The sequence below is a fragment of the Paenibacillus sp. FSL R5-0810 genome (assembly GCF_038002285.1).
GTDB lineage: Bacteria > Bacillota > Bacilli > Paenibacillales > Paenibacillaceae > Paenibacillus_AQ > Paenibacillus_AQ lactis.
The window spans coordinates 4,154,699-4,212,369 of the sequence record NZ_JBBOCF010000001.1 but is presented as its reverse complement, the minus strand read 5'-3'; the positions used below and the strand labels follow the sequence as shown (position 1 = coordinate 4,212,369).

At 54.1% G+C, this 57,671-nt stretch carries 46 protein-coding genes and 1 riboswitch (2 of these 47 running past the window's edge); of the genes, 43 read left to right on the top strand and 3 right to left on the bottom strand.

All coding sequences use genetic code 11. From position 1 onward, the window contains the following. From MKX76_RS18745 to MKX76_RS18705, 9 genes are all read left to right on the top strand, one after another. On the top strand, positions 1 to 883 hold the 3' portion of the coding sequence (locus MKX76_RS18745; protein WP_251537867.1) for a ketoacyl-ACP synthase III. It extends 98 nt beyond the left edge of the window; only the last 883 of its 981 coding nucleotides appear in the window; the start codon falls outside the window, past its left edge; the stop codon is at positions 881 to 883. Positions 884 to 1,202: 319 nt separating this feature from the next. Next, a complete protein-coding gene (locus MKX76_RS18740) occupies positions 1,203 to 2,267 on the top strand; it encodes a PhnD/SsuA/transferrin family substrate-binding protein (protein WP_341034421.1) in 1,065 nt (354 codons plus the stop codon). A gap of 238 nt (positions 2,268 to 2,505) precedes the next feature. Beyond that, positions 2,506 to 3,870, top strand: coding sequence for an ABC transporter substrate-binding protein (locus MKX76_RS18735; RefSeq protein WP_341034420.1), 1,365 nt, complete (start codon positions 2,506 to 2,508; stop codon positions 3,868 to 3,870). Positions 3,871 to 4,001: 131 nt separating this feature from the next. After that, positions 4,002 to 4,961, top strand: coding sequence for a carbohydrate ABC transporter permease (locus MKX76_RS18730; protein WP_007132754.1), 960 nt, complete (start codon positions 4,002 to 4,004; stop codon positions 4,959 to 4,961). Beyond that, the gene (locus MKX76_RS18725; RefSeq protein WP_007132753.1) at positions 4,958 to 5,821 is read left to right on the top strand and encodes a carbohydrate ABC transporter permease; all 864 of its coding nucleotides are present in this window, start codon (positions 4,958 to 4,960) and stop codon (positions 5,819 to 5,821) included. Before MKX76_RS18730 ends, MKX76_RS18725 begins: the two co-directional genes overlap by 4 nt. Before the next feature lie 78 nt (positions 5,822 to 5,899). Then, positions 5,900 to 7,621: a cache domain-containing sensor histidine kinase gene (locus tag MKX76_RS18720; protein WP_341034419.1), complete on the top strand. Its 1,722-nt coding sequence runs from the start codon at positions 5,900 to 5,902 to the stop codon at positions 7,619 to 7,621. A gap of 14 nt (positions 7,622 to 7,635) precedes the next feature. Further along, on the top strand, positions 7,636 to 8,979 hold the full coding sequence (locus tag MKX76_RS18715) for an extracellular solute-binding protein (RefSeq protein WP_341034418.1): 1,344 nt from the start codon (positions 7,636 to 7,638) through the stop codon (positions 8,977 to 8,979). A 22-nt stretch (positions 8,980 to 9,001) separates the two neighbouring features. Further along, positions 9,002 to 10,600 (top strand): response regulator transcription factor, encoded by a 1,599-nt coding sequence (locus MKX76_RS18710; RefSeq protein ID WP_007132750.1) that lies wholly within the window; start codon positions 9,002 to 9,004, stop codon positions 10,598 to 10,600. A gap of 424 nt (positions 10,601 to 11,024) precedes the next feature. After that, on the top strand, positions 11,025 to 11,996 hold the full coding sequence (locus MKX76_RS18705; protein ID WP_007132749.1) for a ring-cleaving dioxygenase: 972 nt from the start codon (positions 11,025 to 11,027) through the stop codon (positions 11,994 to 11,996). A gap of 99 nt (positions 11,997 to 12,095) precedes the next feature. On the opposite strand, the gene MKX76_RS18700 is transcribed toward MKX76_RS18705, so the two are convergent. Beyond that, positions 12,096 to 13,046, bottom strand: a complete 951-nt coding sequence (locus MKX76_RS18700) for a helix-turn-helix transcriptional regulator (RefSeq protein WP_028406390.1) — start codon at positions 13,044 to 13,046, stop codon at positions 12,096 to 12,098. 134 nt (positions 13,047 to 13,180) lie between these two features. On the opposite strand from MKX76_RS18700, the gene MKX76_RS18695 reads away from it, so the two are divergent. After that, positions 13,181 to 14,074, top strand: coding sequence for an SDR family oxidoreductase (locus MKX76_RS18695; protein ID WP_341034416.1), 894 nt, complete (start codon positions 13,181 to 13,183; stop codon positions 14,072 to 14,074). 186 nt (positions 14,075 to 14,260) lie between these two features. Here the strand turns inward: MKX76_RS18695 and MKX76_RS18690 are convergent, their stop codons facing one another. Next, positions 14,261 to 14,518 carry a GlsB/YeaQ/YmgE family stress response membrane protein gene (locus tag MKX76_RS18690; protein WP_007132746.1) on the bottom strand — a complete coding sequence of 86 codons (258 nt, stop codon included), beginning with the start codon at positions 14,516 to 14,518 and terminating at the stop codon, positions 14,261 to 14,263. A gap of 210 nt (positions 14,519 to 14,728) precedes the next feature. On the opposite strand from MKX76_RS18690, the gene MKX76_RS18685 reads away from it, so the two are divergent. The 31 genes from MKX76_RS18685 to MKX76_RS18535 all read left to right on the top strand — a co-directional run bounded on the left by MKX76_RS18685 (position 14,729) and on the right by MKX76_RS18535 (position 51,782). Continuing rightward, the gene (locus tag MKX76_RS18685) at positions 14,729 to 15,466 is read left to right on the top strand and encodes an acyl-[acyl-carrier-protein] thioesterase (RefSeq protein ID WP_341034415.1); all 738 of its coding nucleotides are present in this window, start codon (positions 14,729 to 14,731) and stop codon (positions 15,464 to 15,466) included. 59 nt (positions 15,467 to 15,525) lie between these two features. Further along, entirely contained in the window at positions 15,526 to 16,224 is a 699-nt protein-coding gene (locus MKX76_RS18680; protein WP_028406388.1) for a response regulator transcription factor, read from the top strand. Beyond that, a complete protein-coding gene (locus tag MKX76_RS18675) occupies positions 16,221 to 17,207 on the top strand; it encodes a sensor histidine kinase (protein ID WP_341034414.1) in 987 nt (328 codons plus the stop codon). The genes MKX76_RS18680 and MKX76_RS18675 overlap by 4 nt, the downstream gene beginning before the upstream one ends. A 270-nt stretch (positions 17,208 to 17,477) precedes the next feature. Continuing rightward, on the top strand, positions 17,478 to 18,248 hold the full coding sequence (locus MKX76_RS18670; protein ID WP_007132742.1) for an ABC transporter ATP-binding protein: 771 nt from the start codon (positions 17,478 to 17,480) through the stop codon (positions 18,246 to 18,248). Further along, entirely contained in the window at positions 18,223 to 20,154 is a 1,932-nt protein-coding gene (locus MKX76_RS18665; RefSeq protein WP_341034413.1) for an ABC transporter permease, read from the top strand. The genes MKX76_RS18670 and MKX76_RS18665 overlap by 26 nt, the downstream gene beginning before the upstream one ends. Before the next feature lie 85 nt (positions 20,155 to 20,239). Next, a complete protein-coding gene (locus MKX76_RS18660; RefSeq protein ID WP_341034412.1) occupies positions 20,240 to 21,064 on the top strand; it encodes an MBL fold metallo-hydrolase in 825 nt (274 codons plus the stop codon). 262 nt (positions 21,065 to 21,326) lie between these two features. Next, entirely contained in the window at positions 21,327 to 23,465 is a 2,139-nt protein-coding gene (locus MKX76_RS18655; RefSeq protein WP_341034410.1) for a DNA topoisomerase III, read from the top strand. A 102-nt stretch (positions 23,466 to 23,567) separates the two neighbouring features. After that, complete coding sequence (locus MKX76_RS18650) at positions 23,568 to 23,705, top strand: hypothetical protein (protein ID WP_007132738.1); 138 nt, start codon at positions 23,568 to 23,570, stop codon at positions 23,703 to 23,705. A 343-nt stretch (positions 23,706 to 24,048) separates the two neighbouring features. Continuing rightward, positions 24,049 to 24,312 carry a DUF1294 domain-containing protein gene (locus MKX76_RS18645; protein ID WP_007132736.1) on the top strand — a complete coding sequence of 88 codons (264 nt, stop codon included), beginning with the start codon at positions 24,049 to 24,051 and terminating at the stop codon, positions 24,310 to 24,312. 134 nt (positions 24,313 to 24,446) lie between these two features. Beyond that, positions 24,447 to 24,881 (top strand): universal stress protein, encoded by a 435-nt coding sequence (locus MKX76_RS18640; RefSeq protein WP_007132735.1) that lies wholly within the window; start codon positions 24,447 to 24,449, stop codon positions 24,879 to 24,881. A gap of 362 nt (positions 24,882 to 25,243) precedes the next feature. Then, positions 25,244 to 25,345: riboswitch (purine riboswitch) on the top strand. 297 nt (positions 25,346 to 25,642) lie between these two features. Further along, on the top strand, positions 25,643 to 26,128 hold the full coding sequence (purE, locus tag MKX76_RS18635; RefSeq protein ID WP_007132734.1) for a 5-(carboxyamino)imidazole ribonucleotide mutase: 486 nt from the start codon (positions 25,643 to 25,645) through the stop codon (positions 26,126 to 26,128). Beyond that, positions 26,125 to 27,312 carry a 5-(carboxyamino)imidazole ribonucleotide synthase gene (gene purK, locus MKX76_RS18630; protein WP_341034408.1) on the top strand — a complete coding sequence of 396 codons (1,188 nt, stop codon included), beginning with the start codon at positions 26,125 to 26,127 and terminating at the stop codon, positions 27,310 to 27,312. Before purE ends, purK begins: the two co-directional genes overlap by 4 nt. A gap of 3 nt (positions 27,313 to 27,315) precedes the next feature. Beyond that, complete coding sequence (gene purB, locus MKX76_RS18625) at positions 27,316 to 28,611, top strand: adenylosuccinate lyase (RefSeq protein WP_213617212.1); 1,296 nt, start codon at positions 27,316 to 27,318, stop codon at positions 28,609 to 28,611. Positions 28,612 to 28,869: 258 nt separating this feature from the next. Continuing rightward, a complete protein-coding gene (locus MKX76_RS18620) occupies positions 28,870 to 29,760 on the top strand; it encodes a phosphoribosylaminoimidazolesuccinocarboxamide synthase (RefSeq protein WP_144869532.1) in 891 nt (296 codons plus the stop codon). Between the two features lie 50 nt (positions 29,761 to 29,810). Beyond that, positions 29,811 to 30,056, top strand: coding sequence for a phosphoribosylformylglycinamidine synthase subunit PurS (purS, locus tag MKX76_RS18615; protein WP_007132730.1), 246 nt, complete (start codon positions 29,811 to 29,813; stop codon positions 30,054 to 30,056). Between the two features lie 4 nt (positions 30,057 to 30,060). Beyond that, entirely contained in the window at positions 30,061 to 30,750 is a 690-nt protein-coding gene (gene purQ, locus MKX76_RS18610) for a phosphoribosylformylglycinamidine synthase subunit PurQ (protein WP_341034407.1), read from the top strand. After that, positions 30,728 to 32,971, top strand: a complete 2,244-nt coding sequence (gene purL, locus MKX76_RS18605; protein ID WP_007132728.1) for a phosphoribosylformylglycinamidine synthase subunit PurL — start codon at positions 30,728 to 30,730, stop codon at positions 32,969 to 32,971. Before purQ ends, purL begins: the two co-directional genes overlap by 23 nt. Next, complete coding sequence (gene purF, locus MKX76_RS18600) at positions 32,956 to 34,434, top strand: amidophosphoribosyltransferase (protein WP_007132727.1); 1,479 nt, start codon at positions 32,956 to 32,958, stop codon at positions 34,432 to 34,434. The genes purL and purF overlap by 16 nt, the downstream gene beginning before the upstream one ends. Positions 34,435 to 34,902: 468 nt before the next feature. After that, positions 34,903 to 35,943: a phosphoribosylformylglycinamidine cyclo-ligase gene (purM, locus tag MKX76_RS18595; protein ID WP_341034405.1), complete on the top strand. Its 1,041-nt coding sequence runs from the start codon at positions 34,903 to 34,905 to the stop codon at positions 35,941 to 35,943. Then, positions 35,943 to 36,575: a phosphoribosylglycinamide formyltransferase gene (purN, locus tag MKX76_RS18590; RefSeq protein ID WP_007132725.1), complete on the top strand. Its 633-nt coding sequence runs from the start codon at positions 35,943 to 35,945 to the stop codon at positions 36,573 to 36,575. Before purM ends, purN begins: the two co-directional genes overlap by 1 nt. Positions 36,576 to 37,199: 624 nt before the next feature. Beyond that, positions 37,200 to 38,747 carry a bifunctional phosphoribosylaminoimidazolecarboxamide formyltransferase/IMP cyclohydrolase gene (gene purH / locus MKX76_RS18585; RefSeq protein WP_007132724.1) on the top strand — a complete coding sequence of 516 codons (1,548 nt, stop codon included), beginning with the start codon at positions 37,200 to 37,202 and terminating at the stop codon, positions 38,745 to 38,747. Positions 38,748 to 38,947: 200 nt separating this feature from the next. Next, positions 38,948 to 40,216 carry a phosphoribosylamine--glycine ligase gene (gene purD / locus MKX76_RS18580; protein WP_341034404.1) on the top strand — a complete coding sequence of 423 codons (1,269 nt, stop codon included), beginning with the start codon at positions 38,948 to 38,950 and terminating at the stop codon, positions 40,214 to 40,216. 666 nt (positions 40,217 to 40,882) lie between these two features. Further along, the gene (locus tag MKX76_RS18575; protein ID WP_341034403.1) at positions 40,883 to 41,599 is read left to right on the top strand and encodes a response regulator transcription factor; all 717 of its coding nucleotides are present in this window, start codon (positions 40,883 to 40,885) and stop codon (positions 41,597 to 41,599) included. Next, positions 41,596 to 42,825 (top strand): sensor histidine kinase, encoded by a 1,230-nt coding sequence (locus MKX76_RS18570; protein WP_341034402.1) that lies wholly within the window; start codon positions 41,596 to 41,598, stop codon positions 42,823 to 42,825. The genes MKX76_RS18575 and MKX76_RS18570 overlap by 4 nt, the downstream gene beginning before the upstream one ends. Before the next feature lie 91 nt (positions 42,826 to 42,916). Then, complete coding sequence (locus MKX76_RS18565) at positions 42,917 to 43,837, top strand: ABC transporter ATP-binding protein (protein ID WP_341034401.1); 921 nt, start codon at positions 42,917 to 42,919, stop codon at positions 43,835 to 43,837. Next, a complete protein-coding gene (locus MKX76_RS18560) occupies positions 43,834 to 44,541 on the top strand; it encodes an ABC transporter permease (RefSeq protein WP_341034400.1) in 708 nt (235 codons plus the stop codon). The genes MKX76_RS18565 and MKX76_RS18560 overlap by 4 nt, the downstream gene beginning before the upstream one ends. Before the next feature lie 14 nt (positions 44,542 to 44,555). Continuing rightward, the gene (locus MKX76_RS18555; protein ID WP_341034399.1) at positions 44,556 to 45,290 is read left to right on the top strand and encodes an ABC transporter permease; all 735 of its coding nucleotides are present in this window, start codon (positions 44,556 to 44,558) and stop codon (positions 45,288 to 45,290) included. Positions 45,291 to 45,893: 603 nt separating this feature from the next. Further along, positions 45,894 to 47,204, top strand: a complete 1,311-nt coding sequence (locus MKX76_RS18550) for a sugar ABC transporter substrate-binding protein (protein WP_341034398.1) — start codon at positions 45,894 to 45,896, stop codon at positions 47,202 to 47,204. Between the two features lie 100 nt (positions 47,205 to 47,304). Continuing rightward, a complete protein-coding gene (locus MKX76_RS18545) occupies positions 47,305 to 48,618 on the top strand; it encodes a sugar ABC transporter permease (RefSeq protein ID WP_007132716.1) in 1,314 nt (437 codons plus the stop codon). Further along, complete coding sequence (locus tag MKX76_RS18540; RefSeq protein WP_007132715.1) at positions 48,618 to 49,460, top strand: sugar ABC transporter permease; 843 nt, start codon at positions 48,618 to 48,620, stop codon at positions 49,458 to 49,460. The genes MKX76_RS18545 and MKX76_RS18540 overlap by 1 nt, the downstream gene beginning before the upstream one ends. Positions 49,461 to 49,745: 285 nt before the next feature. Further along, positions 49,746 to 51,782, top strand: coding sequence for a methyl-accepting chemotaxis protein (locus MKX76_RS18535; protein ID WP_213617273.1), 2,037 nt, complete (start codon positions 49,746 to 49,748; stop codon positions 51,780 to 51,782). Positions 51,783 to 53,102: 1,320 nt separating this feature from the next. Here MKX76_RS18535 and MKX76_RS18530 read toward each other — a convergent pair. Continuing rightward, positions 53,103 to 55,244: an alpha-amylase family glycosyl hydrolase gene (locus MKX76_RS18530; protein WP_007132713.1), complete on the bottom strand. Its 2,142-nt coding sequence runs from the start codon at positions 55,242 to 55,244 to the stop codon at positions 53,103 to 53,105. A gap of 440 nt (positions 55,245 to 55,684) precedes the next feature. On the opposite strand from MKX76_RS18530, the gene MKX76_RS18525 reads away from it, so the two are divergent. After that, on the top strand, positions 55,685 to 57,109 hold the full coding sequence (locus MKX76_RS18525; RefSeq protein WP_341034397.1) for a serine hydrolase domain-containing protein: 1,425 nt from the start codon (positions 55,685 to 55,687) through the stop codon (positions 57,107 to 57,109). A gap of 159 nt (positions 57,110 to 57,268) precedes the next feature. Next, positions 57,269 to 57,671, top strand: the 5' end (the start) of a protein-coding gene (locus MKX76_RS18520) for a GNAT family N-acetyltransferase (protein ID WP_210095585.1). The gene runs 557 nt beyond the window's last position; 403 of the gene's 960 nt are visible here — the first part of the coding sequence; the start codon lies at positions 57,269 to 57,271; its stop codon lies off the right edge, out of view.

Genomic DNA, 57,671 nt, shown 5'->3' with positions numbered 1-57,671 from the left:
CGAATGGATCGTTCAGCGGACGGGGATGAGAGAGCGCCGCATCGCTGCGGAGGATCAATTTGTATCCGATCTGGCAATCAAGGCCGTGGAAGATATGGTCAATCGATACGGTGTTACCGTGAAGGATGCGGATATGATTCTTGTGGCAACCAGCACGCCGGAGTATTCCTTCCCGAGCACGGCTTCGAGAGTCCAGTCCAAGCTTGGCATCGTCAGTACGGGCGCCCTTGATGTGAATGCGGCATGCGCCGGCTTCGTCTATGCACTGCAGATGGCGGACGGGCTTATATCCGGCGGTGCCTACTCGAAAATTTTGGTCATTGGCGTCGAGACGCTCTCCAAAATTACGGATTACACCGACCGAACGACATGTGTCCTGTTCGGAGACGGGGCCGGCGCGGTGCTGCTGGAAGCGGATGAGAGCCGGCCGGGCATTCTGGCGTCCACGTCCGGCACATTCGGCGAAGGCGGCATTCATCTATATAAAACCGCGCTGTCCGAAAAGATGGACGGCGAGGAGCTAAAGAGCGGCTGTCTCGTGCAGAACGGCCGCGAAATTTATAAATGGGCCGTCCGCAACATTCCGGACGGCGTCCGCGAGCTTCTGGATAAAGGAGGCATGTCGCCGGAAGACATCGACTGGTTCGTCCCGCATAGCGCCAACCTCCGAATGATCGAAGCGATATGCGAACGTGGGCCGATGCCGCTCGACCGGACGCTGACAAGCGTCGAATACCGCGGGAACACATCGGCCGCATCCATCCCGTTGGCGCTGCAGCTGGCTATTGACGAAGGCCGGCTGAAGAGCGGGGACAACGTGCTGCTCTACGGCTTTGGCGGCGGCATGACTTATGCGGGATCCATCATTCGATGGATGATCTAAGGCGATGGCCGACAGTGAACCTTTTTTATTCGAGAAACGCAGAGTTAAAAAGCTAGAGCTTTCCATAAATCTGTCAAGAAAATTCAAGTCAGGATGATTCGGTCCTGGCTTGTTTTTTTATTTGTCCAACTTCATGTTTACCTTGGTTTTACATAATTATTACACTGCATTGACCCTTGCGACCCAGCAACAGGCTAGACTGATTTCATATAGGGAAGTTGGGGAAACAGTGTCTTCGGAGCTGTGGAATATAGCACGTTTTTCCGGTCTTGATGCATGGCAGACAAACGACCGGTGGTCCCCGAGAGGAGATTGTTTGATGAAGAAGATTTGGCTGCTCATGATTTCGCTGGTTGTGCTGGTGGCAGCGACAGGCTGCGGAACGAATGGCGGTGCGATACACGTAGCAGGGGCAGGGGCAGGCCCAAAATCCGAGGGCACGATAACCATCGCCTGGCTTCAAGGCGAATCCGGGGCCGTGGTGAAGGAAGCCCGTGATGAGCTGGGCAAAGTGATCGAGAAAGCGACGGGTAAACAAGTCGAGCATGCCATCTTGACGGAGGATACGGATGCCATCGATGCGATTGCGAACGGACAAGCCGATCTGGCATTCATCGGGACAGAGGGCTATGTCAGAGCGAACGCCGCAAATCCGAAGGTCCAGCCGCTGGTCGTCGCAAGCGGGGAAACCGGAACGCTCGAAGACGCTTTCTATTTTAGCTGGGTGAGCGTGCGACAAGGCGAGGAGGGGGCGTATAAACGCGGAAACGGTTATGCTTTGGAGCCTATCGCCGGTAAAAAAATATCATTTGTGTCCGAAACCTCCATGTCCGGGTTTAAGATACCTGCCCATGAAATGATCGGAGCTTTGGGCAGGTTGGACAAGTATCCGGATTTGACGATAGATGACTTGCTTCAAGGAGGGAAGGACCGGATTTTTCGCGAAGTGCTGTACGGGGGAACGCATCCGGGCTCGCTTGCAAATTTGTTGACAGGTAAAGCTGATGCAGCGGCCTTCTGCGATCTATGTCTATCCGATGCTATCGAGCTGTCATCCGGAACGGCGAAAATGCCGGGCGCCGTCTACAAGGTCAAGGCAGATGCGGGAGAGCCGCTTCATGCACTGGCCGGCAAAGCCTTTACGATTATATCGGTCACACCGGTGCTGAACCCTCCCTTTGCGATCAATACGGATACCGTTAGCGGTGAGGATCAGCAAAAATTGCTGGATGCCTTTACTTCCGATGAAGTCAGCAGGAATCCGCACATTTTCCAGCCGGAGGACGCGGAGGGATCGGGCCTGTTCAAGCAAACATCCGGAATGGAGCGGTTTCTTCCCGTCGATGATGCATGGTTCCACCCGATTCGGGAGCTAACCGATTAAGGGAGGGTATAGCCGTCCCGATCAGAGCGGGCGGTATTAGTAGTTGAAACAAGAAACCCAATCAAGACGTTATGCCTCTAGAGTGCATAAGGTCTTTTTTGTCGTGGATGAATTTCTTCCGGTTATCGAACTGAATCGTAATAAATTCAACCTGAATTCGGAAGTTTGCCTCCTCAAAATGTCGCCCGTCTCCCATTAGACTAAAAAAGAAAATAAGTTACATGAGAGGGGTAAAAGCATGAGTAGATTCAAAACATGGAGCGCATTGCTCCTTAGCATCATCATGGTCTTCTCACTGGCTGCCTGCGGTGGCGGCAATTCTGCGGAATCGCCAGGAGGCGGTACCAACCAAGAGGGAGGAGGCAGCACGAACGAAGGCGGCTCAAACGAAGGGAACTCGAATGAGGGCAGCTCTACAGAGAAAATCGAGCTTTCCTTCTGGTCACTGGGTACGACCAACTATGAGGATTTGGCCAAGGAGTATACGAAGGAGCATCCGAACATCACCGTGAAGTTCCAGAACACGTCCGATCAGACGGCCCATCATAACAATCTGACGACAGCATTGTCCGCCGGCTCGGGCGCGCCTGACATTTTCATGCTTGAAATCGCCTTCATGGAGCGCTTCATTAACAACCAGGACAAGTTCCACAACCTCTATGATCTCGGCGCGAAAGACATTGAAGGCAACTATCTCGAATGGAAATGGAAGCAGGCAACATCCGTGGACGGCTCCTTCCAGCTCGGCCTTCCAACGGATATCGGCCCTACGGTCGTGTATTACCGTACGGACCTGGCTGAGCAAGCGGGGCTGCCGACGGATCCGGAAGCCTTCAGTGCCGCAATCGATACGTGGGATAAGTTTGCAACCGTGGCGAAGCAGTTCAAGGATAAAACGGGCAAGCCGTTTGCCGACCTGACGGATCTGGTTTATAACGGCGTTCGCGACCAGTCGCCGGATCAAATCTATTTCAATAAAGAAGACGGCAGCTTTATCGGCGAGACCAACCCGCAAGTGAAGAAGGCCTATGATTTCACCGTCAAGGGCATCCAGGAAGGCTGGATCGGCAACTGGATTCTGTGGTCTCCGGAATGGCAGAAAGCGATTAATGACGGCGATTTCGGGGTCATGCTCGGCCCGGCTTGGATCGCAGGCACCATTCGCAATGCTGAGGACAGCGCAGGCAAGTGGAAAATCGCCCAATTGCCTGAAGGCGCAGGCAACTGGGGCGGCTCGTTCCTGACGCTGCCGAAGGAAGGGAAGCATCCGAAGGAAGCCTACGAATTCATCTCTTGGCTCGTCAGCAAAGAGAACCAGCTGAAATCGTTTAAAGACAGCGGGTTGTTCCCATCGATTCCGGCCGTTTACGACGAACCGACGTTCAAGGAAGACCAGGACGAATTTTTCGGCGGCCAGGTGATTGCGGAAGCCTATGCCCAATCCGCGGAGCGCGTCAAGCCGGTATACTACGGACCGCTGCATGACCAGACCGACACGATTATTAAAAATGCGCTCAAAAACGTGCTCGAGAAAAAGGCTGACCCGCAAAAGGAATGGGAGAGCGCCATGCAGCAAATCAAAACATTGGTTGAGCGCAGCTAGGGCTGCGGGAGGGCTAGCCACTCCGGACCATGACAACCATATGAAACTTAAAGTGTCCGAATTCGAGAGGGGATCTTCTGAAGATCCTCTCCCGGATTCGGATTTATCACTTACTTCCTGGAGGTGCATCCATGGCGGATACCGCTACAGCCGAACGGCCGCAGCCGCTGCCGCAAAAAAGGCGGTTTTTGACCGAGACCCGGCGCAGCCGTTTTACGGCGTATACATTCATTTCACCATTCTTTATTTTGTTCTCCATCTTTGGATTGTATCCCATCGTGTTTACCATCTATTTGTCATTCTATAAGTGGGACGCGCTGGGTCCGATGAAATATGTCGGCCTCAAAAACTATGAGTTCGTCACCGGGGATCCAACGTTCTGGATCGCATTCGGCAACACGCTGCTTATGGCGCTTATGGGTACCGTACCGCAGCTCATCGTGGCCTTGTTCGTTGCGGTCATGCTGAATTCTGCGCTGAACAAGTTCAAGAATACGTTCCGCGTCCTATATTTCATGCCGAATATTACGTCCATTGTGGCCGTTACGCTTGTCTTCAGCACGATGTTCGGCAACAACGGGATGGTCAACTGGATGCTGAACACGTTCGGCATGGAAAGCGTTCCGTTCAATTCCGGCTGGTGGGGCGTCAAAATCGCCATTTCGACCATGGTCATGTGGCGCTGGATGGGGTATAACGCCATTATTTTCTTGTCCGGGCTGCAGAGCATCCCCACCGACATTTACGAAGCCGCGAAGATCGACGGCGCCAGCCGCCGCCAGCAGTTTATATACATTACCATGCCGCTGCTTCGTCCTTTTATTCTATTCGTCACCCTGGTGTCCACGATCGGCGCGCTGCAGCTGTTCACGGAGCCGTATGTGTTCCTGGGGCAATCGGGTACAGGCTCCACGAGGCAGGAAGGGGTCACGATGGTCACCTATTTATACAATGAGGCGTTCAAGAACGGCTTCTTCGGAACCGCAGCTGCTACGGCCGTCCTTTTGTTTATCGCAACGATTGTGTTCTCCGTCCTGAATATGATGCTGTCGAGCCGGATGGGCGGAGATACGGGGAGGAAAAAAGCATGAGCACACTTTCAGTCACCCGCAAAAAGCCGGATGAACCCGGTATCGTCGCCAAGACGTTATTTTACGTATTCCTGATCCTCGGCGCCCTGGTTTCGATATTTCCGTTCTACTGGATGTTCGTCGTCGCAACCAACGGCAAGGATGCGGCCTTTCAAATTCCGCCGCTGCTTACGCCGGGAACGGCCTTTTTCGATAACTTCGCACGCGTGCTGGAGCGGACCGAGTTCTTCCGGGCGCTGCTCAATTCGGTCGTCGTCTCGACGGCGGTTACCCTTTCGGTCGTATTTCTGTGCACGCTGGCCGGCTATGCCTTTGCCAAATATGAATTTCCGCTGAAAAAAACGCTGTTCGTGTTCGTCATCGCGACCATGCTTGTGCCTGCCCAGCTCGGCGTCCTGCCGCAATATGTCATCATGGCCAAGCTGCAGTGGATCGACAGCTATAAAGCGCTGATCGTGCCCGCCATGGTCAACGCCTTCGGAATCTTCTGGATGCGGCAGTATATCGCCTCGGCCGTCCATACCGAGCTGATCGAGGCGGGCCGGATCGATGGCGGCGGCCATTTCCGCATCTTCTGGAACATAGCCATTCCGGTCGTTACGCCGGCGATGGCAACGCTTGGCATTCTGAACTTCATGAACGTGTGGAACGACTTCTTCTGGCCGCTCGTCGTGCTCAAGAACCGGGAAAACTATACGATCCAGATCGCGCTTCAGCAATTGTTCACGAACAAGGACGGCCTTGATTTTGGGATGATCATGTCCGCGACCTTCACGGCAACGCTGCCGCTGCTGATCGTGTTCCTGCTGTTCAGCCGCTGGGTTATCGCCGGCCTGACATCAGGCGCCATAAAAAGTTAATCGACAAGAGGGCATTCGACAAGGAATGCCGCCCGGCGCGAAGAATAATAGAGATAGAGATTGGGGGGAGAACCGGCCATGAAGCTCCGCCGAAAAATATTGCTGGCTATTATTCTGCTTGTCTTCATCCCCGTCATTGCGCTGGGCGGCGTATCCTATTACAGCTTCTCCGCAGCCATGGAGAAGAAGTCGAACGATTTCTATTCGATATCGCTCTTGGAAACGGACAGCAAGCTGAAATTCGCATTAAGCGAGATTACGACGATTTCCAATTCGGCGATAACCCAGCAGACCGTTCAGCAGATGCTGAAGCAGCCGGATTATCCGATCACATACGAGCGGCGGCAGGAGATCAATAACCTCGTCAATCATCCGATGATTGCGTCGTTTGCGCTGTATTCGAACGAACAGCTTGTCTATCATACAAGCGGAGGCATGCCGCTTGCCGAGCTGAGAGGGCAGGATTGGTATAAGGCGGTCGGGGAGGCGGAAGGGCGCCCGCTGTGGGTCGGGCCCGGCGAGAACGGCTCGGCCGAATCGGGTGCCCCGGTCTTGATCCAGGCCAGGATGATCAAAGACTATTACTCGCTGGAGGATATCGGAACCTTCGTGATTTACGTGAAACCGGATCTGCTGGATCAGGTGTTCTGGGAAGCGGCAACGCTGAAGCAGGGGGACATCCTGCTGGTTAACAAGCAGGGCCGGATCGTCTTCAACAAGTCCGGGGAGCATATCGGGGAACGGGCGGAGTTTCCTTTTCTGGCCGAAGAGGGCGTGAACGGCAAAGGGCATTACGTCGACCGCTACTTAGGCGAGAAGTCGCTGATCACGTATATGCCTTCCCATAATAAGGACTGGTTTCTGGTCGCGATTACGCCGAGCAAGCTGATCGCCGCCGAATCGGTGTCCATCCGCAACCTTGCGCTGATCCTGGGGCTGATTTCATTGGTATCGGCTTTTTTATTCGACCGTTTTTTTGTCCGGCGCATGGTCCGAAGCATCATCAGCGCGGTGAACGGCATGAAGCGGGTGAAGCAGGGGATTTTCGTCCCGATTCCGCCGCATCACGGGGCGCAAGACGAGACGGGGCTCTTGATCGACGGCTTCAACCGGATGAGCACGCAGATTCAGGAGCTGCTGGCTCAAGTGGAGACCGAGCAGGCACGTAAGAAGGAAGCGGAACTGCAGGCGCTGGTGGCGCAGATCAATCCGCATTTTATATACAATTCGCTGGAGTCGATTAACTCGATGGCCGTTCTGCAAGGAAACAAGGATATCAGCAAAATGGTGATCTCGCTCGGCAAGCTGCTGCGCATCAGCATCAGCGAGCACCATGAGCTCATTCCGCTCAGCATGGAGCTGGAGCATGTCCGGCATTATATGCGGATCCAGAAGTTCCGGTTTGAGGAAAAATTCGATTACGAGATCGTGCTTCCGGATTCGCTCAGGCACTTTGTCACCCAGAAGCTGATCGTGCAGCCGATTGTCGAGAACGCGCTGTATCACGGCATTGAGCCGATGGAGGAAAGCGGCTATATCAGCATCAAGGTATCCGAGCAGCGGGACGATATCGTCATTGATGTCACGGATAACGGACCGGGCTTCGACCCGGAAACGCTGATCGAGCTGTGGAACAAAGACCAGGGGCAGCTGAAAAAATACCGCGAGAACGGCGTCGGGCTCAAGAATGTCCACGAACGGCTCCGCATTCGGTTCGGAAGCCGATACGGCCTCATGATCTGCTCTTCGGCCGGCTACGGATCGATGATTCGTATTCGGATTCCGAAAATACTCACATGAAGGGGGAGCTCCACTTGAGATGGTTTTGGAATTGGGGCTGGATTGTTGTGTACGCCTCTCTTTTGGCGCTCTCCGTCGTGTGGATTACGCTGCGGCAGCATGAGCCGGCACAGGAAGCCGCACCCGAGAAAATAACGCTGACGTTCCGCCACTTCTGGAACAAGGAGCATGACAAGCCGGTGCTGGATATTTTCGAATCCATCGTGCGCACGTATGAGAAAGCGCATCCAAACGTGAAAATAAACTTCGAGAGCATCGATCAGACGATTCACCGCGAGCAGAAGCTGAAGAGCGAGATGGTGACGGGAACGCCGCCGGATATGTTCGTGCTGTTCGGAGGTGCGGAGATCATCCCTTACGCGAGATCGAACCGGCTGATGGATTTGACGGATTTTTTGAAGGAGAACGGCCTCGCGGATCAATTTAAGGATCTTCATCACTGGACGCTGGACGGCAGGGTGTACGGTCTGCCGTTTGAAGGCCATGCGGAGCCGATTTATTACAACAGGACGTTGTTTCGGAAGCTGGGGCTTGAGCCTCCGGAGACGATAAGCGACTTGAGCGAGGCGATCCGGGTGCTGAGGGAGAACGGGCTGATTCCGTTTGCGCTAGGGAACGAGGACCGCTGGCCGGCCGGGATATTCGCGCAATATTTCATGGATCGCCATGCGGGTCCCGGGCTGATCAGCAGGCTGGTCGAGGGACAGGATGGGGTGAGCTTTCATAACGAGCCCTATCTTCAGGCGTTCCATGACCTTGAATCGTGGATCGGGCAAGGCGCTTTCAGCGAGGGAGCCAATGATCTTTCCACGGAAGAGGCGATCGCTTTGTTTACCGAAGGAAAGGCGGCGATGTATTTGAACGGCAGCTGGGACATCACGCTGTTTCAGAATGAGGACCGCCCTGAATTTCAGCAGGAGGTCGGCGTCATTCCGTTTCCGTCGCTCTGCCCGGGCGAAGCCCGCTCCTTGGCCGGCGGTTATACGATCGGAATCGGTCTGTCCTCTAATATGGATGAGCTGAAGAAGCAGGCAGCGCTGGAGCTGCTGCAAATGTTCTATACGCCGGAGGTCCAGACCCGCCTAGTGTATGAGGGACTGCGCGTCCCTTCGATGAAAATTACGTTTGACGCCAACGAGACGGGGCCGGTCTTCGCCCAGGTGATCGAGCTGATGGAGCAGTCGCCCAGCACCTTCATACCTTATGACAACCAGCTGTCGCCGGAGGTTACGCGGACCTTTCTTAAAGTGGTCGAGGAGATGATCGGCGGACGGATGGATGCTGCGGCGGCGCTGGAGGAAATTCAGGCGTCCTCGGTGCGGTATTGGCGGCTGCGAAGAAATGCGGTAATCGAATAATAGGGGGCAAGGGGGGATGGCTATGGGAGGGTCGGACGGAAAATTCAGAGTGATGCTGGTCGACGATGAACCGATGATACTGCGCAGCCTGAAGGCGGCGATTCCTTGGGATGAGCTCGACCTCGAGGTCGTTGGGGAAGCGAAGAGCGGTGACAGTGCGCTGAAGCTCGCGCGCGAGCTTTCGCCGCATTTGGTCATTAGCGATATCCGCATGCCGGGCATGGACGGGATTACGCTGATGAAAGAGCTGAAGGCCGACCAATCCAGGCGCCTCATTATCTTCATCAGCGGTTACGGCGAGTTCGAATACGCAAGGGAAGCACTCCGTGAGGGCGCCTTCGATTACTTGCTGAAGCCGATCGATCATGAGGAGCTGACCGAGACGATTGCCAGGGCCGCCAAGACGCTGGAGCGGCAAATGGCCGACGACCGGATGCTGCATTCGGTTAAGGTTCTGTCCTTGCTTGCCCGCGAGCGGATGCTGACGGAATTCATCGAGGGCAGCCGAAGCCCGCTCCAGCATATGCAGTGGCTCGAAGACAGCGAGCTCGAGGACGGCTATACAATGGCCGTGATTCAGCTGGATCACTATCCGCGGCTGAACCAGCAGTGGTCGATGGACGAGAAGCGGCTGTGGCTGTTTGCGGTGCGCAATGTGCTGGAGGAATGGTCGGTGATGAATGGAGGCCTAACGGTATTTCCGTTCCGCAGCGGGGAGTGGGTGCTGCTGCTCCCAAGCTTGACCCGCGACCGGCAGGAGACAATCGGGCGGGATCTGGTCGGGCTGATCAAGCGATATACGAAGCTGTCCTGCTCCGTCGGCTTCAGCGGCGGCATGGCCGGTATCGACCGGCTCGGCGTGGCGTACGAAACGGCGGTGAGGGCTTTGTACCGGCGGTTTTATACGGGAGCGGAGGGCGTGTTCCCGGGAGGAGGGGAATCCGAAGCGGAGCAGTCAGGCGGATTGAAATATCCCAAACAGCTGGAGTCGCTCATGGTGGAAAGCATCCGTACGCTCAACAAGGAGCGTCTGCTTGAGCTCTTGGACGAAACCAAGGCGTATATCGGCGAGCATGCCATCAGCCGCGAAATGGCGGAACGTTTGCTGTTTGAGCTGAGCGTCGTCCTGTATCGGCAATTCGAGCATATGAAGGTGACGTTCGAATGGTCTCTGGAGGAACTGCTGCAGCAGTTCCAATCATCCCAGACGCTGCAGGAGCTGATGGATGTCATGAAATCGCGTTTCGGCCAATGGATGACCGATAGCCGAACCGGCCACTCCCGGGACAACGTCCAGGCTGTCATCGGCAAAGCCAAGGCGTACATTGCCGAGCATTACCAGAAGGATCTCAGCATCGAGGAAGTATCCGAGCTGTCCGATTTGAGCATTGGCCATTTTTGCACGCTGTTCAAGCAGACGACGGGGTATACCTTCCTGGAGTATTTGACGGAGTGCCGGATCGAGAAGGCCAAGAGCATCCTGCGTAATACCAATGTTAAGGTGTATCAGGTTGCGCCGCTTGTCGGCTATCAGGATCCGAGGTATTTTACGCAGGTGTTCAAGAAAATAACGGGCAAGACGCCTTCCGAATACCGTGAGGAGGCCACAACGGCTATGTAAGTCGGGGCTTCAGGCGGCTGTAACGAAGTATGGAATGAAGAAGTGCGGCATGAAATAGAATGCGAGGGTGCATTAACAGGTGTGTTTTTCCTAACGATAAGGGAGGGGCACCTGTTTTGATGTTTATGTTGTTAATATGGATGCCTTTTACACCGAATATATCTTTATTTTATAAATCTTAAAATTAAGACTTGACGTTCATTCCTTTTGGGTCTAAACTGATTCCACAAGCACCTCAAAACTCAAATAAGAGCAAGGCGTTGTTACGAAGGAGCCGGGCGTCAATTATACAACGGCATCGTTACGAGTCAAGGAGTCGTTCCGTCCCGCGAACGGCAAGGCTGAACGAACAGGAGAACCGCTGAACCTGTCCCGAAGTCACGGCAATCAAGATCAAGCCAGATCACCCAAGGAGGTAATCATCATGGAGTTTAAAGGCATTCACCACGTTTCCGCACTGACCGCGTCGGCTTCCAATAATTTTGACTTTTATACTGAAATTATGGGGATGAGACTCGTCAAGAAGACGGTCAATCAGGACGACGTGTCGGTATATCATTTATTTTACGGCGATGAGAAGGGGAATCCCGGAACAGAGCTTACCTTCTTCGAAATTCCGATGGCGGGACGGACGCGTGAGGGAAACAACAGCATTTCCGCCACTTCGCTGCGGGTGCCGAGCGATCAAGCGCTGACCTATTGGGCGGAGCGTCTGGATCAGCACGGCGTTGAGCGCGAGGACGTGAAGGAACGCGCCGGAAGGCTTACCTTGGCGTTCAGGGACTTTGAGGGACAGCGGATCATACTTGTGTCCGATGAGAACAATGAGGGCGTAGCCGGGGGCCGTCCGTGGGCAAAAGGGCCGGTGCCGCCGGAATACGCGATTATCGGCCTGGGTCCCGTTCAGCTGACCGTACCGAACGCGCAGCCAACGGTGCAGGTGCTCACGGAGCTGATGGGCTTCCGGCGCAAAGGCCAGTACGCCTCCCCGGCCCAGGGTCAGCCGGACATTGTCGTATTCGAGACCGGAGAAGGGGGGACCGGTGCCGAGGTTCATGTGGAAGAGCGGACTGACCTCCCTCGGGAGCGCCTCGGACGCGGGGGCGTTCACCACGTAGCCTTCCGGGTAGAGGACGAGGAGGAGCTGAAGGCATGGATTCAGCAGATCGGCGCCGTCGGCTTCCCGAATTCGGGATATGTCGACCGATACTACTTCCGTTCCCTGTATTTCAGGGAACCGAACGGCATCTTGTTCGAAGTGGCTACCGACGGCCCGGGATTCGATACCGATGAGCATGTCGACCACCTGGGAGAAACCCTCGCCTTGCCGCCGTTCCTCGAAGGGAAGCGTGAAGCGATCGAAGCGAATTTAAAGCCGTTAAACACCAAACGATAAATTCATGCCCTATCATATTCACCCATAAAATGATCCTCTTAAAACGCCGGCCGCTCTCTGTTCATCGAGAGTCGGCCGGCTTTCGTCTTGCCCATGCCTTTACTCGTACAGCCGGCATATCGCTTTCGCGGCCGAGCTTACATGATCGCGGAGCTCCTGAGGGGCGAGCACTTTAATCTCCGCGCCGCAGCTTAACAGGAAGGCCGAAGCGGATTCCAGCGTTTCAAGCTCCAGATCGGCTTCGATCCAGCCTTCCTGTGCGAGGGGCTCTTGATGGAGGATTTTGACATACCGCTCTCTTTCAAAGCGCTTGATCAGGGACTTCGTCATCTCGACCCGGGCGGTGTAGCTGGGCAAGTTCCGCTTAAAGCTCGCGACCGACTCTTCCCAATAACGACCGAGATCGAAGCCCTCCGGCCGGATGAACGTATCCTCAAGCACCAAGGCATCGGCTATTCTTGAGACGCGGTATGTCCGGAGTCCCTCCTGCGTATCGGCAGCAAGATACCAGGTATTTCGTTTGGCGACAAGGCCGAGCGGATGTACGATGCGCTCTACCCGTTCGTCTCCCTTCATATAATGGATCCGCAGCTTGCGGTTCTCCCACAGCGCCTCCTGAATGACCGTTAAGTATGGATGCGATTGATTGAAGGAGTGCCAGCCAGCGCCATCGATATGGATTTTCTCCCGGATCATCTCGGCGTCCTGCCGAATGGACCGTGGAGAAGACGCCAGCAGCTTCTGATAGGCGGCATCAAATTGCTTGCCGATCTCCAGGTCGCCGATCAGCGGGCTGTGGCTTGATATGAGAAGCGAAATCAGCTCCTCCCGCGTCATCCCCGTCAGATTCGTCCGATAGCTTTCCTCGAGCATCCATCCCCCTGCCTGACCCCGCTCGGCATATACCGGAATGCCGGCTGCGCTGAGGCTCTCCATATCGCGGATGATGGTCCGCTCCGAAACCTCCAGCTGCTCGGCCAGATAACGCGTATTCTTTTTCCCCCCGTTCTGTAGCATCAGCATGATCGACAGCAGACGGTCAGCTCGCATGAAGGCGTCACCTCGATTTCGATAATTTCATTCATTGTAGCATGGATATAAGACAATGGATGTCATATATGAAGGATAAAATAATGGCCGTAAGCATGCGAATTTCGAAATCAAACATGCGGGAGGTATTATCCATGGAAACCTTGGAAACGAAGCCATTGAAGGGGAAGGTTGCGGTCGTAGCAGGCTCAACCCGGGGAGCGGGCCGGGCGATTGCGGTTATGCTCGGAGCAGCGGGAGCGACCGTTTATTGCACCGGCCGCAGCGTCCGAGGACAGAAATCGGACATAAATCGTCCCGAGACCATTGAGGATACGGCGGACATGGTGACGGAGCGCGGCGGCGTCGGCATTCCGGTAAAATGCGACCATACAGTCGAGGCGCAGGTAAAGGCTTTGTTTGAGCGCGTGAGCGAAGAACAAAACGGTCAATTGGACATTCTCGTGAACGATGTATGGGGCGGCGAGCATCTGACGCATTGGAACGTTCCCTTCTGGGAGCAGTTCCTGTCGGACGGCCTGCTTATGCAGGAGCGGGCCGTTACCTCCCATCTCATGACCAGTTATTACGGCGTGCCGCTTATGGTCCAGCAAGGGAGCGGACTTGTCATTGAAATCACGGACGGCTCCACTTATCGTTACCGGGGCAATCTATATTACAGCCTTGCGAAAATATCGGGCATCCACCTGGCGGAAGCAATGGCGGCCGAGCTTAGTCCCTATAACGTGACGGCGTTGTCGGTTACCCCGGGGTTCCTCCGATCCGAGCAAATGCTTGCGCATTTCGGGGTCAGCGAGGATAATTGGCAGGATGCCGTGGCGAAGGATCCGCATTTCATCGAGTCGGAGACGCCCTACTTGATCGGACAGGCGGTGGCGGCGCTTGCCGCAGATCCGAAGGTGTCGGAGAAGAGCGGGAGAGCGCTGACCAGTTGGGATTTATCGGATGAATACGGCTTCTCCGATATCGACGGCCGCAAGCCTCATTGGGGGAACTACGCTAAGAAGCACGGATTGCCGCTCCCTTAAAGGAGTGGACTTCAATCGCAGCAAAACAGGGTGCCAAGCAAGCTGAAGGCTTGCGGCACCCTGTTTCTGCATCTTTTTACGTATACCCAATATTGAAGGACTGGAGCTACTCATTGGTCCCTTATGTTTGCAAGTAAAGGAACGTTCTCCATGCCCGCGCCAATGGGGTTTAACCCGAGGCAAAGATTAGGAACGGTTACGTCTCATCGAGCCCATGATCAGGCTGACGATAAAGACGAGCACCACGGCACCAATCAATGCAGGCACGAGGTAGAAGCCGCCCATCTCAGGGCCCCACTCGCCCAGCAGCAGGCCGCCGAGCCATGCGCCGACAAAGCCGGCGATGATGTTACCGATAATACCGCCAGGGATGTCTCTTCCCATAATCAAGCCCGCGATCCATCCGATAATACCGCCTACGATTAATGACCACAGAAAACTCATGTTTATCACCTCGTATAAGTTATAGTTGTTTGTGCCTTACTATTAACCAAAGAAGTGACTTTTAAACCGGGTAACCCCAAAACTCGAATGTATTACTTTATTCCAGCAGCCTCAACCTTTGGGAGTACTGCTTTGAAAAACGGACGGGAATTGATATCCTTGAAATGTTGCAGCGGGCTTAGGCTAATAAAAGGAGATGGAGTTAAGGCTATGGTAGAGAAATGGACCGAGACGTATACGATTCAATCCGTGGATGCGGATTTCAGGGGAGACTGCCGCTGGTCGTCGCTGCTGAGCATTATGCAAAGAGCGGCGGACAAGCATATCGAGGCGCTGGGAATCGATCGCGAGGAGATGATTGAGCGGGGACTCGGCTGGATGCTCATTACGCTTGAAGCGGATATGACAAGCATTCCACGCGATATGGAAACCATACATGTGGAGACCTGGAGCCGCGGCTCCAAAGGGGTGCTCTGGCACCGGGATTACCGGATTATGAACGATCATGGGGAGCAGGTGGGCGGCGCCCGTTCGGTATGGACGCTGGTGGATATTCAGAAACGGAAAATTTTGCGTCCATCCATGTTTCCGTATGACGTTCCCATCGGGCAGGATTCCGTAGGGGAGCTGCCGAGCAAGGCGGTATTGCCGGAAGGCATCGAGCTCGGGGAAGCCTATACGACCGTGGTCCGATACAGCGGAATCGACGTGAATGGTCATTTGAATAACGCACGCTATGCCGACTTGTGCATGGACGTGCTGGATGAGCCGGAGCTGCAGGGCGATAAGGTCACCGGATTCAAAATCACCTACAACCACGAGGCAAGGCTGAAGGACACGATCATCGTCCGGCGCTCCGGCGAAACCGGAGGGCGGATTTTTGTGCAGGGCGTTTCCCCGGAGGGAACAAACTTTTTCGAAGCCGCGCTCGTTAAAGGGAAACAGTAAAAGACGAGGTGAAGCGATAATTACGCTTCTGGCCTTGCATGCCATGAGGGGGAAGGATGATGTACAAAATCATGATCGTGGAGGATGATCCGAAGCTGGCGGGTTTGCTTGAATCGCAGATCGCAAGGTACGGAAATGAAGGCATCATCATCCGGGAGTTCGATCATGTGCTTGAGCGGTTCCGGGAAATCAAGCCGCATCTCGTATTGCTGGATGTCAATCTGCCCAGCTATGACGGGTATTTCTGGTGCCGCCAGATCCGGTCGATGTCCACGTGCCCGATTATATTTATATCCGCAAGAAACGGAACCCCCGACCAGCTGCGGGCGCTGGAGAACGGAGCCGACGATTACATTACGAAGCCGTTCGCGTATGACATCGTCATTGCCAAGATCCACAGCCAGCTGCGGCGGGTATACGGCGACTATGCCCCCGGCTCCGGCGAACGAACGGTGGAGAAGGAAGGGCTGGTCCTTTACCCTGAACGGATGGAGCTCCAGCTGAACGGACAAACGGCGCCGCTTACGAAGAAGGAAACGATCCTGCTGGAGACGCTGCTGGCCCGGAGCCCGCGCCTTGTCACCCGCGAGACGATCCTGGAGAAGCTGTGGGACGATACATTCGTGGATGACAATACGCTCAGCGTAAACATTAACCGGGTACGAAAACGGTTGATGGAGCTGGGCATCGAAGGCGCGTTAGAAACGGTACGGGGCTCCGGGTACAGGTTGCATCCCGTCTGGCAGAGGCCGCAATGAAGAGGCTGTTCTGGCGCGAGCATCTGCCGCTGATCCTGTTTACGGCCGCGGAGCTGTTGGTGGTGCTCCTCGTATTCTGGTACGACGGCTATGATCATCCCGTGACGGCCTCGTACGCGGTGCTGCTGGGGCTTTCCGTGATGGGGGGATATTTGGCATTCCGGTTTTACACCCACCGGGACTTCTATGAGCGTTTATCGCAGCCCCTAATCTCGCTGGAGGAATCCATCAAGCACAACGAATCGGCCCCGCTGCCGACCGCTCTCAGCGAGCTCATGGAGGAGCAATACCGCCAATACCGGAACCAGATGGAGGAATGGGAGCGCCGGCGGCGGGAGCATCTCATATTTATGAACCAATGGGTGCATCAGATGAAAACGCCGCTCTCCGTCATCGAGATGATTACCCAGGAGGACGACAACGACGGCTACAGGAGCATCTCCGAGGAGTCCGACCGCATTCGGCGCGGCCTGGAAATGGTGCTGTACATGTCGCGGCTGGAAACCTTCGAACAGGATTTCAGCGTGGAGCCGGTCAAGCTTCACCAGGCTGCGGTGGACGCAGTGCATGAGAACAAGCGCTATTTCATTCACAGCCATGTCTACCCGGAGGTGATCATCGATCCCGCTCTCACTGTTCAGACGGATGCAAAATGGCTCCGCTTCATTCTCATGCAGCTGCTGTCCAATGCCATCAAGTATTCGTCCGGTTCCGGGCTAAAGGTTACGGTCCAGGCGTTCTACTCCGAGGATCGGCGCCAAGTGGTGTTGGAGGTGACGGACCGGGGGATGGGCATTCCGAAATCCGATATCAAGCGGGTATTCGATCCGTTCTATACGGGGGAGAACGGCAGGAAGCTGAAGGAGTCGACCGGGATGGGCCTTTACCTGGTCAGCGAGGTCGTTCGGAAAATGAACCATCGAATCGAGCTGGAATCCGAGCCCGGGCAGGGGACGACCATAAGGCTCCTGTTTCTGCAGTGATTCGGATTATAAGGCGGAAGAAGGATCCAGCCGCGAACCTTATCCCGATGATCATGATGATCCCCCTGCGGACATCTTGAACCCGGCGATAAGGTTTTTTTGTGTCCGCAAGGCGTTCTTGAACGTTGTGCCGGGATGATGCACGGGCACTAAAAACGAATCTTACATCGATGTAAGATTCGTGAAAGACGGATCGATAGGAGCTTAGAGGGGCATGCGCTACACTAGCCTTACGAGCGAAAGCCAATTTTTGAAAGCGAGGTTTATTTCATGGAAATTCTATCCGTGCGCAATCTGGGCAAAGTCTATAAGGCGGCCGTGTCCCACGAAGCGCTGTCGAATATTAATTTAAGCATCGAGGAAGGGGAGTTCGTCGGCATTATGGGGCCGTCTGGCAGCGGGAAAACAACCCTGCTCAACATGATCTCGACGATCGACCGGCCTACCTCCGGAGAGATCCGGATCGGCGGAGAAGATCCGTTCCGGTTGTCGCAGGATCAGCTGGCGATGTTCCGCCGCCGCGAGCTCGGTTTCGTCTTTCAGTCCTTCAATCTGCTCAATACGCTCACGGTGAAGGAGAACATTGTACTCCCGCTTGCACTTGACGGTATCGAACTTGAGGAAATGAACCGCCGTGTCGAAGTGCTGGCCGATAAGCTCGGCATTACCTCCATCCTGAACAAACGGACCTACGAGATTTCGGGCGGGCAGGCGCAGCGGACGGCCGTCGCCCGCGCGATGATCCACGTGCCGAAGCTGGTGCTCGCGGATGAGCCGACCGGCAACCTGGATTCCAAGTCGGCGCGGGACGTGATGGAGATCATGGACCGCCGAAACAAAGAGGACAAGGTCACGATGCTCCTGGTCACGCATGACCCGGTAGCGGCGAGCTATTGCAATCGGGTCATTTTTATCAAGGACGGCCAGCTGTATAACGAGATAACGAGCGGGGACAATCAGTCCGCCTTTTATCAGAAAATTATTAATGTGCTGTCACTGCTGGGAGGTTCGGGACATGAATTTTCGCCAGTTCGCCATTAATAACGTTCTGCGGAGCAAGCGGACCTATATTGCGCATTTTCTGAGCAGCGCCTTCTCCGTGATGATTTTCTTCACCTATGGCCTGCTAGCGTTTCACCCCGAGCTCAAGGACGGGATCGTTTCCTCCAGCGGCACGATGAGCGAGCTCGGAACGATAGGCATGACGGTGTCGCAATATATCGTATTCATCTTTTCATTCTTCTTCCTGCTGTACTCCGTCGGGGCCTTCATCAAGGTCCGCAAGCGGGAGTTCGGGATTCTGCTGATTCTGGGCATGTCCCGGAAGCAGCTGAACCGGATGCTGTTCATCGAGAACCTCCTGATCGGGGCGGCGGCAATCGTGGCAGGTATTGGAACCGGCGTGCTGTTCTCCAAGCTCATTCTGTTGATCAGCGCCAAGGTGCTGGCGGTGGATAACGGGCTGCCGTTTTATTTTCCGCTAAAGGCGCTCCTGCTGACGGCGGTGGCTTATGCGGTGCTGTTCCTCCTGATCGCCTTGTTCTCCTCGGTCATGCTTCGAAAGGGAACGCTGCTTGCGCTGGTTAAGGCGGAGGAGAGTCCCAAGCCGCAGCCGAAGGCTTCGCCTTGGCTGGCTGTCCTGGCGGTGCTGCTGATCGCTGCAGGATACGGCGTGGTTATGGCGTTTGCCGTACTGCAAATCTTCAACTTCCTGCTCCTGTTCGGTGGGGTAGCGCTGGTCATTCTGGGAACGTATTTCCTCTTCACCCAGTTCAGCGTTTATTTTATGCGGTATCTGCAGAAGAAGGAGAGATTTTTCTTCCGCAAAACCAATCTGCTGACCATTTCCGAGCTGATGTACCGGATCAAGGATAACGCCGTCATGTTCTTCCTCGTGTCGATCATCTCGGCTTCAGCCTTTACGGGAATCGGAACAACGCTGGCGATCGGGGATCCGGGGCTGTCGGCCATGGAAAATCCATATGCTTATACGTATCCCTATTTCGAGGAGGAAGCGAAGCTCGGGAATCAGCATTTGTCGATCATCAGGGAGGAGCTGGAGAAGGGCGGATTCGACTATAAGGAGACGTCGGTGCAGCCGATTTTCTCGGCGAACGGCATGAAGCTGGTCAAGCTTAGCGAGTATAATGAGCTGATCCGATCCCTCGGGTACCCGGCGGAGACTTTAGGCGAGCATGAGGCGATTCTGACGCCCAGCACCGTTACGGAAAAAAACAGCTACAGAATCCATGGGCCAGCGTATGAGGAGATCGAGCTTGAGACCGGCAAAGAAGCGGTCACGCTTCAGATAGCCAAAGCGGAAACGTTTATCGCCGTGCCTCAGGGCTATGGCGAGCAGTTTGTCGTATCGGACAGCCTGTACGAGAAGGTGAAAAAAACACAGGAGGAGCAGGGGGAGTACGGCTTCGTCATCTTCCATGCGTTTTACGTTAAAAACTGGAAGGATACCGGGGATGCGACAAGAGCGATGGTGGAGCGGTTCAACGAAAGCGGCGATTACAGCTATTACCTGAACTCCTTGTACATTGATTGGAAAAGCGCCCAGCAGAAAAACGGCATTTTGCTGATGGTCAGCGGCCTGGTCGGCATCGTCTTCTTCACCTTTGCGGCAAGCTTTGTTTATTTCCGTCTGTATGCCGATCTGGCACGGGATGAGCAGCAGTACCAAATGATCGCGAAGGTGGGATTGAGCCGGAAGGAGCTTGGAACCATCGTGACCAGGCAGTTACTGATCATGTTTTTCCTGCCGATGCTTATCGCGCTTATACACAGCGGGGTTGCGTTCGTCGCGCTTCAGCAGCTCGTCGATTTCTCGATTGTGGGCCACAGCCTCAAGATTTTCTTGTTCTTCCTGACCGTCCAGATCGTGTATTTCTTTATAACGCGCTGGCGTTATCTGGAACGATTGAACAAAATCATTCAATAACCGCTCCCTTCTCACGTTGAAATGCGCGAAAACGGGTATGTTATAACCAAGAGCGCATTAACGGAAAAAAGGAGGCGTTAGAAGCATGAACGAACACAGCATGCTGAATACAGGAGCGGTGGATACCGAAGAGGTGCTGCCCGATCTTATCAATCTTCGCACGATGATCGTCAATCTTCAGATGGTCGGTTCGCCCGGCTCGGGCGACTGGGTGCTGGTGGATACCGGCATCGGTAATTTTGAAGGCTCGATTGCCGAGGCGGCGGAGAAGCGGTTTGGGCGGCCGCCTGTAAGTATCGTGCTAACGCATGGCCATTTCGATCATGTCGGCAATGTGAAGGAGCTGGCGGACCGCTGGAGTGTGCCCGTTTATGCCCATGAAATAGAGCTGCCGTATTTGACGGGGCGCGAAGACTATCCTCCCGGCGATCCAAGCGTGGGCGGCGGCTTGATGGCACGGTTAGCGCCGATGTATCCGAACCGGGCGATCGATCTCGGCTCGCGGATCCACCCGCTGCCGATGGACGGCACGGTGCCAGGCTTGCCGGAATGGCGCTGGATTCCGACGCCGGGGCACAGCCCGGGGCATATCTCGCTGTTCCGCGAACGGGACCGCACGCTGATCGCGGGGGACGCGATCATTACGGTCCGGCAGGAATCGGCGCTGGCGGTGATCAGCCAGGAGAAGGAGCTTCACGGACCGCCGATGTATTTTACCCCGGATTGGGATGCGGCAAGGGAATCGGTGCGCCGGCTGGAAGCGCTGAATCCTGCGCTTGCGGTGACGGGGCATGGGGTGCCGATGTCGGGAGATGAACTGTCGGTATCGCTGAAGCGCCTGGCCCGGGATTTTGACGAGCTGGCTGTGCCGGAGCAAGGGCGTTACGTGGAAGAGGATAAGAAGCAATAGAGGAACCGATAGGACGAAAAATTCTCCTAACCTAACTCTTCATGAGGTTAATCGTTAACGGGCTGGTGTAATACGGCTAGCCTTGGATGTTATCAGAGCTTGTCCTTGCGATGCAGGATATGAGGAGTATGGGGTGCGAAGTATCGGATATGTGTAAGAGGCCGTTTTGCTGCCGCCTTAAGGTGGAGCCAAAGCGCGCCTCTTTTTTTGTGGAAAATACGGGGAGGAGGTTATAATAGGGATACAGAGGAAGGGGAGAGCTATGAAAGTATTGGTATTGGCGGAGAAGCCGTCCGTGGCCAAGGAAATTGCCCGGGTGATGGGCAGCCGCGAGAAGCATAAGAGCTATTTTGAAGGACCGAAATACGTCGTTACCTGGGCGCTCGGGCATTTGATCGGCCTGGCGGAGCCGGAGGACTATGATAAGAAATATCAGACCTGGGCGCTGGAGGATTTGCCGATTCTGCCGGATTCCATGCGGCTTAAAGTGCTCAGAGAGACCAGCCATCAATACAAGAACGTGCAGCATCTGATGAAACGCCAGGATATCGGCGAGCTGATCATTGCGACGGATGCCGCCCGCGAGGGCGAGCTGCTGGCGCGCTGGATTCTGAAAATGGCGAAGTGGAACAAGCCCTTCAAGCGGCTGTGGATATCATCCCAGACGGATAAGGCGATCAAGGAAGGCTTTGCTTCCCTGAAGCCGGGCCAGCAGTTCGACCGCCTGTACGAGTCGGCGCGGTGCCGGGCGGAGGCGGATTGGATGGTCGGGCTGAACGTGACGCGGGCGCTGACCACGAAATTTAATGCCCAGCTCTCGGCGGGCCGGGTTCAGACGCCGACGCTTGGCATGATTATGGACCGGGAGAAGGAAATCATAAACTTCCGCTCCCAGGAATATGAGACGCTGCAGGTCGATCTCGGCAGCTTCGAGGCTTCCTGGCGGGCAGCCGGGGGAGACGGCCGTCTGTTCGAGAAGGATCGCGCAGCGAAGCTCAAGCAGAAGCTGGAGGGCGCCTCGGGGAAGATTGTCAGCGTAAAAAAGAGCGAGAAGAACGAGCCGCATCCGCTAGCGTACGATTTGACCGAGCTGCAGCGGGATGCGAACCGCCGGTTCGGCTTCTCGGCCAAGCAGACGTCGAACGTCCTGCAGCGGCTGTACGAGCAGCATAAGCTCGTGACCTATCCGCGTACGGACAGCCGTTATTTGACCTCCGACATGGTCGGAACGCTGAAGGAGCGGCTGTCGAGCATCGCGGTGGGGCCCTATGCGGCGCTGGCCCGTCCGCTGCTCCGCAAGAGCCTGTCGCCGGGCAAGCGGGTCGTAGACGACAGCAAGGTAACGGATCACCATGCGATTATCCCGACGGAGCAGACGGTGCTTCTGAACCAGCTCACGGCGGATGAGCGTAAGCTGTACGACCTTATCGTCCGCCGCTTCATCAGCCTGTTCTATCCGCCGGCACGGTACGATCAAGTCGCCGTCACCGTTCAGATCGAAGGCGAGACGTTTCATGCGAAAGGGACGACGGTCAAAGACAGCGGGTGGCGCGAGGTGTACGGCGGCGATTATGACGATGACGCTGATGGCGAGGATGACGACGCACAAGGTTCGGCTCCGGGAGGCAAGCTGCTGCCCGAGCTGAAGGAAGGCCAGCCGGTGAAGGTTGCCCGCTGCATCCTGAAGCCGGGACGCACCCAGCCGCCGAAGCGCTATACGGAGGCGGCGCTCCTGTCGCAGATGGAGAAGCACGGCCTCGGCACGCCGGCGACGCGGGCGGACATCATCGAGAAGCTGGTCAGCTCGGATACGATCGAGCGCCAGGGCTCGTCCCTGCATCCGACCGGGAAGGGCAAGCAGCTCATCGAGCTGGTGGCGCCGGAGCTGCGGACGCCGGAGCTGACCGCCCGCTGGGAAGCCGAGCTGGAGCGGATCGCGAAGGGGCAGGGCAAGCCCGAGCCGTTCCTGCGGGGCATCCGGGATATGACGAAGAAGCTGGTAACCGAGGTCAAGGGAAGCGATGTGGAATACAAGCCGCATAACGTCTCGAACAGCCACTGCCCGGACTGCGGCACGCGTCTGCTCGAGAAGAAGACGAAGCGCGGCAAGCTGCTTGTCTGCCCGAGCGAGGACTGCGGCTACAAGCGCTCCGGCGAGAAGCGGCTGTCGAACCGGCGCTGCCCGCAGTGCCATAAGAAGATGGAGCTGAAGGAAGGCAAGGCCGGCATGTACGTCCAGTGCCTTGGCTGCGGCATTACCGAAACGCTCAAAAAGGACGCGAAGCATGTGAACAAGCGCGAGGAACGGAAGCTGCTCCAGCAATACAGCAAGCCGGAGTCGATCGGTTCGAACCTCGGCGAGCTGCTGAAGGCTGCGCTTGAGCAGAAGGGCAAGGAATAGGTACGGAGCGCAAGGCACGGCAAAACGCATTTCGTTAATCTTTCCTCCTGTCCGCATAACCTCCAGGACAATAGCCCATTCTACGGACAGGAGGTGAAGGGCATGCCGAACCATAAAGCAAGAAAAACGGAGAACCAGCAAAACAAGGCAAGCATTCTCGAAGAGAGCAAAACCTTGAAGCCGAAGAAGGCTGCGGACTATGTTCCGAGCTTGAATGAAATTCCGAAGGGCGAATCGTAAGCTTGGGGACGGAACAGACCCTTTAATCATTCTTTTTTGCCGTCTTATAAGAAGGGCATCGGCGAGTCATCGGCCGGCGTTCGATCTTATGGGCGGCTTCTTACGCTTTTCGTCTGCATATCCCGCCAAGGAATTATGCGATCGCTGCGACGGCATGGATCTTCAACATATGCGACCATGTCAAAACGTCACACACGCTATCCCTCACTCACCAAGGAGGGGAGTTTTTCGGTGTACTTCTATATCATGCAGATTTATAATATGGTGAGAACGTTAGTATATAGGCCGGGGTCGTGCGTAAAAGACCGATTGAACCGGCTGGTCATGGGGGGCGGGAGCATTCGTGAGAACCGCGCTGATTGTATGGTTTATATTCATTAATGCGGTTGCCTATCTGGTGATGTCCGAGGACAAGCGGCGTGCCAGGCTGGGACGGGACCGCGTTCCGGAACGGACGCTGTTTCTGCTGGCTGCGGTCGGCGGCGCTTTAGGCGCATGGATAGCGATGTATCGGAAGCGTCATAAAACAAGGCATTTATCGTTCAAGATCGGCATACCGCTGCTGTTGTTTTTGAACGCGGTGCTGTACGGGTATTTCTGGAGGTAATCTTAGTCGGTTCCTACATACGAGATTACACTTAAAGCAAGTTAGACGGCTCGGTTCAAACAGAGGCATTATGGGTAAATAAATAATATTACAGTAGGTCTTCAGTCTTATCACATAGGAAAGAGGTGGCCTGTATGCTGTTTACGAACATTCTACTGGCTTACGACGGCTCCAAAGCGGCAAATAAAGCACTCGGACGCGCGGTCGAGCTGACCCAGGCGAATCCGGACGCTACGCTGCATGTGGTTCATGCTTATGATTTTCCGCGTTTTTTTGTCGGGGAAGGACTTGCTCCGATTCCGGCTTCACTGAATAAAGACGTTTACGATATTGCGGTGCAGACGACAGAAGAAATCAAGGAGCGCATCGAGCATTCGGGTGTGAACGGCCAGGTCAACATGATACAGGGAGCCCCTGCCGAAGTGATTCTGGAATATGCCAAACAGAACGACATCGATCTTATCGTGATCGGCAGCCGCGGCTTAGGCGGCATTCGCGAGTTCGTGCTCGGGAGCGTAAGCCACAATGTTGTCCAGCATGCAACCATCCCGGTGCTTGTTGTGAAATAGAGGCTGGTTCAATCAAATGTGAGACATACAACAATAGAGGCACTCTGGCAGATCATGGATCTTGCGAGAGTGCCTTTTTCATTTGAGATGCGAAGTGTTGTTATGTGGGCGTTCCTCCCGATGGCTTGTCGTCGGTATGCATGGTTCAATCCCCGCGCAGGGATTCTGTTTACATGTTAACGCAGCCATGATGATATGTTTGGTTAAATACGAACATTATATTTTCAATATTTGAGAATGTTCGGGTTTAGGTTGACATGAGGTGTCAGAGATTGATAAACTGAGGATGTTGAGGTTCAAAAGAACTTATTTAGTGTGATTAATGATTGAGCAAGATTAATGAAATTGTGGGTTTTACAAAAATTCTAGAATTAAATATTTCTCGTATAAAGCCGGGGATATGGCCCGGAAGTCTCTACCCGGAAACCGTAAATTTTCGGACTACGAGGGAGTACACACGGTGCGGCAGGATGAGCGGGCCAGGGCTTCAAAGCTTGATGACCGCTTCTTGGGCGGGTCAGCTTGATCGTTAAGCTCGTTTTCCCACCATGTCTTTTTTGACATCGGGCGGCAGCGTCGTATTCCTTGATTGTCCGAGACCTGCACAGCTTTGTGTTTACGGGATCGGACTTTTTTCATCTGTATCGAATGCGCGTGACTGGCTTCCCGCAAAGATTTCCGAGGAAACAGCGGTTAGCGCCGGAGGCTTTGCAGGGAATTTCAATGTTACCGAGATTAATCATGAGAAAGCGGGGGTACTCATGGCAGCACAAGTTGGAGTCATTATGGGCAGCAAGTCGGATTGGGCGACGATGTCCGAGGCATGCAAGGTGTTAGATGAATTGGAAATTCCGTATGAGAAAAAGGTCGTATCCGCGCATCGCACGCCGGACCTGATGTTCCGGTACGCCGAAGAGGCGGAGGGCCGGGGAATTCGCGTCATTATCGCCGGCGCCGGCGGCGCGGCGCATCTTCCGGGAATGGTGGCCTCGAAGACGGTGCTGCCGGTCATCGGCGTGCCGGTGCAATCCAAATCGCTGAACGGACTGGATTCGCTCCTGTCGATCGTGCAGATGCCTGGTGGCATTCCCGTCGCTACCGTCGCGATCGGTACGGCGGGTGCCGTCAACGCAGGGCTGCTCGCCGCGCAAATATTGGGCGCTTCGGATGCGGATATCCGTGCCAGAGTGCAGGCACGCCGGGATCGGATTCGCGACGAAGTACTGGAAAGCGGCGATAGCCTATGACGGATCGTCAGACATTGCAGCAGACGGCTGCCGGGAGACGGCTTCTGCCGGGCTCGGTGATCGGCGTCCTCGGCGGCGGCCAGCTGGGCCGCATGATGGCGCTGGACGGAGTCAAAATGGGGTATTCGTTCGTCACCCTCGACCCGACTCCAAATTCGCCGCTCGGACAGATTTCCGAGCAGATTACGGCAGGCTATGACGATGTGGAAGCCGCACGCAAACTAGCGGAGCAGGCGGATGTCATTACGTACGAATTCGAGAATGTGGATGCGGGCGTGGCCAAGCTGCTGGAGGAGCAGTCTTACGTGCCCCAGGGCAGCAAGCTTCTGTATACGACGCAGCATCGGCTGCGCGAGAAGGCGGCGATTGAAGCGGCAGGCGTGCCGGTCGCCCCGTATCGTGAGATCAACAGTTTGGAAGATTTACAATCCGCAGCAGCCGAGCTTGGACTTCCATGCGTGCTAAAGACGGCTACCGGAGGTTATGATGGTAAGGGGCAAGCCGTTCTTCGCAGCGAGGAGCAATTGCAGCCGGCGTACGAGACGCTGGCGGCCGGCGGGGCCGAGCTTGTGCTGGAGAAGTTCGTGAAGTTCGCCTGCGAGATTTCCGTTATCGCGGCGCGCACGCCAAGCGGCAGCGTCAAGAGCTTCCCGCCGGCGGAGAACGTGCATGTCAACAATATACTGCATCTATCCATCGTCCCTGCGAGAGTGCCAAGCGATATTCAGCTCAGGGCCCGCCAGCTTGCCGAACGCGTGGCAGAGGGCTTGAACGCGGTAGGGCTCCTGGCCGTGGAGATGTTCGTGACGGAGGAAGGGGAGCTGTACGTGAACGAGCTTGCGCCCCGTCCGCACAACTCCGGCCACTATACGATGGAGGCCTCTGCAACGTCGCAATTCGAGCAGCATGTCAGAGCGATCTGCGATCTGCCGCTAGGTGATACGACATTGCTGAGCCCTGTGGTCATGGTGAACGTGCTGGGTCAGCATTTGGAAGCAGCGGTGCAGCGCTTCGGCGAACATGACGAGCTCGCCGAGTCGCTTGGCGTCGTGCCGAAGCTTCATCTGTACGGCAAGAGCGAGGCAAAGGCCAATCGCAAGATGGGACACATCAACCTGTTATGCGGGGATGTCAGGGACGCCTTGGAGTGGGTAGAGAAAACTAATATTTGGAGGCAGGATTAAACGATGATTGAACGTTACAGCAGACCGGAAATGCGGGCGATCTGGACCGAGGAGAACAAATTCAGAGCATGGCTGGAGGTGGAGCTTTGCGCATGCGAGGCTTGGGCCGAGCTCGGAGTAATCCCGAAGGAAGATACGGTGAAGCTTCGCCAGAATGCATCCTTTGATATCGAACGGATCTATGAAATCGAGCAGGAAACGCGGCATGACGTGATCGCCTTTACCCGCGCCGTATCGGAGACTCTTGGCGACGAGCGGAAATGGGTTCATTACGGGCTGACCTCCACGGACGTGGTGGATACCGCGATGGGTTATCTGCTGAAGCAGGCAAATGAAATTCTGGAGCAGGACATTCTTCGGTTTATCGGTATTTTGAAGGAGAAAGCGATTGCCTACAAATACACGCCGATGATGGGCAGAACGCATGGCGTTCATGCGGAGCCGACTACGTTCGGTCTGAAAATGGCGCTATGGCACGAGGAAATGATCCGCAACCTGGAGCGCTTCCGCCATGCCGCCGATAACGTGCAGTACGGCAAAATTTCCGGCGCGGTCGGCACCTATGCCAATATCGACCCGTACGTTGAGGAATTCGTCTGCCGCAAGCTGGGCACGAAGCCTGCGCCGATCTCCACGCAGACGCTGCAGCGTGACCGTCATGCGGAATATATGGCGACGCTGGCGCTGATCGCGACATCGCTTGAGAAGTTTGCAACCGAAGTGCGCGCGCTGCAGAAGAGCGAGGTGCGTGAGGTGGAGGAAGCTTTTGCAAAAGGGCAAAAGGGCTCCTCGGCTATGCCGCATAAGCGCAACCCGATCGGCTCGGAGAACATCTCCGGTCTGGCCCGCGTGATTCGGGGCCACATGGTATCCGCTTACGAGAATGTGTCGCTGTGGCATGAGCGGGATATTTCCCACTCCTCCGTGGAACGCATCATCCTGCCGGACGCCACGATGCTGCTGAACTATATGCTGAACCGTTTTGGCAACATCGTGAAGAACCTGACGGTCTTTCCTGAGAACATGAAGCGCAATATGGCCCGTACGTACGGCGTGCCATTCTCCGGCCGCCTTCTGACGAAGCTGATTGACAAGGGCTTCAGCCGCGAGCAGGCCTACGATACCGTACAGCCACGCGCCATGCAGGCATGGGAGGAGCAGCGTCAATTCCGCGAAATCGTGGAGGCGACTCCGGCGATTACGGAAGTGCTCAGCCCCGAGGAAATCGAGGATGCCTTTAATCCGAGCTGGCATCTGAAGCATGTCGATACGATTTTTGCCAAGCTCGGCCTGGAATAGTTTAAGGCGCGGATTTATCCGCTTTTTACAATAAGCATGGAGAAGATCGATTTCTGCAAATCAGAATGATTTAGAAGTGCAGCAGTCTCCTGAATAAAAGCCTTCCTAACGGAATGCTGGCATTGCAAGCATAGGCCGTCCCGGATTTCAACGAGCAATTGCGGGAATCCGGGGACTGTGCCCCGAAGCGCTGGAATCGAATTTTGCAAGATCGTGTAATAAACAGGCAGACAAACTGTAGTCTAATGGGAGGAACCTATGACATTACCGGCATTATCGACCGCGGCCCACCTGATCAACGCACCGCTGCTTTATAAGGGCAAGGTCCGTGAGCTTTATGATTTGGGTGAGCATGTACTCATCGTAGTAACCGACCGCATTTCCGCTTTTGACTATGTCCTGGAGCCGCCCGTACCGGCTAAGGGAACCGTGCTGAATAAGCTGAGCGCCTTCTGGTTTGAACAGACGAAGGACCTGATCGCCAACCATATGGTGCATACCGACGTGAACCGGCTCGGGGATGCCGTGAAGGACAAAACACTGCTGGACGGACGGATCATGGTATGCCGCAAGGCTGAGCGCATCGATATTGAATGTGTTGTCCGGGGATATATTACCGGCGGTGGCTGGCGGCAATATCAGTCCACGGGCGAGGTTAACGGCATTAAGCTGCCGGAGGGCCTGCGCAAGAACGAAGCGTTTCCGGAGCCGATCTTCACGCCGGCTGCCAAGAACGATGTCGGTCACGACGAAGACATCTCGCTCGGCCGGATGAAGGAGCTTGTGGGTGAGGAGCTGGCTCTGCAGCTGCAGGACAAAAGCTTGATGCTCTACACATTCGCCCGCGACTACTGCCGGAAGCACGGCATCATTCTTGCCGATTGCAAGTTCGAGTTCGGATTGATCGACGGCGAGATCGTCCTGATCGACGAAATTTTCACGCCGGATTCCTCCCGTTTCTGGGATGAAGCGAACTATGCGCTGGACATTGAGATCGACAGCATGGACAAGGAGCCTGTACGCACGTACCTCGCTTCTTCCGATTGGGACAAGAACAGCGAGCCGGATCCGCTTCCGCTGCATGTGGTGGAGGAGACGACACGCCGTTATACCGATATTTACCGCCGGCTGACGGCAGCAAGCTTGTAATACGAGCAGTCCTTTATACCATTTATTATTTCGAGGAGGAGCAGGAGAACATGTTGAAAGCTAAGGTCTACGTCACGATTAAACAGAGCGTTTTGGATCCGCAAGGGGTCGCGGTGCAGGGGGCGCTTCATTCGATCGGCTACAAGGAAGTGGAGAGCCTGCGGATCGGTAAGTATATGGAGCTTGAGCTGAATACGGATAACCGTGAAGAGGCTGAGCAGCGCGTCAAGGAAATGTGCGAGAAGCTTCTGGCGAATACGGTGGTCGAGAACTACCGTTATGAATTGGAGGGCTAAAACCATGAGATTTGCAGTGCTGGTCTTTCCTGGCTCCAATTGTGATATTGACTGTTACAAAGCGGTGGAAGAGACAATCGGGCAGCCGGTGGATTATGTATGGCATACGGCAACGGATTTATCCGCGTACGATTGCATCTTGGTGCCCGGCGGGTTCTCCTATGGGGATTACCTGCGGTGTGGTGCGATTTCCCGGTTCGCCCCGGTTATGAACGAGGTGGCGAAGGCGGCAGAAGAGGGCAAATATATTCTTGGCATCTGCAACGGATTTCAGATTTTAACGGAGGCGGGGCTCCTTCCGGGGGCGCTGCGCCGCAACGAAACGATGAAATTCCGCTGCCATGACAGTGTCCTGAAAGTGGTCAACAACTCAACGCCGTTCACGCGCGAGTATGCGGAAGGTCAGGAGATCGTCATTCCGATCGCGCACGGCGAGGGCAACTATTACTGTGATGAAGAAACGCTGAAAAGACTTCGGGACAACCGGCAAATCGTATTTACGTATCAAGATAATCCGAACGGCTCCGTCGCGGACATCGCAGGCATCTGCAACGAACGCGGCAACGTGATCGGCATGATGCCGCATCCGGAGCGGGCGGTAAGCAGCCTGCTCGGTTCGGAGGACGGCAAGGCAATGTTCACATCCATATTACAGGCATGGAGGGATACTCATGGCGCAGCAAACGTCCGTTAAGGAACCGACGGCAGAACAGATTGCAGAGCATCAGATTTACAAGCAGATGGGAGTTTCGGACAGCGAGTACGAGCTGATCTGTTCCTTCATGGGACGCAAGCCAAACTATACCGAGATCGGCGTGTTCAGCGTCATGTGGTCCGAGCACTGCGCATACAAAAACTCCAAGCCGCTGCTGCGCCGCTTCCCGACCAGCGGACCACGCGTCCTGATGGGGCCGGGCGAAGGCGCGGGCATCGTCGATATCGGCGACAACCAGGCGGTTGTATTCAAAATCGAAAGCCATAACCACCCTTCGGCCGTTGAGCCATACCAAGGCGCTGCTACTGGCGTGGGCGGCATTATCCGCGATATTTTCTCCATGGGTGCAAGACCTGTTGCTATCCTGAACTCCCTTCGCTTCGGCAAGCTGGAGAGCGATCGCGTGAAGTACTTGTTTGAGCATGTTGTATCCGGGATTGCCGGCTACGGCAACTGCATCGGAATTCCGACGGTCGGAGGCGAGGTTGTCTTCGACGAGAGCTATGAAGGCAATCCGCTGGTCAACGCGATGTGCGTCGGCATTATCGATCATGACAAAATCCAGCGCGGTGTAGCTAAAGGGGTCGGCAATCCGGTCTTCTACGTCGGACCGCCGACCGGACGCGACGGCATTCACGGGGCAACGTTCGCTTCCGTCGAATTGACGGAGGAGTCCGAAGCGAACCGCACGGCCGTTCAGGTTGGCGATCCGTTCATGGAGAAGCTCGTCATGGAAGCCTGCCTTGAGCTGATCGACTCCGGCATCGTGCTCGGCATTCAAGATATGGGCGCGGCAGGCCTGACCTGCTCCAGCGCGGAAATGGCAAGCAAAGCGGGTAACGGGCTTGAGCTGTATCTGGATCAAGTTCCGCAGCGCGAGGAAGGCATGACGCCTTACGAAATGATGCTGTCGGAATCGCAGGAGCGGATGCTGTTCGTTGTCGAGCCTCAGCATGAAGCGCAGGCGCGTGAAATTTTTGAACGCTGGGGCGTGATTTGCGCCAAGGTCGGAAAGGTGACCGATGACGGCCGTCTGAAGCTGTTCCACCACGGCGAAGTCGTCGGCGACATGCCGGTTACGGCTCTCGTCGACGAGTGCCCTGTATATAATAAACCGTCCGAGGTGCCTGCTTATTACAAAGAGCAAGCCTCGGTCGACACGCTCCGATATGACGAAGTGAAGGATCTGGGAGGAGCGCTGAAGCAAGTGCTCGGCTCGCCAAGCCTTGCAAGCAAAGCATGGGTGTATAACCAATACGATTATATGGTCCGTACCAGCACCGCCGTTCGTCCGGGCTCGGATGCGGCCGTCGTGACCGTTCACGGCACGCGCAAGGCGCTGGCGATGACAACAGACTGCAACGGACGTTATGTATATCTTGACCCAGAGCTCGGCGGCAAGATCGCCGTCAGCGAAGCGGCGCGCAATATCGTATGCTCCGGCGCCGAGCCGCTGGCGATCACGGACAACTTGAACTTCGGAAGTCCGGAGAAGCCGGATATTTTCTGGCAGATGGAGAAGGCCGTGGACGGCATGGCGGAAGCCTGCCGCGAGCTGGGGACGCCGGTGATCGGCGGCAACGTTAGCTTGTATAACGAGAACGCCAAAGGCGCGATTTACCCGACGCCGGTTGTCGGCATGGTCGGCCTGATCCACGACACGGATCATATTACGACGCAAGGCTTCAAGAACGAAGGCGACCTGATTTATGTACTCGGCGAAACCTATGCCGAGCTTGGCGGCAGCGAGTTCCAGGCCGTGGTGCATGGCGTGTCCGAGGGACGGCCGCCGCAGCTCGATTTGGAGAAAGAAAAGAAGCTGCTTAGCGGCGTGCTGAAAGCGATCCAAGCCGGCCTCGTTCAATCGGCGCATGACGTGTCGGAAGGCGGACTTGCCGCAGCGCTTGCGGAGAGCTGCATCAGCGGCAATGTCGGCGCGACGATCGAATGGTCGACCGACCTTCGCAGCGATATCGCTCTCTTCAGCGAAAGCCAATCCCGGATCGTATTGTCCGTATCCCCGGACCATAAAAATGCGCTGGAGAACCTCCTTCAAGAGTCCGGCGTTCCATTCCACGCGCTTGGCGTTGTTGGCGGAAGCAAGCTCAGCATGAACATTAACGGTGCTTCTGCGCTGAATGAATCCGTGGAGGCTTTGAAATCCGTCTGGGAGGATGCCATTCCATGTCTCATGAACTGATACCCGAAGGATTATGGACAGGGGATTACTACAATGAGGGAACAGGTAAGAGCGATATATTCGATACACTAAAAGAAGAGTGCGGCGTATTCGGGGTGTTTGGTCATCCCGATGCCGCCTCCCTATCCTATTACGGGCTGCATGCCCTGCAGCACCGGGGAGAGGAAAGCGCAGGCATCTGCGTGGCCGACGGGGACAGTTTCAATTATCACCGCGACATGGGCCTCGTGAAGGAAGTATTCGACAAGGATAAGCTGGAATCGCTCAAGGGAAACATGTCGATCGGGCATGTACGTTATTCCACCAGCGGAGACAGCCGGATTACCAACGCACAGCCCCTTGTCTTCAAATACCGGGAAGGCAATCTGGCGATTGCCACGAACGGCAATATCGTGAATGAGCCGATGCTCCGGCGCGAATTGGAGAAGGCAGGCTCGATCTTCCAGACGACGAGCGATACCGAAGTCATTGCGCACTTGATCGCGCGTTCGCCGAAGGATTTCGTCGAAGCGGCGAAGGACGCGCTGCAGCGTCTAGTCGGCGGCTTTGCATTCCTGCTGATGACCAATGACAAGCTGCTGGTTGCCTCCGATCCAAACGGACTGCGTCCGCTGACGATGGGACGCCTCGGCGACGCGTATATTTTCACATCCGAGACGTGTGCTCTCGAAGTGATCGGCGCGGAGACGATTCGCGATGTCGCTCCGGGGGAACTGCTCATTCTTGACCGCGAAGGCTTGCGTGAGGAGCGTTATACGGCGCCGGGCCGCAAAGCGCTGTGCGCGATGGAATACATTTATTTCTCCCGCCCGGACAGCGACCTGAACGGCTCGAATCTGCATTCGGCCCGCAAGCGGATGGGAAGCCGGATGGCATTGGAGTCTTTTATCGACGCGGACGTCGTGACAGGCGTTCCCGATTCCAGCATATCGGCAGCCATCGGCTACGCCGAGCAGACCGGCATTCCTTATGAGCTGGGTCTGATCAAGAATAAATACACGGGCCGGACGTTCATCCAGCCGAGCCAGGAGCTGCGGGAGCAGGGCGTGAAGATGAAGCTTAGCGCCGTGCGCCGCGTGGTCGAAGGCAAACGGGTCGTCATGATTGACGATTCGATCGTGCGGGGAACCACCTCCCGCCGGATCGTCAACCTGCTTCGCGAAGCGGGGGCAACCGAGGTGCATGTCCGGATTACTTCGCCGCCGTTCAAAAATCCCTGCTTCTACGGCATCGACACGCCGGACCGCAGGGAGCTGATCGCTTCTTCCAAGAGCATCGAGGAAATTTGCCAGGAGATCAATGCCGACTCCTTGTCGTTCCTTAGTGTGGAGGGGCTGATCTCGGCCATCGGCGGTTACGACGAGCAGAGCTATAAAGGCGGTTTATGCCTTGCTTGCTTCGACAATGATTACCCGACACCAATTGATTTTGACGGGGAAGAGAAGATGGGCTGCAGCTGTTAAGGGTTAGCTGCTAAGTACTAAGTGCTGAGTTAAGTGCTATGAGCTAGAGTGCTGTGAGCTCAGTGCTCAGTGCTCAGTCTTGGGCCAAGTGCTATGAGCTATGAGCTATGAGCTATGAGCTAAGTGTTCAGACTGCGGTTGCTAAGGGGGGCGTCACTAGCCTTCATGGCCAACGATAACAATCCTATCTTCCTCCTGTCTTTTCTTTCTTAGTGGCGTTCTCGGGAAGCGGGACCTCATGAGCCGACTTTTCGTACAAAACCATGGAGATACCTGGTATGAGGCCCAAGATACGTCACGTCATTCCTATTGAGTATCGACGCAGGGACTTGAGACCAAGGGGAATGGCGAACAGGACTTATCTCCGTATTTGGCTGTTGTGTTGCACCGTTTAGCGGATGATTGATTAAGGCCATAAATGATTAGTGCACTGATTCTTTCTTTTAAATGAAAAGGAGTGTTAGACGCGTGTCGGATACTTACAAACAAGCAGGCGTAGATATCGCAGCAGGCAACGAAGCGGTAGAGCGGATGAAAAAGCATGTCAAAACGACATTCAGACCTGAAGTCATGACAGATCTCGGCGGTTTCGGCGCCCTGTTCAAGCTGAATAAAGAACAATATGAAGAGCCGGTACTCGTCTCGGGCACCGATGGCGTTGGCACGAAGCTGAAGCTTGCATTCGCGATGGACCAGCATGACACCATCGGAATCGATGCGGTAGCCATGTGCGTGAACGACATTGTGGTGCAAGGCGCGGAACCGCTCTTTTTTCTCGACTATTTGGCCTGCGATAAGGTGATTCCTGCCAAAATCGAATCGATCGTCAAAGGCATTGCCGATGGCTGCAACCAAGCCGGCTGCTCCCTGATCGGCGGGGAGACGGCGGAAATGCCGGGCATGTACAGCGAGGGGGAGTATGACATTGCCGGCTTCACGGTGGGCATTGTCGACAAGCCCAAAATGATTAACGGCTCGAATATCGCGGCGGGCGATACCGTGATCGGCCTGGCTTCCAGCGGGGTGCACAGCAATGGGTTCTCGCTCGTGCGGAAGCTGCTTCTGGAGGATTCCGGGTACTCGCTGCAGCAGGAGATTCCCGAACTGGGGGGACGCCTTGGCGACGTGCTGCTGGCACCGACCAAAATCTACGTCAAACCGCTGCTGGGCTTGCTGAAAGAGATCGAAGTGAAGGGCATGGCACATATTACGGGCGGCGGATTCATCGAGAACATTCCGCGTATGCTGCCGGATGGCGTCAATGTCGACATTGAGTACGGAACCTGGCCGATTCTGCCGATCTTCAAGCTGATGCAGGAGAAGGGCAGCATCTCCAATAAAGACATGTTTACGACATTCAATATGGGGATCGGCATGGTTCTTGTCGTGAACGAGAGCGATGCGGATCAAGCGCTGGCGTATCTCCGCTCGGCGGGTGAAGAGCCTTACGTGATCGGCCGCGTTACGGAAGGCGAGCGTGTCATCACCTTTACGGGGGCTAAAGTGTAATGAAGGCCAATCGGATTGCGGTATTCGCTTCCGGGAGAGGCAGTAATTTTCAGGCTTTGGTGGAGGCTCAGCGAAAGGGCTTGCTGGGAGCGGAAATCCGGCTGCTAGTCTGCGACAAGCCGGAGGCTCCCGTCGTAGAGCTGGCGAAGGCAGCGGATGTTGACGTGTTTGTTTTTCAACCGAAAGCTTATGCCTCGAAGGAAGCGTATGAGCGCGAAATTGTGACGGAGCTGGACCGCCGGGACGTGGATTTGCTCGTGCTTGCCGGATACATGCGGCTGCTCAGTCCATCGTTTGTCGAAACGTACAGCGGGCGAATCGTCAATATCCATCCGTCCCTGCTGCCGGCTTTCCCTGGCAAGGATGCCATCGGCCAGGCAATCGAGTACGGCGTGAAGATGACGGGGGTAACCGTGCATTTTGTAGACGGAGGCATGGATACCGGTCCCGTCATTGCCCAGCGGGCTGTCGAAGTACGGGAAGGCGATGACGCAGCTGCGCTGGCGGAACGGATCCATGAGGTCGAACAGAAGCTGTATTATGAAGTCGTATCGTGGTTCGCCGAGGGTCGGGTTTCGCTGAACGGGCGGCATGTGACTATAGCTGATAAAGTACAGGAAGTCGAACATTAGGTTGCGTAAAATCTAACTTAGGGCTAGTAAATCTAGTATGTTGGTATTCTGGCAGGTTCGCTGTAGGCTCGCTACAGTTTCGTGCAGGTTCGATGCCGGTGATTTGTTCCTTTAACGCGAGTGCTGACGGATATGGATGGATTATTTCCAGACGGTTTTCTTCTAAAAGAGAACAAGCTTGCACAGGCAATCGACATGTTCGATATTTCTCGGGAAATAATTTGGAATTATCGTGTATCGACAGCATCTACGGATTCAAGACAGGCCGTTTTTGCAGAACGAGGCGACAGAAAACGTTATGTTGAGTAGGACGGGCATTTCTCGGACCGCGCAGCGGGGCGAGGTAAAGAGTAGCCGCAAACAAGACCCTTTTAGGTACTTGTTGGGTCGAAAAGGAGCCAAAGTGCTGTGGACAAGACCCTTTTAGGTACTTGTTGAGCCGGAAAAGTGCCGAAGTACGGCGCACAATTCCCTTTTAAGTACTTGTTGAGCCGAAGTCGCAGTGCGGCTAGGATGCGACGGACGATCCCTTTTTCAAGGGGAAAAAGGGATTGAGCAGTGTCGAGCAAGATGGCGGATGTCGTAAGGTAAGAGTTTTTTTCATTCAAATGAGGGGGTATGGACGTGGGTATCAAAAGAGCATTGGTCAGCGTTTCGGATAAAACCGGCATCGTGGAATTTTGCCGTGAGTTGTCTTCATTGGGTGTAGAGATTATTTCGACAGGAGGAACCAAGAGTCTGCTCGCCAAAGAAGGCGTTCCTGTCATCGGCATCTCGGATGTGACGGGCTTTCCTGAAATTTTGGACGGTCGCGTGAAGACGCTCCATCCTGCGGTGCACAGCGGGTTGCTGGCGATTCGCGACAGCGAAGACCATCAGCGTCAGATGAAGGAGCTGGGCCTGGATTACATTGACCTCGTGGTCGTGAATCTGTATCCGTTCCAGGAGACGATTGCCAAGCCGGATGTCGAGTATGAGGATGCCATCGAGAATATCGACATTGGCGGGCCGACGATGCTGCGCTCGGCTGCGAAAAACCATGCATTCGTAAGCGTTGTTGTCGACGCAGCGGACTACGGCCAGGTGATCGAGGAGGTCCGTGCAGGCGGGGATACGACATTGGAAACACGCAAACGGCTTGCAGCCAAGGTGTTCCGCCACACGGCCGCTTACGACACATTAATCTCCGAATATTTGTCGAACGTAACCGGCGATCCGCTCCCTGAACGCTTCAGCGTCACTTATGAAAAAATCCAGGATCTTCGTTACGGCGAAAATCCTCATCAAAAAGCGGCATTTTATCGCAAGCCGCTGGCACCTGCCGGTACGCTTACGACAGCCGAGCAGCTGCACGGCAAGGAGCTGTCCTATAATAACATCAATGACGCGAATGCCGCGCTGCAGATCGTTAAGGAATTCGACGAGCCTGCGGTCGTTGCCGTGAAGCACATGAATCCGTGCGGCGTCGGAATTGGCGCAAATGTATTGGAAGCTTACAAAAAAGCGTACGACGCGGACCCAACCTCCATCTTCGGCGGGATCGTAGCCGCGAACCGGACGATCGATGCGCCTACGGCCGAGCTGCTTAAGGAAATTTTCCTTGAAATTATCCTGGCCCCGGATTTTACGCCGGAAGCGCTCGAAATTCTGACGAAGAAGAAAAACATCCGCCTGCTGAAAATGGGCGAGTTCGGTTCGGCGAAGGAGCGTCAAAGCACGCTCGCCGTTACGACGATTGAAGGCGGCATGATCGTTCAGGAGAGCGACGTGCATTCCCTGGATCCGGTTGACCTGAAGGTTGTGACCGACCGCGAGCCGACCGAAGCGGAGCTGAAGCAGCTGCTCTTCGGATGGAAGGTCGTAAAGCACGTGAAGTCCAACGCCATTGTACTGGCGGCAGACGATATGACCGTGGGTGTCGGCGCAGGACAAATGAACCGCGTAGGCTCGGCGCGCATTGCGGTTGAGCAGGCAGGCGAGAAAGCAAAAGGCGCTGTCCTGGCTTCGGATGCATTCTTCCCGATGGGAGATACAGTTGAATTGGCCGCGAAAGCAGGAATTACCGCCATCATTCAGCCGGGCGGCTCCATTAAGGATGAAGAGTCCATCAAGGCTGCAAACGAGCATGGCATCGCGATGGTATTCACCGGCGTAAGACACTTCAAACATTAATAACACCAGGAGCCCGGGCCCATCGCTGCTCGGGTTCTCACATCATTTGCGGGATAAACGATTTACGGAGTGAAATGATACGAACTTGTGTGGGATAACGATACCGTAGTAGATGATACGGACTCGTGCGGAGTAGACGATTTACCCAGTGAACCGATAGGGGCTTTTCCAAAATGGATAGGAATATGAGGAGGGGTAGCATGGATATTCTGGTCATCGGCGGCGGCGGCAGGGAGCATGCCATCGTATGGGCACTGGCGAAGAGCCCGAAGGCAGGCAAGATTTATTGCGCGCCCGGCAATGCAGGAATCGGCCAGTTGGCCGAATGCGTGCCGATCGCCGTTTCGGAGTTTGACAAGCTGACCGCTTTTGCGGTGGAGAAGCAGGTGGGTCTCGTCGTGGTAGGACCGGACGACCCGCTGGCGGATGGCATCGTGGATGCGTTTGACAGCACGGGCATCCCGGTATTCGGTCCGCGCAAAAACGCCGCTGAAATCGAGGGCAGCAAGACGTTCATGAAGGATCTGCTTCATAAGTACGGCATTCCGACGGCAGCTTATGCGAAATTCGACGACTACGAGGAGGCGCTGGTCTACCTGCGCCGCCAAGGGGCGCCGATTGTGGTGAAAGCCGACGGGCTCGCAGCCGGCAAAGGCGTAACCGTGGCACGGACGCTGGAAGAAGCGGAGAAGGCGCTCAGCGACATTATGCAATCCAAGGTGTTCGGGGAAGCTGGCAGCCGGGTCGTGATCGAGGAGTTTCTTGAGGGCCAGGAGATGTCGATTTTGGCTTTTGTCGACGGGGAAACCGTCAAACCGATGTCTGCCGCCCAAGATCACAAGCCGGTATATGACGGCGACCAAGGACCGAATACCGGGGGCATGGGGACCTATTCTCCGCTGCCGCATATCGATCCTTCCATCATCGAGGAAGCGGTCGAAACGATCATCAAGCCGACGGCGAAAGCGATGGTAGCCGAGGGACGTCCGTTCCGCGGCGTATTGTTTGCCGGCTTGATGATTACGCCGGACGGCAAGCCGAAAACGATCGAGTTCAATGCAAGATTCGGCGATCCGGAGACCCAGGTCGTGCTGCCTCGCCTCCAAACGGATTTGCTCGAGGTGTTCCTTGCAACCGTGAACGGAAAGCTTGCGGATCTGGAGCTCGAATGGAGCAAAGACGCAGCGGTATGCGTCATCCTGGCTTCCGGCGGATATCCTGCATCCTATCCGAAAGGCATTGCAATCTCCGGCCTGGACGATGAGCAGGAAGGGACGATTGTATTTCACGCAGGAACCTCCCGCGATGCCGATGGAACCTGGAGAACGAATGGCGGGCGTGTGCTCGGCGTGGTCGGTCTTGGAGCGGATATCGCTGCCGCTCGGGCGAAGGCTTATGCTCGGGCGGAGTCGATTGCGTTCGAGGGGAAGCATAACCGGACGGATATCGCGCTGAAGGCGCTGGTCTAAGGTCCTTTTAAAGAATGAGGATTTTGCAATATCCAAAGAGTCTCTCAATCAGCAATGTATAGAGCGGAATGCTTTAGTTCGTATATATATTGAACTTGGAAGCAGTTGGGAATCAAAGTCCTGAAGCTAATAAAGATATACGTTCACAACAAAGGAGTCTTCATCACGAAGGCTCCTTTTGCATACAGTCGCAATTTGTTTATGAACCTACGTCTTTCAAGACTCCCGCTCATTCGAACGGTTGATCGGTTCCTCAACTTCACATGTTATCCTGAGTGTAGTGATGGCTGCTGCACGATGAACATCGTTGAAGCACGGGCAACTCACCAGGCTATCTCACCCGAAAGCCGTATACTCAATAGGTGTCTAGCTAGCTTCATGGGCTGTTAAGTGAAATCGTGTTTCGGTCCAACCGATGGAATAGCTCATAGTTAATCCCATGCTCAGCTTCTGTTTACCTAAAGTTAACTTTACACCGATACGATGATAGATGGGTCGGTCAGAGGGATGGGAGAAGTGATAGTAGAAGTGATGGTAGAAGTAATAATAGAAGTGATGGGAGAAGAATAGAAGGGATATGGTAAAGATTAGGGGATTGCGCAGATCCCTCTGTTATATAATACAGTTAGTTGCTAGTTGAAATATGAAATCATGGAGACCAATGCTATGGATAACATTTCTGTTCTGCTTGTAGATGATGAACAAGGGTTATGCGATATGTTGACTGCCGTGTTGAAAAAGGAAGGTTTTCGATATGTCAGGAGTGTGGGTACTGGGGAACAGGCTTTACGCGTGCTGAAGGAGCTTGACCCGGATGTGATCATACTCGATGTCATGCTCCCGGATGAAGACGGATTCGAAGTTTGCCGAAAAATCCGCAAAATCACCGAAGCGCCGATTCTTTTTCTAACCGCCAGGGACGCAGACCTGGACAAGCTGATGGGCTTTGGCATTGGCGGGGACGATTATATTACAAAACCATTCAACCCTTTGGAGGTCGTTGCCCGCATCAAAGCTCGCCTGAAATATAAAGTGAAGCAGGAGAGAGCGGCCTTGTCACGGTTAACCCAGCTGGATTTTGGATATTTTCGGGTGGATCTTGAGGCAGGGGAGTTGACCGTAAATGGCAAGCAAGTGGAGTGCCCGGCTCGTGAATGGGAGCTGCTTGTATTCCTGTGCCGACATCCCAACCGCATCTTCAGTACGCGTCAATTATACGAATCGGTCTGGAAGGAGCCCTATCTTGGTGATGAGAAGACCGTTGTAATCCATATCTTCCGGCTGCGTAAAAAGATGGAGCCCGATCCCGGAAACCCCCGGTTTCTTGTTAATGTCCGGGGACTTGGCTACAAAATGCTGCTCCCAAGGAAGGAACAAGAATGAATCCGATGGTGAGAATGGCTTTTCGCTTTATCAAGGTAACCATGATGTTGGTGATCATGTCTATCTTAAGTTTTATTGTATGCGCAGTGATATATATATATCTTCTGGATTGGATGAATCCCCGAGGCGCGATTTCTATGAAAACTTTCTTAGTTGTTACTGGATCTGTGCTGACGGTTATTTTTTTCACCGCTTTCGGTTGGTGCGTGGGCAAACCGCTCACGTATTTAATCCGCTGGATCAACCGATTATCCGAGGGGAATTACGGCATACCACTGGAACATTTCCGCCAGCCGAAGGGTGATCGCGGCTCGGATGGCACAGATAGCCACGATGGCCCCGAAGACTCCGGTGGCACCGATTACACGAATGGCTCTGATGGCTCCGGTGGCTACGATAGCTACGATGGCATCAATGGAATCAATGGCATTAATGGACCCAATGCCATCAATGGCTCCGTTGGTTCATTACACCATAACCATTATCGTTATCCGTATGTCCTATATAAAGAATTATTTGATCGAATGCATTTATTGTCGATCCAACTGCAGCGCAGCGAGACCGAACGACTGAATTTGGAGGCCAAGAAGCGGGAATGGATCGCGGCTATTAGCCATGATCTTAAGACGCCTTTGTCCTATATCGAAGGGTATGCTCATATGCTCACGGCTGCCGATTATGTATGGACCGATGAAGAGAAGCAGAATTTTAGCAGGCAGATCAGCGGCAAGACAGCGGAAATGAAGCAGCTCATCCATGACTTGAACCAAACGGGCCGGTGGTCTGTTGAACAGTTCCCTATGAATAAAAAGAGAGATGATGTGGTCGATTTTCTGCGCGAGTTGATGATCGATATCGCAAACCATCCGTTAGCCGAGCAAACTTCCTTTATGTTTAATACCGAAGAGAGCGGGTGCATGGTAGAGTTTGACAGAAGGCTGTTAGGCAGAGCCCTTCAAAATGTAATCATGAACGCGGTTAGCCATAACCCGCCAGGCACCCAGGTTCAATGCAATATCTCTGTAAAGGAAGGCTATTGTTACATTAAGATCGAGGACGATGGAATCGGGATCGAAGAAACGCAATTAAAACACATCCTAAATCAGTCGGGTAAAGGAATAGCGATTGCCAATGCTTTTGTCGAAGCCCATTCTGGCCGGATGAACATTCTGCCGGCTGATCGTAAGGGCACCCAGGTTGACATTATATTACCGATCCGTCCTTGAATTATCCTATCGTTCATTTCATGTTTACCTGCTGTTTATTTCCCATTGCTAAACTCGAAGTATTAGCGATGCCAAGCAGGAGGAAACAGAGATGAACGAATATGCAATCGATACACATCAGCTGACCCGACGATTCGGGCAGCGGGAAACGGTTAAACAGATTAACTTGAAGGTCCCCAAGCGGGAGATCTATGGATTTTTGGGACCGAATGGAGCGGGCAAGACAACAACGATTCGGATGCTTCTGGGACTCATACGCTCGTCTTCCGGAGAGATTCGGATCCTTGGCAAGGATCTGAAGAAGAACCGAATGGATATTTTAAAGGATGTCGGTTCTCTCGTAGAATCTCCGTCGTACTATGCTCATCTTTCAGGATATAAAAACTTGAAGATCATGGCCCTAATCCATGGAATACAGGAATCCAGGATTCAAGAGGTGTTGGAATGGGTGAGGCTGAACCAGGCAGCCCATCGGCCGGTCAAGAGTTATTCTCTTGGCATGAAGCAGCGGCTAGGGATCGCGATGGCGCTGATTACGAATCCCAAATTATTGATTCTGGATGAACCGACGAACGGACTTGATCCATCGGGCATTCAGGAAATACGAGAGCTCATTACAAGACTTCCCCGTGATTTTGATATAACGGTGCTGCTCTCAAGCCATTTATTGAGCGAAATCGAGCAGGTTGCAACCTGGGTGGGAATTATTAATCAAGGGGAAATGATTTTTCAAGGGCCGCTTCAGGAATTAACCGATCGCAGTAAGCCTTATGTATGGATTGAGATGGACCGCCCGCTGGAAGCGGCAGCAGCTCTAAATGACCATGGATGGGATGCGGAGCCGGACATCGCAACAGGCCAGATCCGAACCTCCATGATCAACCGGCCGCAATCGTCGGAAATGATTCGCTTCCTCGTAAACCGGCAATATGATGTCTATCGGGTAACGGAGAAGAAGAAGACCCTTGAGGAAATCTTTCTGGAATTAACCGGTCAGGAGAACAGCTTATGATGCTGGAGCTGATATGTGCAGAGGGAGTAAAGCTGAAGAGATTATGCCGGTGGATGCCTGTTATCCAAGGCATGATTCTGGTTAGCATGACGGCCTTGGAGTGGTATCTTTATTTCCGTCAAGGACCCGGGGGGATCTACGCCGGCTTTGCAGTCATGTACATGTTTTTGTCGTTCGTTTTTTTATTGGGCATTACGCTTCTTGCCAGCATGATGGCCAGTACCGAGCATGAAACAAAGGCTTGGAAGCAGCTTCTAGCAATGCCTGTTCCGAAAGGTTCCGTATACCTGGCAAAATTGGCATGGATCTTTACTTTGCAGTTATGTACCGTAGTCATCACGATTGTTGGGATGTGCGTGGTCTGGCTCCTATACTCCAACGAACCCATACCGTGGGGAATGATGATGTTGCAGCCTCTATTCGCATGCTTATCAACACTGCCGATGATGGCTGTACAGCTCTGGCTGTCCACTGTTTTTTCCAACCAGGCATTACCACTGGCTTTAGGGATATTCGGTTCCATTTCCAGCTTGTTTTTAGCACGAAGCGATTCCTTCATGATTAAAATCCTTCCCTGGTCGTATCCGGCATTATCCAGCCCGCTTATCCCCGGTCATATGCAGTGGATCGGAATCTCACTTGGAATGGGAATGATGTTGTCGGTGCTGGGTGCTCACCTGTTTGCCAGAAGAGAATTTGAATAGGGGGTTGCCGGATCATGGGAATATTAATTCGTGCTGAAGGAATGAAGCTTCAATGGAGTGTCATCCTTGCGCTCATCGTATTGGATACGCTGATCAACTCAGCGATGGGAGCGATGCAGCTCCAGAGTTTAAAGGAGTTTTTCCCGCCTAGCTGGACTACGCTCTATATACACAGCGTCAATCTGCACTCTATGTTTTTCTTTCCTCTGTATAGCGGGATTATAGCCTCCTTATTGTGTTTGTACGAGCATCGGGATGGGGGCTGGAAAATAACCATGAGTATGCCAATTCCCCGCAGCCGAATCTTTTATGCGAAATACATTGTGTTAATCGGGATTATGGCGCTGGTTCAGGTCGTATTTTTACTCGGATATGTTGTTGCGGGTTATCTTGTTGAAGCTCCCGGAGAGATTCCGTTGGAGACACTGCTGTATTCAGTTATTGGGGGATGGATCGGTGTTTTGCCGCTCGCTGCATTACAACTGATTGTCTCAATAAGAATACGGAATTTTGGAGCCTCCCTGGCGATGTCTCTCGGTTATGTCGTGCCGAATATTGTGCTGACAGGCTTTCACTCGGCGATTGGGGCCTGGCTTCCATTCACGATTCCCTACTATGTCATGATGCCGCAAGCAGCAATTTATGCGCCAAGGGTTGAGCCCTATAGCCTGTGGTCCATTGTGTTGTTTACAGGTATCGTGTATCTGCTGTTTGGAAAGCGGTTTGTTGAAAAAAGAGATTGGATCTAGTTCAATATCTTTCGGTCTCGTGCGTCAAGCCGCGGAGCTTGCTAACCACTATAATTGGTATATATCTTTGACCCCTGCGCTTCGACAGGGGTTGTTGCATTTGGGACCTGCGGTTGCATCGTTATTCGCAGTCGCTTTGGGCAAAAATATTGGCTGAAACTAGGGCGAACTGAATAGAAACGCCATAGCCATGGCGTTTCACGGTTCATCTTATCAGCGGTAAAAGAGGTATTTGCAAATGTGCAAACGTTTGTGCAACAATGAAGCATTTTCCGGGCGAACCTGTCCGATTTGGAGAGCAAAATGACTGAATTGCACAGGATCTTGCGCACATATTTTTACGATAACCTACGATATAGGGTGAATAAGCGAGATATTATAGGATTTTGGCCGAAAATCGGGGATAAACGATCTGTGCAAACGTTTTTGCAATCAATCCGAAATGTTGTATGATGTCTACAGTGGATGAAGCGCTTTCTCACCGGAATTTTTCCTTGGTTTCTCGCCAAACGTTACATAGAAAAAGAGAGGCTGAAAATTTTCTGAAATCGTTTGCGCAGATTTCCAACATTTCTGATCATTATTGAGAGGGGTAATCATGGAATGAAGATGAAGAAAATTCTGACGCTGGCTGCAACCTTCACGCTGGCATTCTCCATTACGGCATGCGGAGGAAACTCGGGTACTCCGGCTGCGGAAGCGCCTGCAGAGAACCCGCCTGCGACAGAGACGCCGGCTGAAAATACAGAAACCGTAGAACTGAAGCCTGAAGAAGGCGCGAAGCTGGTCGTATGGGAGAGCCGTGACGAAAGAGCCTATACGGATGAGATTGCCAAGGAATTTACCGAGAAGTACGGCGTAGAAGTTACGATCGAAGAATTGTCCCCAACCGACCAAGTAACCAAGCTTGCGCAGGACGGACCATCCGGACTGGCTGCGGACATCGTATTGTTCCCGCACGACAACCTGGGTAAAGCCGTTACGACGAACCTGGTTCTGCCAAACGACGTATTCGAGGAAAAAACAAAGAGCAGTAACACGGAAGCAGCGATCCAAGGTGTCAGCTACGACGGCGTGCTGTACGGATACCCGCGTGCGGCTGAAACTTACCTGATGTACTATAACAAGGATCTGGTGAAGGAAGTTCCTACAACGATGGAAGAAGTCATCGAGTTCAGCAAAACCTTCACAGACAAGAACAAGAATAAATACGGCTTCATGTTTGAAACCGGTAACTTGTACTTTGCTTATCCATTCCTCGCATCCAACGGCGGTTACATCTTTGGAAGCGGTGGCACGGACGTCAATGACATCGGTCTGAACAACGAGGGTGCCGTAAAGAGTATGGAAGTATACGCTAGCCTGAAAGAAATCCTTCCGGTTAAATCCGGCGACATCACGCCTGACATCAAGCGCGGATTGTTCACTTCCGGCGATCTGGCAATGGATATCAACGGACCATGGGAGCTTGGCGGATATAAAGAAGCGCTCGGCGACAAGCTCGGCGTAGCTCCAATCCCGGCCATCGGCGGACAGCCTGCCGTATCGTTCTCCGGTATCAAAGCTTGGTATGTAAGCTCGTTCACGAAATATCCGCAAGCTGCAAGATTGTTCGCTGATTTTGCAACGACCAAAGAAGCTCAACTGAAACTGAGCGCCCTGGTAGGCTCGGTTCCAACGAACATCGAAGCGCAAGAAGATGACCAAATCAAGAATGACGAGTACGTATCGGCATTCACGGAGCAGTTCAAGTCTTCCCAGCCAATGCCTTCCGTACCGGAAATGGCTAACGTATGGTCTCCTGTAGGCGCTGCCCTGTCTGAAATTTGGGATAACGATAAAGACATTAAAGAAACGCTTGATAAAGCCGTAAACCAAGTTAAAGACCTGAACAGCGGCGGAGGCGGCGAGTAAGGGACATACAGCTTCATAACACGAAAAAGATGAAGAAGTTCACCCGCCGATGGTCGGCGGGTGATTCCTCGATTATACGGTAGAGGAGATTGGAGGGAGCATGCGTCAACATCGTACGATAGCGGCTGTACTGTCAGCTATATGCATGGGTCTGGGTCAGCTTTACAATCGTCAATGGATTAAAGGCATTCTTTTGCTTATCGTAGGCGTATTCAGCTTGTATTACTTTATCAATAACCTCGGAGACGCAATCTGGGGCATGGCAACGCTGGGGGACCAGGGAAGCCATTTAGCGAAGGTTAACGGATTAACCCAAATGGTAGCAGGCGACCACTCCATCAATCTGTTGATTGAAGGTCTAATTACAGTCATGATGCTGGCCGTATTCCTTGTTGGATACTATGCCAATATCAAGAACGCATATAACGCTGGAAAACAAAGGGACATGGGGATCGCACCCAATAACTTTAAACAAACCCTTAACTATATTTTTGAAATCAAATTTGCGCAGTCGTTTCTGACCTTGCCGGCTATCGGTATCATGTTCTTTACGATCATGCCGATCATATTCATGATTTTGCTGGCATTCACGAACTATTCCGCACCGAACAATCTGCCGCCTGCCAATCTGGTAGACTGGGTAGGCTTTAAAACCTTTACGAATCTCGTTGCCTTAAAAACGTGGAGCCACACCTTCTTCGGAGTACTGACCTGGACGATCATTTGGGCGGTGCTTGCCACGGTGACCACGTATTTCGGCGGGGTGCTGGTAGCGCTGCTTATTCAGCAAAAAGGCATTCGCTTCAAAGGCCTGTGGCGCGTCATCCTGATCATTCCGTATGCGATTCCGCAGCTGATCTCCTTGCTCGTGATGCGCAACATGTTCAACGGCCAATTCGGACCGATTAACCAGTATTTAAGATATTTCGGTATGGACGGCCTTCCATGGCTGACCGATCCGTTCTGGGCGAAGGTAACCGTCATCATCGTTAACATGTGGGTCGGCATTCCGGTATCCATGCTGCTGGTTATGAGCGTGCTGACAACGATTCCGAAGGACCTGTACGAGGCGGCTGACGTTGACGGGGCATCCGGCTTCCAGAAATTCAAAATTATCACGCTGCCGATGATTCTGTTCTCGACGGCACCGGTGCTCATTACGCAGTTCGCCGGTAATATCAACAACTTCAACCTGATTTTCCTCCTCACCAACGGGAACCCGGTGGTGGGCGACTATCAATATGCGGGAGCAACGGACCTCTTGGTAACCTGGCTCTACAAGCTGACACTGGATCAGCAGCGATATAATATGGCGTCGGCGATCGGGATCATTATCTTCCTGATTATCGCGACCTTCTCGATTTACAACTATCGCCGAACCAGATCATTTAAAGAGGAGGATATGATCCAATAATGGGAATTAAAATGAGAAACGCGATCCGGTTAACGGCTAGCTACATTTTGCTGGTTATTATCGCGATCTGCTGTATTTACCCGGCGCTCTGGATTGTTCTGTCCTCTTTCCGTCCCGGAAAGTCGCTCTATAGCAAGTCCCTGATTCCTGAAAGATTTACGCTGGATCATTACAAAGAGCTGTTCACGTCCCAGAGCTTCCTGTTCGAAACCTGGTATATGAATACGCTCAAAATCGCACTCTTCTCGATGGTGATCGGTACGATCCTCGTACTGCTTACGAGTTATGCGGTTTCCCGTTTCCGGTTCAAAGGCCGTAAGAACGCGCTGTCCACGATTCTCGTGCTAGGCATGTTCCCGGGCTTCATGAGTATGATTGCAATCTACATCCTGCTCAACTCCTTGAACCTGCTGAATACGCATGCGGCGATGATTATCGTGTATGCGGCCGGGGCGCCGCTGGGAGGAACGCTTATCATGAAAGGCTTCCTCGATACGATTCCGCGCAGCTTGGATGAGGCGGCCAAAATCGACGGTGCGACCAACTTCCAGATTTTTCGCAAAATCATTCTGCCGCTGTCGAAGCCGATGATTACGTACATGAGCTTGACGCTATTCGTTGGACCATGGGTAGATTTCATCTTTGCCCGTCTCGTACTGCGGACGAAAGAGAACTGGACGCTGGCTGTCGGTCTATGGGATTTGGTCAACTCCACCCAGGACAGTAACTTTACGCTGTTCGCGGCGGCTTCGGTTCTGATTGCATTGCCGATTACGATCCTGTTTATCTTCCTGCAGCGATTGCTGGTTGACGGCATGACGGCAGGCGCGAGCAAAGGTTAAGCTGGATCCAAAGCTAAAGAGCCAGATGATAAGCGTTACATCCATTCGCGCTTTAGATAGAAAGAAGCAAACTTTAGAGGGATCACAGCGAAGAGACACAGCCGGTTAACGCTTGCTGTGTCTCTTTTTCATTTCTGGGATACTGCAAAAATCGATTCCGTCGCTTCCGGCTGTATTCGATGGGCGAGCAAAATCGACGCTCCATATATTACAGAATGGGAGTTGCTCTTTGGATTTTTGCAAAATTCTCATTTGCATGAATTTGGGTGCAGGGGGTACATAACGATGAATGTTAAAACGCGCTTTCAATTTAAAGCGGTTGGCATGAAGCTGTTCGTCATTTTTTTTACAACCGTCGTTGCGCTGTCCGCAGGGCTTGGTCTGCTGTCGTATTCCATAGCAAAGGATACGGTCATGGATCAGGTGTCCGAGGCGACGTCGGGACAAATGGTGCAGGCGGCGGACAAGCTTGATTTCCTGTTGGCCCAATATGAAGGGGTATCCCGGCAATGGGCGCTGGATACGGTGCTTCGCCAAGATCTGGTTACGGTCAGCACGCCGGACGTCGGCATCCGGGCCAAAACCGAGGCGGAGAATCGGATTCGGGAGAAGCTGAACGGCTTCGCTTCGTCGGACAGCCGGCTTGTCGGCATGCGATTGATTTCGCCGGCTATGACCGTGCAGAGCTCTTATAACTCCACGGGGATTTCCGGCTTATCGTCGGCCGATACGGTAAAAACCAAGATTGACCGCATCCTTCAAGCGGACGGCGAACCCGTCTGGTTCCCGGCGGAGGCGAAAGGGTTCATGGGAAATGAGAAGCTGGCCTCCATAACGATGGGGCGGCTGCTGAAAAATCTCCAGCAGCCTCATGCCCAGTACGTGCTGCTGATAGATATTAAGGAGCAGGCGATCGGCGAGGTCCTGTCCAACCTGAGGATCGGGGAACATGGGCGGATGCGAATGGTCGCGGCGGATAACCGAATCGTGTATGACGCGGATCTCACGCAGCTCATGCAGCCTTCAACCATAACGGTTCCCCAAGGGGCGCAAGCAAGCGGGACCTATTATACCGACGATGCGCAGATGGTCGTGTACACGCCGTTAAAAACAGCTCCTTGGTATATGGTGGGATTCGCGCCGGTCAGCGATTTCGTAAAGGCTACGGACAAGCTGCTCAGCATCACGCTTGGGGTCATCGCAGCAGCGATCGTCATTGCGGTGCTGATTGGCTATTATATGATGCGTACGGTCGGACGTCCTCTAAATCAGCTGTGCAGTCTAATGGAGGAAGGAGAGAAGGGGAACCTGATGGTTCGCACCGACTTTCAGCGGGCCGATGAGATCGGCCGCCTGGGCGACGGCTTCAACCGCATGATGGGGCAAATCTCGGCTCTCGTTGAACAGACCCATGTCTCCGCGCGTGAAGTGCTGGCGACAGCCGGGGAGCTGGCCGAGGCGTCCAGAGGAACCTCGATCACCGCCGGCGAAATTGCCGCAGCGATGGAGCAAATTGCTCAGGGCAGCGGACACCTCGCCGCGGAGGCGGAGCGTGAAAATCAGCTGGCCGAGCATATTGGCATGCAGATGAATAGGGTGTCGGAATCGAATCGGATCATCAAGTCGGCGGCTGACCGCGTCCTTGATGTAACGGGGGACGGTGCTCTCCATATGGATAGCCTCGTGGGACAGTCGGAGAGAATCCACCAGGTAAATCGAAGCATCGTGCACAATGCGGAGAAACTCCAGACCAATACCGCATCCATTCATAAAATATTGGAGCTGATGTCGGACATCACGCATCAGACCAATATCCTGTCCATCAATGCAACGATCGAGGCGGCCCGGGCCGGCGCCGCTGGCAGCGGATTCATGGTCGTTGCCAATGAAGTTCGAAGCTTGGCGGACCGGTCGAAGGAATCCATTCAGACGGTCGGCAAGATGATCCTGGAAATCCAGGCAGAGGTCCAGCGCTCAGTGGATGCGCTAAGGTCCGCATCGCCTCTGTTTGACGAGCAGCTGCACTCCGTGCAGCAAGCGCAAGAGGTATTCGCTAATGTGCGCCGGGAGATGGATGTGCTGCTTGCGGAGATTGCTGGCTCCGCCTCGGCCGTGGAGCAGCTGATGGATTCTCAGCATACGCTGACCGGTTCCATTACAGAGGCGAGTGCTATCGTGCAAGAGACGAGCGCGGCTACCGAAGAGGTCGCCTCGATGTCATCGGAGCAGTTTAAGGTGAGCGAGAAGCTGGTCGCCCTGTCCGGAAGGCTGGAGGAGCTGTCCGAGCGGCTGCGTCAGTCGTTGGTGCAATTCAAAACGTGAGTCTTGCGCACGGTTGAAGTTTCGCTCTGCGAGCAGACGTAATATTTATGTGCATAGTGCTTCTGAAGGGTGTTTTGCGCACGGGAGACGTTCCGAGTACATATCGTTCCTCCAATCGCTGTTGTCCCCGATATTCCTGAATATAATTTGCTAACGGTGGAATATCGGAGACAAAGGCGACCGCTCCGCTTTTCCGGAATCGATTTGTCCTCTCCACTACATCGTGCGCTTGGCCAGGTACAGGGAAGCACTTATGTCTGCAGCAAGGTTCCGTCTGCTTCTGTTGAAGCTGGACTTCACCGGCTCAAGCTGGGGAGGGATAATAGACAAGCTCCGCGATATCATCCTGCGGAGCTTGTTTTCGTGTGCAGTCCCCTAAGAAGTCCAGCGGAGCTTGCTTTGGTGTACGTTCCGAGTACATATCGTTCCTCCAATCGCTGTTGTCCCCGATATTCTTGAAATATAACTCGCAAGGGTGGAATATCGGAGACAAAGGCGACCGCTTCGCTTTTCCGGAATCGATTTGTCCTCTCCACTACATCGTGCGCTTGGCCAGGTACAGGGAAGCACTTATGTCTGCAGCAGGGTTCCGTCTGCTTCTGTCGAAGCTTGACTTCACTGGCTCAAGCTGGGGAGGGATAATAGACAAGCTCCGTGATATCATCCTGCGGAGCTTGTTTTGGTGTACGTTCCGAGTACATATCGTTCCTCCAATCGCTGTTGTCCCCGATATTCCTGAAATATATTTCGCTATGGAGGAATATCGGTGACAAAGGCGACCGCTCCGCTTTTCCGGAATCGATTTGTCCTCTCCACTACATCGTGCGCTTGGCCAGGTACAGGGAAGTACTTATGTCTGCAGTAGGGTTCCGTCTGCTTCTGTTGAAGCTGGACTTCACCGGCTCAAGCTGGGGAGGGATAATAGACAAGCTCCGCGATATCATTCTGCGGAGCTTGTTTTCGTGTGCAGTTCCCTAAGGAGTCCAGCGGAGCTTGTTTTGGTGTACGTTCCGAGTACATATCGTTCCTCCAATCGCTGTTGTCCCCGATATTCCTGAATATAATTTGCTAATGGTGGAATATCGGAGACAAAGGCGACCGCTCCGCTTTTCCGGAATCGATTTGTCCTCTCCACTACATCGTGCGCTTGGCCAGGTACAGGGAAGCACTTATGTCTGCAGCAGGGTTCCGTCTGCTTCTGTTGAAGCTGGACTTCACCGGCTCAAGGCTGCTCAAAGTAGAAACAAGCTAAAAGCAAAGCGGCTCCGGAGAATCTCCAGAGCCGCTTGCTGTTGCTTTATTTTGTATAAATTCAATCCCTTACGGCTGCCAATTCACATTAATGGTTGCCGTGCCGCTGGTTGGTGCGGTAAAGGTATGGTTGCTTCCGCCTTCCCAAGTGACGGTGGAGCCTGATTTTTTCAGGAACTTGAATTCAATGGTCTTTCCTGCCGGTACGCTGACATCATAGTACCAGTTCGGGTACTGGTAAACGACCTGATTGTACATCGGGCCGATCGCTTTGGCCGGATCCCAGTTGCCCAGCTCGCTGACATTGCCTGTCAGGAACACATTTTGCCCCAGGGAGGTTGTCGCATTGTTAACGACAAAGCGGACGCTAACCTGATCGCCGGACAGCACTTCGAAATTGTCGTAGACATTGCTCGACACTCCGGCGGCGTTCGCGATTTTAATATTGTAGATGCCGCCTGCAACCGCAGGGATTTTTACTTGAATCTGCGTATCTTCCCAGGACGTGATGTTCGCGCCGGTTACCGGCGTCGTCCCGAAGTAGACGGTGCCTTTGCTGGTACCGAAGCCGCGTCCGTCGATGGTGATCAATGCGCCCGGCTTGGCCATCATCGGACCGACATGCCCGATGGTTGGGGTCGTCGTGGCCGTTGTATATTGCCATACGGCTGTGCCGCCGGCGGCGAGCGTGAAGTTCGAAGCGGCTCCGCCGGAGCCCACGGTTAAGGTGTTGCCGTTCAGAAGGCCGCCCAGCACATCGGTGTAGCTGCCCTGCGGCAGAGAAGTGACCAGGCCGGAGATGGAAGCCGGCGTGCTCAGATTGCGGTTGATGGCAATGACCGCAACATTATTGCCGAATTTGCGCTCATAAATCAGCACGTCATTGTTAATCCAGCGCTCCTGCGTCGATCCGTAGGCGATCGCCGGATTGGATTTGCGCAGCGGAGCAAGCTTTTGGATCACCTGATAGGCGGTGGTTGTCGTAGAGAAGGAAGGGATCCGTGCCCGGTTGTCCGGGTCGTTCCCGCCTGACATATACTGCTCGGTGCCGTAATAGATGGCAGGGACGCCGCGGGAGGTCAGGGTAAATGCCAGCGCCTGCTCCAGCTTCCGGCGGTTTGCATTGCTGCTGTGGAACCGCTCCATGTCATGGTTATCGATGAACGTCACTTGATCATCCACCTGGGCATAATCGGCTGCGGAGCCCTCCAGCATCGATTTCAAGCCGTACATATTGTCGGTGTTATCCCGGAACACCTGGCGAACCTTTTGAGCAAACCGGAAATCCAGCAGGCTCATGCCGGATTCGTTGGCGAACTTGTGATTTTCCGGGCTGACTTCGTTGACGCCGAGGAACCACTCGCCGAAGGTGAAGACCGGCTTGTAGTTGTTGACGGTGGCCATAAAGCTCTTCTGCCAGCCGAACGGCATATGCTTGACCGCATCCATGCGGATGCCGTCGATGCCGAGATCCAGCCACATTTTGATGGCATCCTTCAAATAGACGTCTACGGTGCTGTTGTTATGGTTCAGGTCGGCGAGATCGTAAAGATTTTTGTAAATCCCGTTCTCGGTCGTGGAAAAATCGGTGCCGCCGTTATGGTGGAACAGATTTTGGGTATCGTTCGTGTATCCCCCAAGCAGCGTGCCGTTATTGTACAGCTTCCCGTTCTCCGCGAAGGATGGCTGATCGGAAGAGGCCGGAGACGTATGGTTCGGGGCGAAGTCGATAATCACTTTAATGTTCTTGGCATGTGCAGCGGCAATCAGGTTTTTGAAATCAGCAATCGTGCCGTATGCCGGATTCGTCTTCTTGAAGTCCCGCGCCCAGTAGCCATGATAGGCCGTATTGTTGACGCCGGAATAATTGATGACGCTGTAAATATTCTCAACCGGTTGGGAAATCCAGATGGCCGTAACGCCCATTCCGGTCAGGTAGCCGTCATTGATTTTGTTGATGATCCCCTGCCAGTCGCCTCCGCAGTACAATCGGAGATTCGTGCAGGTCCCGTCAAACGCCGCGCCCGTCGGATTGTTCGCTGGATTGCCGTCCGAGAACCGGTCCGTAAAAATTTGATAGATGACGTCAGTGCTAAAGTTCTGCTTATTGGATACCGAGGTATCCGGCGCTGCATGGGCAGGGGTAAACATTCCCAGCGTCAGGGATAACGCGAGGGACAGCGCGGCTGTCATTTTCATCAATTTCTTCATACTCTACCTCCTATGTAATCGTTAGAAGTGGTAAGGCTTGTCCGCAGTTAATTGCATCACCTCCTTATGAAATCCGGCGACAAAAAACCCCGGCTTCTCGAATTGAGATACCGGGGTTGTTCCATACCGGGTGTACGGTTAAGGAATGCATGGCCCTTATTTTGTGCGAGCGTTATATTCACCCATATTTTAATGAAAGCGAATTCAACTGTCAATATATAACAAACCTTTCTGATGAAAAAAATATCATTTTTATGAAAATCGATGATTGCCACGAAATAAAATTTTATATTGTATATATTTTGTTGATACAAAATTTCACAAGTCATATAATGGATTTGTAAAGCGTTTACAATGGTGAGAGTGCGGGCTGAATTTACAAAGGTCGGGAGCATGGTTCAAAAAAAAAGAGCATATTGACGGAAAGGAGTGGTTGCGTTGTGAATCGAAACGAGGGCGCGGAACGTTTGGGGCTGGACATGAACGGTCTTCAGGCCGCTTGCGCGGCCGTAAACCGGGCCATTGATGCAGGAATTATGCCCGGCGCTGTACTGGGCGTGCTGCATCGCGGAGAGACGTGGTTTTATGCGGCTGGGTTTGCCGATCCGGATCCGAAGCAAGGCGAGCCAGCAGCTGTCCACAAGGACACGTTATATGACTGCGCCTCCATCACGAAGGTTGCGGTCACGCTTCCGCTGATTCTCCAGCTGGTGGATGAGGGAAGGATTACGCTTAGCACGAAAGCGGCTGATATTGTTCCGGCATTCGGAGCCTCCGGTAAGATGGCGATTACGGTAGGCGAGCTGCTGACGCATACCTCGGGCCTTGCGGCGGATATGAATCTTCATTCCCACGGCTGGAGCCGGGAGCAGATGTGGGACGCGGTGCTGACTTCCCCGCTCTCAAGCGAAACGGGCATGAACGTAGTATACAGTGATTTGGGATACCTGACGCTCGGCCGCATCGCCGAGGAGCTGCTGCAGATGCCGCTGGACCAGGCGGTAAGACAGCGGGTATTTGAACCGCTCGGCATGCTTGATTCCACCTTAACGCCATCCCTGGAGCAGCTCGGCCGGTACGCGGCGACCGAGTATGACGAGGAATTCCAGGGCCATTTATGCGGTGTGGTGCATGATGAGAAGGCGAGAGCGCTCGGCGGCGTATGTGGTCATGCCGGACTATTCGCGACGGCGGGGGATTTGCTGCGATATGCCCATATGTGGCTGCTTGAGGGGGCGGTTCCTGCACCTAGTGGCCAGACTGATGAAGGTGCAGCTGTTCTCACGGATATCGAAGCCGATGCGGGGGCAGCATCCAATACCGAGACCGGAACAGCGGTAGCTGCAGAAGCATCGTCACCGGCGCACAGCCTGTCACTTGCCGCAGAAGCATCGTCACCGGCGCACAGCCTGTCACTTGCCGCAGGAGCATCGTCACCGGCGCACAGCCTGTCACTTGCCGCAGAAGCATCGTCACCGGCGCACAGCCTGTCTCCTGCCGCAGGAGCATCGTCATCGGCACGCATCCAGTCGCCTGCCGCAAGAGCATCGTCGCCTGCACGCATCCTGTCACTTGCTGCGGCGCGAACGGCAATCAAGCCGCATACGGCAGCGATTCCGGGTGCGAACCGCGGACTTGGCTGGGTCCTCAAGGGAGACCGCATGGATGCCTCCGGCGATTGGATGAGCGAACGCGCCTATGGCCATACCGGCTTCACCGGTACAAGCCTGTGGATCGACCCCGCGTATGATCTTGCCGTCGTGCTGCTGACCAACCGGGTGTACGGCGGACGGAGCAGCAGCGTCAAAGAGCTGCGGGTCCAAGTGCATAACGCCATCACCGGCGCAGTTCGCGATCCGAATTAGCCTCGTATGCTGGCTCAACGAATACACCAAGCGGGATTGTGCTTAGGTCGGCATTCGTCAGGGGCAGTCAGTTACTGAATCATTACGCTGTGCTGCAAATACTTGCTTATTGGGCAATGAAGTGTTCATAAGTTGATACCTAAGGGATGGAGGCGGTGCATGGTGAGCGGCATCATTTATCGGTCATACCGGCCTGGAGACGAGGAAGGGATTATAGCGCTGTGGAATGCCTGCTTAACGGGAGATCCGGTTACCCGGCTGCGGTTCCGCAATCTGGTCCTGCTCGATCCGAATTTTGATCCGGAGGGGCTGCGGGTCGCTGAGGAGGAGGGAACCATTACCGGTGCGCTGTATGCCGTGCGGAGAAGGCTGCCGATGATCGGCACGGAGCTAGAACCCGCACACGGATGGATCACGTTCTTCGGAACCGCGTCTTCGTCGCGCAGGCAGGGCATTGCGAAGCGGCTGCTGGAGGAGGCGGAAGCGTTTCTTCGCAGTCATGGGCGCAGCAAGGTGTTCTTCTCCTCGTACGCGCCGAATTATATCGTTCCGGGGATCGACG

Bases quoted from the DNA above. Each gene is read 5' to 3' on its own strand.
- MKX76_RS18740 (WP_341034421.1), top strand. From the start codon at position 1,203: ATGAAGAAGATTTGGCTGCTCATGATTTCGCTGGTTGTGCTGGTGGCA.
- MKX76_RS18735 (WP_341034420.1), top strand. From the start codon at position 2,506: ATGAGTAGATTCAAAACATGGAGCGCATTGCTCCTTAGCATCATCATG.
- MKX76_RS18730 (WP_007132754.1), top strand. From the start codon at position 4,002: ATGGCGGATACCGCTACAGCCGAACGGCCGCAGCCGCTGCCGCAAAAA.
- MKX76_RS18725 (WP_007132753.1), top strand. From the start codon at position 4,958: ATGAGCACACTTTCAGTCACCCGCAAAAAGCCGGATGAACCCGGTATC.
- MKX76_RS18720 (WP_341034419.1), top strand. From the start codon at position 5,900: ATGAAGCTCCGCCGAAAAATATTGCTGGCTATTATTCTGCTTGTCTTC.
- MKX76_RS18710 (WP_007132750.1), top strand. From the start codon at position 9,002: ATGGGAGGGTCGGACGGAAAATTCAGAGTGATGCTGGTCGACGATGAA.
- MKX76_RS18705 (WP_007132749.1), top strand. From the start codon at position 11,025: ATGGAGTTTAAAGGCATTCACCACGTTTCCGCACTGACCGCGTCGGCT.
- MKX76_RS18700 (WP_028406390.1), bottom strand. From the start codon at position 13,046: ATGCGAGCTGACCGTCTGCTGTCGATCATGCTGATGCTACAGAACGGG.
- MKX76_RS18695 (WP_341034416.1), top strand. From the start codon at position 13,181: ATGGAAACCTTGGAAACGAAGCCATTGAAGGGGAAGGTTGCGGTCGTA.
- MKX76_RS18690 (WP_007132746.1), bottom strand. From the start codon at position 14,518: ATGAGTTTTCTGTGGTCATTAATCGTAGGCGGTATTATCGGATGGATC.
- MKX76_RS18685 (WP_341034415.1), top strand. From the start codon at position 14,729: ATGGTAGAGAAATGGACCGAGACGTATACGATTCAATCCGTGGATGCG.
- MKX76_RS18680 (WP_028406388.1), top strand. From the start codon at position 15,526: ATGTACAAAATCATGATCGTGGAGGATGATCCGAAGCTGGCGGGTTTG.
- MKX76_RS18675 (WP_341034414.1), top strand. From the start codon at position 16,221: ATGAAGAGGCTGTTCTGGCGCGAGCATCTGCCGCTGATCCTGTTTACG.
- MKX76_RS18670 (WP_007132742.1), top strand. From the start codon at position 17,478: ATGGAAATTCTATCCGTGCGCAATCTGGGCAAAGTCTATAAGGCGGCC.
- MKX76_RS18665 (WP_341034413.1), top strand. From the start codon at position 18,223: ATGAATTTTCGCCAGTTCGCCATTAATAACGTTCTGCGGAGCAAGCGG.
- MKX76_RS18660 (WP_341034412.1), top strand. From the start codon at position 20,240: ATGAACGAACACAGCATGCTGAATACAGGAGCGGTGGATACCGAAGAG.
- MKX76_RS18655 (WP_341034410.1), top strand. From the start codon at position 21,327: ATGAAAGTATTGGTATTGGCGGAGAAGCCGTCCGTGGCCAAGGAAATT.
- MKX76_RS18650 (WP_007132738.1), top strand. From the start codon at position 23,568: ATGCCGAACCATAAAGCAAGAAAAACGGAGAACCAGCAAAACAAGGCA.
- MKX76_RS18640 (WP_007132735.1), top strand. From the start codon at position 24,447: ATGCTGTTTACGAACATTCTACTGGCTTACGACGGCTCCAAAGCGGCA.
- purE (WP_007132734.1), top strand. From the start codon at position 25,643: ATGGCAGCACAAGTTGGAGTCATTATGGGCAGCAAGTCGGATTGGGCG.
- purK (WP_341034408.1), top strand. From the start codon at position 26,125: ATGACGGATCGTCAGACATTGCAGCAGACGGCTGCCGGGAGACGGCTT.
- purB (WP_213617212.1), top strand. From the start codon at position 27,316: ATGATTGAACGTTACAGCAGACCGGAAATGCGGGCGATCTGGACCGAG.
- MKX76_RS18620 (WP_144869532.1), top strand. From the start codon at position 28,870: ATGACATTACCGGCATTATCGACCGCGGCCCACCTGATCAACGCACCG.
- purS (WP_007132730.1), top strand. From the start codon at position 29,811: ATGTTGAAAGCTAAGGTCTACGTCACGATTAAACAGAGCGTTTTGGAT.
- purQ (WP_341034407.1), top strand. From the start codon at position 30,061: ATGAGATTTGCAGTGCTGGTCTTTCCTGGCTCCAATTGTGATATTGAC.
- purL (WP_007132728.1), top strand. From the start codon at position 30,728: ATGGCGCAGCAAACGTCCGTTAAGGAACCGACGGCAGAACAGATTGCA.
- purF (WP_007132727.1), top strand. From the start codon at position 32,956: ATGTCTCATGAACTGATACCCGAAGGATTATGGACAGGGGATTACTAC.
- purN (WP_007132725.1), top strand. From the start codon at position 35,943: ATGAAGGCCAATCGGATTGCGGTATTCGCTTCCGGGAGAGGCAGTAAT.
- purD (WP_341034404.1), top strand. From the start codon at position 38,948: ATGGATATTCTGGTCATCGGCGGCGGCGGCAGGGAGCATGCCATCGTA.
- MKX76_RS18575 (WP_341034403.1), top strand. From the start codon at position 40,883: ATGGATAACATTTCTGTTCTGCTTGTAGATGATGAACAAGGGTTATGC.
- MKX76_RS18570 (WP_341034402.1), top strand. From the start codon at position 41,596: ATGAATCCGATGGTGAGAATGGCTTTTCGCTTTATCAAGGTAACCATG.
- MKX76_RS18565 (WP_341034401.1), top strand. From the start codon at position 42,917: ATGAACGAATATGCAATCGATACACATCAGCTGACCCGACGATTCGGG.
- MKX76_RS18560 (WP_341034400.1), top strand. From the start codon at position 43,834: ATGATGCTGGAGCTGATATGTGCAGAGGGAGTAAAGCTGAAGAGATTA.
- MKX76_RS18555 (WP_341034399.1), top strand. From the start codon at position 44,556: ATGGGAATATTAATTCGTGCTGAAGGAATGAAGCTTCAATGGAGTGTC.
- MKX76_RS18550 (WP_341034398.1), top strand. From the start codon at position 45,894: ATGAAGATGAAGAAAATTCTGACGCTGGCTGCAACCTTCACGCTGGCA.
- MKX76_RS18545 (WP_007132716.1), top strand. From the start codon at position 47,305: ATGCGTCAACATCGTACGATAGCGGCTGTACTGTCAGCTATATGCATG.
- MKX76_RS18540 (WP_007132715.1), top strand. From the start codon at position 48,618: ATGGGAATTAAAATGAGAAACGCGATCCGGTTAACGGCTAGCTACATT.
- MKX76_RS18535 (WP_213617273.1), top strand. From the start codon at position 49,746: ATGAATGTTAAAACGCGCTTTCAATTTAAAGCGGTTGGCATGAAGCTG.
- MKX76_RS18530 (WP_007132713.1), bottom strand. From the start codon at position 55,244: ATGAAGAAATTGATGAAAATGACAGCCGCGCTGTCCCTCGCGTTATCC.